Source organism: Streptomyces sp. NPDC012637 (assembly GCF_042954805.1).
In the GTDB taxonomy this organism is placed as follows: Bacteria; Actinomycetota; Actinomycetes; order Streptomycetales; family Streptomycetaceae; genus Streptomyces.
In genome coordinates, this window is record NZ_JBIBDS010000002.1 from 808,984 (window position 1) to 864,218 (window position 55,235).

56 protein-coding genes and 2 pseudogenes (2 of these 58 only partly in view) are annotated in these 55,235 nt (G+C 72.1%); 22 read left to right on the forward strand and 36 right to left on the reverse strand.

Translation table 11 applies throughout. From position 1 onward, the window contains the following. Nucleotides 1–325, reverse strand: partial view of a copper homeostasis protein CutC gene (locus tag ACFY8W_RS11850; protein WP_391103329.1) — the start only. The gene continues 374 nt to the left of window position 1, outside the view; only the first 325 of its 699 coding nucleotides appear in the window; it begins with the start codon at nt 323–325; its stop codon lies off the left edge, out of view. Nucleotides 326–384: 59 nt separating this feature from the next. Then, nucleotides 385–1,368: a hypothetical protein gene (locus ACFY8W_RS11855; RefSeq protein ID WP_391103332.1), complete on the reverse strand. Its 984-nt coding sequence runs from the start codon at nt 1,366–1,368 to the stop codon at nt 385–387. 197 nt (nt 1,369–1,565) lie between these two features. Here ACFY8W_RS11855 and ACFY8W_RS11860 point away from each other — a divergent pair, with 197 nt between their 5' ends. The 3 genes from ACFY8W_RS11860 to ACFY8W_RS11870 all read left to right on the forward strand — a co-directional run bounded on the left by ACFY8W_RS11860 (nt 1,566) and on the right by ACFY8W_RS11870 (nt 4,550). Next, nucleotides 1,566–1,856: a cation transporter gene (locus tag ACFY8W_RS11860; protein WP_391103334.1), complete on the forward strand. Its 291-nt coding sequence runs from the start codon at nt 1,566–1,568 to the stop codon at nt 1,854–1,856. 91 nt (nt 1,857–1,947) lie between these two features. Further along, nucleotides 1,948–4,224 carry a heavy metal translocating P-type ATPase gene (locus ACFY8W_RS11865; RefSeq protein ID WP_391103336.1) on the forward strand — a complete coding sequence of 759 codons (2,277 nt, stop codon included), beginning with the start codon at nt 1,948–1,950 and terminating at the stop codon, nt 4,222–4,224. A gap of 44 nt (nt 4,225–4,268) precedes the next feature. Then, entirely contained in the window at nt 4,269–4,550 is a 282-nt protein-coding gene (locus tag ACFY8W_RS11870) for a metal-sensitive transcriptional regulator (protein ID WP_128981368.1), read from the forward strand. Nucleotides 4,551–4,619: 69 nt separating this feature from the next. Here the strand turns inward: ACFY8W_RS11870 and ACFY8W_RS11875 are convergent, their stop codons facing one another. Then, nucleotides 4,620–4,787: a hypothetical protein gene (locus ACFY8W_RS11875; protein ID WP_391103338.1), complete on the reverse strand. Its 168-nt coding sequence runs from the start codon at nt 4,785–4,787 to the stop codon at nt 4,620–4,622. 85 nt (nt 4,788–4,872) lie between these two features. Between ACFY8W_RS11875 and ACFY8W_RS11880 the strand changes: the two are divergent. The 7 genes and pseudogenes from ACFY8W_RS11880 to ACFY8W_RS11910 all read left to right on the forward strand — a co-directional run. Beyond that, nucleotides 4,873–5,226 (forward strand): annotated as a pseudogene (locus ACFY8W_RS11880) (BlaI/MecI/CopY family transcriptional regulator); the annotation flags it as partial. 110 nt (nt 5,227–5,336) lie between these two features. Further along, a complete protein-coding gene (locus ACFY8W_RS11885; RefSeq protein WP_391103339.1) occupies nt 5,337–6,248 on the forward strand; it encodes a M48 family metalloprotease in 912 nt (303 codons plus the stop codon). A gap of 105 nt (nt 6,249–6,353) precedes the next feature. Further along, complete coding sequence (locus tag ACFY8W_RS11890) at nt 6,354–6,836, forward strand: GNAT family N-acetyltransferase (RefSeq protein WP_391103341.1); 483 nt, start codon at nt 6,354–6,356, stop codon at nt 6,834–6,836. Nucleotides 6,837–7,133: 297 nt separating this feature from the next. Next, nucleotides 7,134–8,039 carry a methyltransferase domain-containing protein gene (locus ACFY8W_RS11895; protein ID WP_391103344.1) on the forward strand — a complete coding sequence of 302 codons (906 nt, stop codon included), beginning with the start codon at nt 7,134–7,136 and terminating at the stop codon, nt 8,037–8,039. Nucleotides 8,040–8,163: 124 nt separating this feature from the next. Then, nucleotides 8,164–8,595 (forward strand): transcriptional repressor, encoded by a 432-nt coding sequence (locus ACFY8W_RS11900; RefSeq protein ID WP_391103346.1) that lies wholly within the window; start codon nt 8,164–8,166, stop codon nt 8,593–8,595. 97 nt (nt 8,596–8,692) lie between these two features. Beyond that, nucleotides 8,693–9,724 (forward strand): LuxR C-terminal-related transcriptional regulator, encoded by a 1,032-nt coding sequence (locus ACFY8W_RS11905; protein ID WP_391103348.1) that lies wholly within the window; start codon nt 8,693–8,695, stop codon nt 9,722–9,724. Nucleotides 9,725–9,898: 174 nt separating this feature from the next. Further along, nucleotides 9,899–11,005, forward strand: coding sequence for a LuxR C-terminal-related transcriptional regulator (locus ACFY8W_RS11910; protein WP_391103351.1), 1,107 nt, complete (start codon nt 9,899–9,901; stop codon nt 11,003–11,005). 96 nt (nt 11,006–11,101) lie between these two features. Here the strand turns inward: ACFY8W_RS11910 and ACFY8W_RS11915 are convergent, their stop codons facing one another. From ACFY8W_RS11915 to asnB, 6 genes are all read right to left on the reverse strand, one after another. Continuing rightward, on the reverse strand, nt 11,102–11,290 hold the full coding sequence (locus tag ACFY8W_RS11915; protein ID WP_391103354.1) for a hypothetical protein: 189 nt from the start codon (nt 11,288–11,290) through the stop codon (nt 11,102–11,104). Between the two features lie 216 nt (nt 11,291–11,506). Continuing rightward, nucleotides 11,507–12,865 (reverse strand): D-inositol-3-phosphate glycosyltransferase, encoded by a 1,359-nt coding sequence (mshA, locus tag ACFY8W_RS11920; RefSeq protein WP_391103896.1) that lies wholly within the window; start codon nt 12,863–12,865, stop codon nt 11,507–11,509. Nucleotides 12,866–13,066: 201 nt separating this feature from the next. Further along, nucleotides 13,067–14,632 carry a class I tRNA ligase family protein gene (locus ACFY8W_RS11925; RefSeq protein WP_391103356.1) on the reverse strand — a complete coding sequence of 522 codons (1,566 nt, stop codon included), beginning with the start codon at nt 14,630–14,632 and terminating at the stop codon, nt 13,067–13,069. Between the two features lie 60 nt (nt 14,633–14,692). Beyond that, complete coding sequence (locus ACFY8W_RS11930) at nt 14,693–15,439, reverse strand: SDR family NAD(P)-dependent oxidoreductase (RefSeq protein WP_391103358.1); 747 nt, start codon at nt 15,437–15,439, stop codon at nt 14,693–14,695. A 95-nt stretch (nt 15,440–15,534) separates the two neighbouring features. Continuing rightward, complete coding sequence (locus ACFY8W_RS11935; RefSeq protein ID WP_391103360.1) at nt 15,535–16,650, reverse strand: hypothetical protein; 1,116 nt, start codon at nt 16,648–16,650, stop codon at nt 15,535–15,537. Beyond that, complete coding sequence (asnB, locus tag ACFY8W_RS11940) at nt 16,640–18,448, reverse strand: asparagine synthase (glutamine-hydrolyzing) (protein WP_391103362.1); 1,809 nt, start codon at nt 18,446–18,448, stop codon at nt 16,640–16,642. The genes ACFY8W_RS11935 and asnB overlap by 11 nt, the downstream gene beginning before the upstream one ends. 175 nt (nt 18,449–18,623) lie before the next feature. Between asnB and ACFY8W_RS11945 the strand changes: the two genes are divergently transcribed. Then, complete coding sequence (locus ACFY8W_RS11945) at nt 18,624–19,376, forward strand: PIG-L family deacetylase (RefSeq protein WP_391103364.1); 753 nt, start codon at nt 18,624–18,626, stop codon at nt 19,374–19,376. A 342-nt stretch (nt 19,377–19,718) separates the two neighbouring features. Further along, nucleotides 19,719–20,888: pseudogene (locus ACFY8W_RS11950) on the forward strand (collagenase); the annotation flags it as partial. Between the two features lie 175 nt (nt 20,889–21,063). Here ACFY8W_RS11950 and ACFY8W_RS11955 read toward each other — a convergent pair. Next, complete coding sequence (locus ACFY8W_RS11955) at nt 21,064–21,711, reverse strand: DUF5701 family protein (protein WP_391103366.1); 648 nt, start codon at nt 21,709–21,711, stop codon at nt 21,064–21,066. A gap of 188 nt (nt 21,712–21,899) precedes the next feature. Further along, entirely contained in the window at nt 21,900–22,511 is a 612-nt protein-coding gene (locus ACFY8W_RS11960; RefSeq protein ID WP_391103368.1) for an SMI1/KNR4 family protein, read from the reverse strand. 26 nt (nt 22,512–22,537) lie between these two features. Here ACFY8W_RS11960 and ACFY8W_RS11965 point away from each other — a divergent pair, with 26 nt between their 5' ends. Then, a complete protein-coding gene (locus ACFY8W_RS11965; RefSeq protein ID WP_391103370.1) occupies nt 22,538–22,702 on the forward strand; it encodes a hypothetical protein in 165 nt (54 codons plus the stop codon). Continuing rightward, nucleotides 22,699–23,322, forward strand: a complete 624-nt coding sequence (locus ACFY8W_RS11970) for a histidine phosphatase family protein (RefSeq protein ID WP_391103373.1) — start codon at nt 22,699–22,701, stop codon at nt 23,320–23,322. Before ACFY8W_RS11965 ends, ACFY8W_RS11970 begins: the two co-directional genes overlap by 4 nt. A 313-nt stretch (nt 23,323–23,635) precedes the next feature. On the opposite strand, the gene ACFY8W_RS11975 is transcribed toward ACFY8W_RS11970, so the two are convergent. Then, entirely contained in the window at nt 23,636–24,724 is a 1,089-nt protein-coding gene (locus ACFY8W_RS11975) for a methyltransferase domain-containing protein (protein WP_391103376.1), read from the reverse strand. Nucleotides 24,725–24,735: 11 nt separating this feature from the next. Next, nucleotides 24,736–25,542 carry an MBL fold metallo-hydrolase gene (locus ACFY8W_RS11980; RefSeq protein ID WP_391103378.1) on the reverse strand — a complete coding sequence of 269 codons (807 nt, stop codon included), beginning with the start codon at nt 25,540–25,542 and terminating at the stop codon, nt 24,736–24,738. Between the two features lie 182 nt (nt 25,543–25,724). Here ACFY8W_RS11980 and ACFY8W_RS11985 point away from each other — a divergent pair, with 182 nt between their 5' ends. Both ACFY8W_RS11985 and tpx read left to right on the forward strand, forming a co-directional pair. Further along, entirely contained in the window at nt 25,725–26,438 is a 714-nt protein-coding gene (locus ACFY8W_RS11985; RefSeq protein ID WP_391103380.1) for a TetR/AcrR family transcriptional regulator C-terminal domain-containing protein, read from the forward strand. An 84-nt stretch (nt 26,439–26,522) separates the two neighbouring features. Beyond that, nucleotides 26,523–27,023 (forward strand): thiol peroxidase, encoded by a 501-nt coding sequence (tpx, locus tag ACFY8W_RS11990; protein WP_391103383.1) that lies wholly within the window; start codon nt 26,523–26,525, stop codon nt 27,021–27,023. A 138-nt stretch (nt 27,024–27,161) separates the two neighbouring features. Here the strand turns inward: tpx and ACFY8W_RS11995 are convergent, their stop codons facing one another. Together ACFY8W_RS11995 and ACFY8W_RS12000 are read right to left on the reverse strand one after the other, a co-directional pair. Further along, nucleotides 27,162–27,428, reverse strand: a complete 267-nt coding sequence (locus ACFY8W_RS11995; protein WP_391103385.1) for a hypothetical protein — start codon at nt 27,426–27,428, stop codon at nt 27,162–27,164. Then, nucleotides 27,425–27,598: a hypothetical protein gene (locus tag ACFY8W_RS12000; RefSeq protein WP_391103387.1), complete on the reverse strand. Its 174-nt coding sequence runs from the start codon at nt 27,596–27,598 to the stop codon at nt 27,425–27,427. Before ACFY8W_RS12000 ends, ACFY8W_RS11995 begins: the two co-directional genes overlap by 4 nt. A 262-nt stretch (nt 27,599–27,860) precedes the next feature. On the opposite strand from ACFY8W_RS12000, the gene ACFY8W_RS12005 reads away from it, so the two are divergent. The 3 genes from ACFY8W_RS12005 (at nt 27,861) to ACFY8W_RS12015 (ending at nt 29,942) form a co-directional block, all read left to right on the forward strand. After that, a complete protein-coding gene (locus tag ACFY8W_RS12005) occupies nt 27,861–29,252 on the forward strand; it encodes an FAD-binding protein (RefSeq protein ID WP_391103389.1) in 1,392 nt (463 codons plus the stop codon). A gap of 70 nt (nt 29,253–29,322) precedes the next feature. Further along, entirely contained in the window at nt 29,323–29,541 is a 219-nt protein-coding gene (locus tag ACFY8W_RS12010; protein ID WP_391103392.1) for a type II toxin-antitoxin system VapB family antitoxin, read from the forward strand. Then, nucleotides 29,538–29,942: a PIN domain-containing protein gene (locus tag ACFY8W_RS12015; RefSeq protein ID WP_391103394.1), complete on the forward strand. Its 405-nt coding sequence runs from the start codon at nt 29,538–29,540 to the stop codon at nt 29,940–29,942. Before ACFY8W_RS12010 ends, ACFY8W_RS12015 begins: the two co-directional genes overlap by 4 nt. A 4-nt stretch (nt 29,943–29,946) precedes the next feature. Here ACFY8W_RS12015 and ACFY8W_RS12020 read toward each other — a convergent pair whose 3' ends face one another. The 5 genes from ACFY8W_RS12020 to ACFY8W_RS12040 form a co-directional block, all read right to left on the reverse strand. After that, nucleotides 29,947–30,573 (reverse strand): LysE family transporter, encoded by a 627-nt coding sequence (locus ACFY8W_RS12020; RefSeq protein ID WP_391103397.1) that lies wholly within the window; start codon nt 30,571–30,573, stop codon nt 29,947–29,949. Then, a complete protein-coding gene (locus ACFY8W_RS12025) occupies nt 30,570–30,929 on the reverse strand; it encodes a DUF2087 domain-containing protein (RefSeq protein ID WP_391103400.1) in 360 nt (119 codons plus the stop codon). Before ACFY8W_RS12025 ends, ACFY8W_RS12020 begins: the two co-directional genes overlap by 4 nt. A 55-nt stretch (nt 30,930–30,984) precedes the next feature. After that, the gene (locus ACFY8W_RS12030) at nt 30,985–31,263 is read right to left on the reverse strand and encodes a hypothetical protein (RefSeq protein WP_391103402.1); all 279 of its coding nucleotides are present in this window, start codon (nt 31,261–31,263) and stop codon (nt 30,985–30,987) included. Nucleotides 31,264–31,554: 291 nt separating this feature from the next. After that, the gene (locus ACFY8W_RS12035) at nt 31,555–31,794 is read right to left on the reverse strand and encodes a hypothetical protein (protein ID WP_391103405.1); all 240 of its coding nucleotides are present in this window, start codon (nt 31,792–31,794) and stop codon (nt 31,555–31,557) included. After that, a complete protein-coding gene (locus tag ACFY8W_RS12040; protein ID WP_391103408.1) occupies nt 31,791–31,994 on the reverse strand; it encodes a hypothetical protein in 204 nt (67 codons plus the stop codon). The genes ACFY8W_RS12035 and ACFY8W_RS12040 overlap by 4 nt, the downstream gene beginning before the upstream one ends. Before the next feature lie 171 nt (nt 31,995–32,165). Between ACFY8W_RS12040 and ACFY8W_RS12045 the strand changes: the two genes are divergently transcribed. The 3 genes from ACFY8W_RS12045 to ACFY8W_RS12055 all read left to right on the forward strand — a co-directional run bounded on the left by ACFY8W_RS12045 (nt 32,166) and on the right by ACFY8W_RS12055 (nt 34,839). Then, nucleotides 32,166–32,918 carry a DUF6879 family protein gene (locus ACFY8W_RS12045; protein ID WP_391103411.1) on the forward strand — a complete coding sequence of 251 codons (753 nt, stop codon included), beginning with the start codon at nt 32,166–32,168 and terminating at the stop codon, nt 32,916–32,918. A gap of 11 nt (nt 32,919–32,929) precedes the next feature. After that, nucleotides 32,930–33,781 carry a Scr1 family TA system antitoxin-like transcriptional regulator gene (locus ACFY8W_RS12050; protein WP_391103413.1) on the forward strand — a complete coding sequence of 284 codons (852 nt, stop codon included), beginning with the start codon at nt 32,930–32,932 and terminating at the stop codon, nt 33,779–33,781. 161 nt (nt 33,782–33,942) lie between these two features. Continuing rightward, on the forward strand, nt 33,943–34,839 hold the full coding sequence (locus ACFY8W_RS12055; protein WP_391103415.1) for a hypothetical protein: 897 nt from the start codon (nt 33,943–33,945) through the stop codon (nt 34,837–34,839). Here the strand turns inward: ACFY8W_RS12055 and ACFY8W_RS12060 are convergent. From ACFY8W_RS12060 to ACFY8W_RS12135, 16 genes are all read right to left on the reverse strand, one after another. Then, nucleotides 34,817–38,524 carry an amino acid adenylation domain-containing protein gene (locus ACFY8W_RS12060; protein WP_391103418.1) on the reverse strand — a complete coding sequence of 1,236 codons (3,708 nt, stop codon included), beginning with the start codon at nt 38,522–38,524 and terminating at the stop codon, nt 34,817–34,819. The genes ACFY8W_RS12055 and ACFY8W_RS12060 overlap by 23 nt on opposite strands. 63 nt (nt 38,525–38,587) lie before the next feature. After that, nucleotides 38,588–39,262 carry a maleylpyruvate isomerase family mycothiol-dependent enzyme gene (locus ACFY8W_RS12065; protein WP_391103420.1) on the reverse strand — a complete coding sequence of 225 codons (675 nt, stop codon included), beginning with the start codon at nt 39,260–39,262 and terminating at the stop codon, nt 38,588–38,590. 6 nt (nt 39,263–39,268) lie between these two features. Then, complete coding sequence (ahcY, locus tag ACFY8W_RS12070; RefSeq protein WP_391103422.1) at nt 39,269–40,678, reverse strand: adenosylhomocysteinase; 1,410 nt, start codon at nt 40,676–40,678, stop codon at nt 39,269–39,271. Continuing rightward, nucleotides 40,671–41,540 carry a methylenetetrahydrofolate reductase [NAD(P)H] gene (gene metF, locus ACFY8W_RS12075; protein ID WP_391103424.1) on the reverse strand — a complete coding sequence of 290 codons (870 nt, stop codon included), beginning with the start codon at nt 41,538–41,540 and terminating at the stop codon, nt 40,671–40,673. Before metF ends, ahcY begins: the two co-directional genes overlap by 8 nt. Then, on the reverse strand, nt 41,537–45,013 hold the full coding sequence (gene metH, locus ACFY8W_RS12080) for a methionine synthase (protein WP_391103426.1): 3,477 nt from the start codon (nt 45,011–45,013) through the stop codon (nt 41,537–41,539). The genes metF and metH overlap by 4 nt, the downstream gene beginning before the upstream one ends. Then, nucleotides 45,010–45,993, reverse strand: coding sequence for a PfkB family carbohydrate kinase (locus tag ACFY8W_RS12085; protein ID WP_391103429.1), 984 nt, complete (start codon nt 45,991–45,993; stop codon nt 45,010–45,012). The genes metH and ACFY8W_RS12085 overlap by 4 nt, the downstream gene beginning before the upstream one ends. A 36-nt stretch (nt 45,994–46,029) precedes the next feature. Continuing rightward, the gene (gene metK, locus ACFY8W_RS12090) at nt 46,030–47,244 is read right to left on the reverse strand and encodes a methionine adenosyltransferase (protein WP_391103430.1); all 1,215 of its coding nucleotides are present in this window, start codon (nt 47,242–47,244) and stop codon (nt 46,030–46,032) included. Next, complete coding sequence (locus ACFY8W_RS12095) at nt 47,241–47,495, reverse strand: phosphopantetheine-binding protein (protein ID WP_391103431.1); 255 nt, start codon at nt 47,493–47,495, stop codon at nt 47,241–47,243. The genes metK and ACFY8W_RS12095 overlap by 4 nt, the downstream gene beginning before the upstream one ends. 12 nt (nt 47,496–47,507) lie before the next feature. After that, entirely contained in the window at nt 47,508–47,966 is a 459-nt protein-coding gene (gene acpS, locus ACFY8W_RS12100; RefSeq protein ID WP_384410330.1) for a holo-ACP synthase, read from the reverse strand. 1 nt (nt 47,967) lies between these two features. Next, complete coding sequence (locus ACFY8W_RS12105) at nt 47,968–48,858, reverse strand: hypothetical protein (protein ID WP_391103434.1); 891 nt, start codon at nt 48,856–48,858, stop codon at nt 47,968–47,970. Nucleotides 48,859–48,894: 36 nt separating this feature from the next. Next, on the reverse strand, nt 48,895–49,788 hold the full coding sequence (locus ACFY8W_RS12110; RefSeq protein WP_391103437.1) for a diiron oxygenase: 894 nt from the start codon (nt 49,786–49,788) through the stop codon (nt 48,895–48,897). A 105-nt stretch (nt 49,789–49,893) separates the two neighbouring features. Beyond that, on the reverse strand, nt 49,894–50,937 hold the full coding sequence (locus tag ACFY8W_RS12115) for a methyltransferase domain-containing protein (RefSeq protein ID WP_391103439.1): 1,044 nt from the start codon (nt 50,935–50,937) through the stop codon (nt 49,894–49,896). Beyond that, nucleotides 50,934–51,776 (reverse strand): SAM-dependent methyltransferase, encoded by an 843-nt coding sequence (locus ACFY8W_RS12120; RefSeq protein ID WP_391103442.1) that lies wholly within the window; start codon nt 51,774–51,776, stop codon nt 50,934–50,936. Before ACFY8W_RS12120 ends, ACFY8W_RS12115 begins: the two co-directional genes overlap by 4 nt. 114 nt (nt 51,777–51,890) lie before the next feature. Continuing rightward, nucleotides 51,891–52,436, reverse strand: a complete 546-nt coding sequence (locus tag ACFY8W_RS12125; RefSeq protein ID WP_391103444.1) for a MaoC/PaaZ C-terminal domain-containing protein — start codon at nt 52,434–52,436, stop codon at nt 51,891–51,893. A gap of 110 nt (nt 52,437–52,546) precedes the next feature. Then, the gene (locus tag ACFY8W_RS12130) at nt 52,547–53,776 is read right to left on the reverse strand and encodes an aminotransferase class I/II-fold pyridoxal phosphate-dependent enzyme (protein ID WP_391103446.1); all 1,230 of its coding nucleotides are present in this window, start codon (nt 53,774–53,776) and stop codon (nt 52,547–52,549) included. A 204-nt stretch (nt 53,777–53,980) separates the two neighbouring features. Then, on the reverse strand, nt 53,981–55,235 hold the 3' portion of the coding sequence (locus ACFY8W_RS12135; RefSeq protein WP_391103448.1) for an MFS transporter. Its footprint extends 188 nt past the window's final position; only the last 1,255 of its 1,443 coding nucleotides appear in the window; the start codon falls outside the window, past its right edge; the stop codon is at nt 53,981–53,983.

The following is a 55,235-nucleotide window of genomic DNA, read 5'->3' on the forward strand; positions in this document are numbered from 1 at the left end:
CCGCCACCAGGTCCGGCTCGCCGTCAGGGGTGAGGAAGCCGAGGACGAATTCCGTCGCGCCCGCCCCGCGCAGTTCCGCGGCCCTGTCCACCAGCGCGGCGACGTGTTCGGGGTCGCCCGCCGCGAAGCCGTCCGTCAGCCTGAGCATCACGCGCAGCGGGATGTCCACCGCGGCGCGGATCGCCGCGAAGCCGGTCGTGGACGGGGTGAGTCCGTCCGCCGCCATGTCGGTGACCAGCTCCAGGCGATCCGCCCCACCGGCCTGGGCAGCGACCGCGTCCTCCTCGTCGAGGGCGATCACCTCCAGCACTGCACGGTTGCTCATCGAGTCCGTTCCTCCACCGCTCGCACGCCTACAGGTCTAGTCCAATGTTCGAGACCAGACTAGCCGTGGGAGTGGCCTCCCGCATCGTGCGACGCCTCGTCCACCGGGGCCGGGGCGGAGGAAGTCGCCGGGGCCGCGCCGCCCGCCGCGCCCGCGCGGACCGTGAAGGCCGCCGTGCGGACCTTGCCCTCGTGCTGGAAGTCCAGGAACAGGCGGTACGTCCCCGAGCTCGGCGCCGTCGCGGTGAAGGAGACGTCGGGGCCGGGGCCGCCCTCGTTCGGGTGGACGTGGAGGTAGGCCAGGTCGCCGTCGCGCAGCGCGACCAGGTGGCCGTACGCGCCGAGGTAGGGCTCCAGGTCCGTGACGGGCTTCCCCGCCTTGGTGACGGTCAGGCGCAGCTCGCCCGCCTTGCCCGGGTCCAGCGCGCCGCCGAGGCGGACCTGGTAGCCGTCGACGTCGGCGGTCGGCGCGACCGGCGGCATCGGCTTCGGCGCGTACGCGCCCGGGACGGAGAGGTCCGCGCCCAGCGTCACGCCCTTCGCGCCCTTCACCGCGGGCTTGAAGTCGGCGAAGGCCTTGTAGGCGCCCGCGGCAGGCAGGTCCGCCGCCACGCTCCAGGTGCCGTCCGCGCCCTTCACCGGGTGCAGGTGGCGGAAGACGGTCAGGTCGCGCGAGGCGACGATGAAGTGGAGCTCCTTGCCGTGCTCCGTGGTGAACGCGGTGACCTTCTTCCCGGCTGCGTCCTTGATCGAGAACTTGAGGGTGCTCTTGCCGGGCGCGGGCGTCGGGGTGTCCAGGGCGAGGGTGTAGCCGCCTTCGGAGACCTGGAGGCCGCCGGCGGCGGGCGCGCTCGCCGCGCCCTCGGCGTGGCCGGCGTGGCCGTCCGCGGCCCCCTCGCCCTTCGGCGCCGCCTCCGCGTGTCCGCCGTGCTCGGCCTTCTTCGGCTCGTCGAGCGGTCCGATGCCCTTGCCGACCCCGTACGCGGTCCCGAAGGTCGCGGCGAGCGCGGCGGCAAAGGCAGTGATCTTCACTCCGGTGTTCATGGCTGCTCTCCCGTACGTGGGGTGGCTCCGTTGCGCTTCCGTTGCGCTCCAATGCACCTCACCATACCCCTGGGGGGTATCAAGTCAAGTCGGATCGACACTTGCGCGGCATACGGGAGGGGGGTATACATTGGATCCACACCGATACCCCCCGAGGGTATCCGGAATCGAGAGAGCCACCACCGATGGAGGACGACATGGGTTCCTGCTGCACCCCCGACAACAGCTGCTCCACCAACACCGTGGAGGTCTCGACGGCCACCGCCGTCGCCGACACCACCAGCACGGTCTACGCCGTCTCCGGCATGACCTGCGGCCACTGCAAGACCGCCATCACCAACTCCGTCGGCGCGCTCGCCGGCGTCGTCTCCGTGGACGTCGACGTCGCCGGCGGTCTGGTGACCGTCACCACCGGCGGCGCGCCGGACGACGCCGCGATCGCCGCGGCGGTCGACGACGCGGGCTACGAGCTGACCGGCCGCGCCTGACCGGCGCCGAGCGCCAACCGGCCGCCGGGGCTCGCCCACCACGCCCGGGCCCCGGCCCCCGACCCGTCACACGTACCGAGGAGCAGACCTCATGACCACGACGACCCCCGGCACCGCCCAGGTCGAGCTCGCCATCGGCGGCATGACCTGCGCCTCGTGCGCGGCACGTATCGAGAAGAAGCTCAACCGCATGGACGGGGTCGAGGCCACCGTCAACTACGCGACCGAGAAGGCGAAGGTCACGTTCGACGCCGACATCGACGTCGCCGAGCTCATCGCCACCGTCGAGGCCACCGGCTACACCGCCAAGGAGCCGGAGCCCGAGCGCCCGGCCGCGGCCGCCTCCGGCGACGGTGGCAGCGGTCCCTCCGACGAGGAGAAGGCCGACGCCGAGCTGCGGCCGCTCAAGCAGCGGCTCGTCACCGCCGTCGCCCTCGCCGTACCCGTCATCGCCATGGCGATGGTCCCGGCCCTCCAGATCGAGTACTGGCAGTGGCTGAGCCTCACGCTCGCCGCGCCGGTCGTCACGTACGCCGCGTGGCCCTTCCACAAGGCCGCCTGGACGAACGCCAGGCACGGCGCCGCCACGATGGACACGCTGATCTCGGTCGGCACCATCGCCGCGTTCCTGTGGTCGCTGTGGGCGCTGTTCTTCGGTACCGCCGGCACGCCCGGCATGACCCACCCCTTCGAGTTCACCATCGCCCGCACCGACGGCGCCGGGAACATCTATCTGGAGGCCGCGGCCGGCGTCACCGCCTTCATCCTGGCCGGCCGCTACTTCGAGGCCCGCTCGAAGCGCAAGGCGGGCGCCGCGCTCAAGGCGCTGATGCAGCTGGGCGCGAAGGAGGTGACCGTCCTCAAGAACGGCCAGGAGATCACCGTCCCGACCGCCGAACTCCAGGTCGGCGACCGCTTCCTGGTCCGCCCGGGCGAGAAGATCGCCACCGACGGCACGGTCGTCGAGGGCTCCTCCGCCGTCGACGCCTCCATGCTCACCGGCGAGTCCGTGCCCGTCGAGGTCTCCGTCGGCGACTCCGTCACCGGCGCCACCCTGAACGCCGGCGGCCGTCTGGTCGTCGAGGCCACCCGCGTCGGCGCCGACACCCAGCTCGCCCGCATGGCCAAGCTCGTCGAGGACGCCCAGAACGGCAAGGCCGCCGCCCAGCGCCTCGCCGACAGGATCTCCGCCGTCTTCGTGCCGATCGTCATCGCGCTCTCGCTCGGCACCCTCGGCTTCTGGCTCGGTACGGGACAGGGCCTCACCGCCGCCTTCACCGCGGCCGTCGCCGTCCTGATCATCGCCTGCCCGTGCGCCCTGGGCCTCGCCACCCCGACCGCCCTCATGGTCGGCACCGGCCGCGGCGCCCAGCTCGGCATCCTCATCAAGGGTCCCGAGGTCCTGGAGACCACCCGCAAGGTCGACACGATCGTCCTGGACAAGACCGGCACCGTCACCACCGGCCGGATGACCCTGCTCAAGGTCCACACCGCCGCCGGCACCGACGAGAACGACGTCCTGCGCCTCGCCGGCGCCCTGGAGCACTCTTCCGAGCACCCGATCGCCCAGGCCGTCGCGACCGGCGCCGCCGCCCGCGTCGGCACCCTGCCCACGCCCGAGGACTTCGCCAACATCCCCGGACTCGGCGTCCAGGGCGTCGTCGAGGGACACGCCGTCCTCGTCGGCCGCGAGAAGCTGCTCCACGAGTGGGCGATGGAGCTCACCCCGTCGCTCAAGGCCGCCAAGGACGCCGCCGAGAAGGCCGGCAAGACCGCCATCGCGGTCGCCTGGGACGGCCAGGCCCGCGCGGTCCTCGAGGTCGCCGACGCCATCAAGGAGACCAGCGCCGAGGCCATCCGGCGGCTCCGCGCGCTCGGCCTGACCCCGATCCTGCTCACCGGCGACAACAAGGCCGTCGCCGAGGCCGTCGCCGCCGAGGTCGGCATCGACGAGGTGATCGCCGAGGTCATGCCGCAGGACAAGGTCGACGTGGTCAAGCGCCTCCAGGGCGAGGGCCGTTCGGTCGCCATGGTCGGCGACGGCGTCAACGACGCCGCCGCGCTCGCCCAGGCCGACCTGGGCCTCGCGATGGGCACCGGCACGGACGCGGCCATCGAGGCCGGCGACCTGACCCTCGTACGGGGCGACCTGCGGGCCGCGGCCGACGCCATCCGGCTCTCCCGCAAGACCCTCGGCACCATCCGCTCGAACCTGTTCTGGGCCTTCGCCTACAACGTGGCCGCCCTGCCGCTCGCCGCGGCCGGACTGCTCAACCCGATGATCGCCGGCGCCGCGATGGCCTTCTCCTCGGTCTTCGTGGTCGGCAACAGCCTGCGCCTCCGCGGCTTCCAGGCCGCGGACAAGTGACCGTCCGCCACCGCCTGCTGTAACTGTCCGACAAGGAGGCCGCCGTGGCCGGTTACGTACAGCACAAGGAAGACATCATCAGACGCCTGCGCCGCATCGAGGGCCAGGTCCGGGGAGTGCAGCGGATGGTCGACGAGGACGTCTACTGCATCGACGTCCTGACCCAGGTCTCCGCCATCAACGCGGCGCTCCAGTCCTGCGCGGTGGCCCTCCTGGACGAGCACCTCAGCTGCTGCGTCACGGAGGCCATCGAGGCCGGCGGGGACCAGGCCAAGGTCAAGGTCGGCGAGGCGTCGAAGGCGATCGCCCGCCTGATCAGAACCTGAGGCCCGCGGAGCCCGGCTCCACGGGCCAGAACCGACCTGACGCACTTCGCGTGTGACAAGAGAAAAGAGTCAGCCGCCCTTGTGCGAAGGGCAGTCAGCGGTCAGTCGGACGCTCAGCCGAAGACAGAGGCCGAGCACCTGACGGAGGACCACCAGTTCCGCCGAAGCCGGCGGACCGGGGACGCAGACCTTCGCACAAGGGCGGTTCTTCATGAGGGTCGCCATGAGGGTCGTCATCCCGCCATCGTACCCCTGGGGGGTATACCTGAGCGGGTGAGGCGGCCCGTACGATGAGCCGCCCGTGAGCGGGGAGGGGATGCACGTGCGCCGGCTGGGAGAACTGGAGGCCGAGATCATGGACCGGCTGTGGGCCTGGCAGCGGCCCGCGACGGTCCGCGAGATCGTGGACGACATCAATCTGGGGCGCCGGGTCGCCTACACGACCGTGATGACGGTCGCGGACATACTCCACCGCAAGGGCTGGCTCCGCCGCGAGAAGTCGGGCCGGGCCTGGCTGTACGAGCCCGTTCGCAGCCGCGAGGAGTACACCGCGGGCCTCATGCAGGACGCACTCGGCGACAGCCAGGACCGGCCCGCGGCGCTGCTGCGGTTCGTCGAGACCATCTCCGACGAGGACATGGCCGCCCTCGACGCGGCCCTGCGCACCGCCCGCCGCGCACCCGGCGGCGACTGCGGCGAGAGCAGCGGCTACGGCGAGGGCGGCGGCCTTACCCACACCGGCGGCTACGACGAGGGCGGCTGTTACGGCGAAGGCGGCGGACGCCCGTGAACCACCACGCCCTGCCCCCGCTCGGCCTGATTCTCTGTACCGGCTTCGTCGTCCCCTGGCTGCTCGTGCGCGCCCGCTGGGTCCAGCAGTTGCCGCGGCTCGCGCTCGCGGTGTGGGTCGCGAGCGGCGCGCTGTTCGCCGGCTCGGCCGCCCTGCTCCCGGCCCAGCTGATCCTGCCCAGCAAGACCGGCCACCGCCTCAGCGACGCCCTGTTCGCGCTCCGCCTCCCGCCCCCCGGACGGCTCCTCGAACTGGGCCCGCTGGAGCACACGGCCCTCGGCGTCGCCCTCGCCGTGCTCGCGATCCCGGTCACCGGTTTCGTCCGCGCGCTGCTGCGGGCCCGCTGCCGGCGCAGCCGGCACGCGGAGACCCTGCGACTGGTCGGGCGGTACGACGCAAGCCTCGGCGCCACCGTCCTGGAGCACGAGCGGCCCGCCGTGTACTGCCTGCCCGGCCGTTCGCGCCGCATCGTCGTCTCCTCCGGCGCCATCGACACGCTCACCGAGCCGCAGCTGGCCGCCGCCCTCGCGCACGAGCGGGCGCACATCTCGGGGCGGCACCATCTGCTCGTCGCCGCCGCGGAGTCGTTCGCCTCGGTCTTCCCGTACCTCCCGCTCGCCCGGCACGGCGGTACGGCGGTGCCGCTCCTGCTCGAAATGGCCGCGGACGACCGGGCGTTGCGCCGGTGCTCGCGCGACGCCCTGGCCACCGCCCTGTACGCGCTCGCCTCCGGGAAGGCGCCGCGCGAGGCCTTCGGAGCCGGAGGCCCGTCGGCGGCGCTGCGCATGCGTCGCATCCTCGCCCCGCACAGCGTGGGGCACCCGGTGTTCTGGGGACTGCTGACGATCGCGGCGGCCGGTCTGGCGGCCGCACCGCTGATCATCGCCTGCTGCTCGTTCCCGAATTAATTACTAAGGGAATTCGTAGATTTCACATCGGTCACAACCTGGCCGAATTCCCGGCTATTGTGGGTATGTTGGCGCTCAGCTCGGCACGTCGAAGGGTACGAACCAATGCAGCTGGCGGACGTGCGGGCGGCGGAAGCCGCCGACGCGACGACGATATCCAGGCTGCTTGCGGAGTCCATTCGGGGCAGCTACACGGAAATACTCGGAGAAATCCCCACCCGCCGGCTCGTCTCCTCGCAATGCGCACTCCCCCGTATCCGTGCGGAAATTGAAATTCCCGGCGGCGCGCCCGGCTGGCTCGGCTGGCTGGTGGCGGCCGGCGCGGACGGCACCCTGCTCGGCGCGGTGGCCGGCGGCGTGCCCGTACCGGGCGAGGGCGAGCTGTACGCACTGGCCGTGGTCCCCGGCGCGCGCCGCGGCGGCGTGGGTACGGCCCTGCTGGCGGCGACCGGCGAACGGATGCGGGCGTTCGGCGCGACCGAGCAGCGGGTGACGCTGCCCGCCGGCGACGACCCCTCGCTCCCCTTCTACGAGAAGCAGGGCTTCGTCCCGCTCGGCGGCACGAACCGCCTGGGCCGCCCGCTCTGACGCCCGGCCCCGCGCCCCGCCCTCGACGCCCCTCCCCCGCCCGCCCTCGTACCCGCCTCCTCGGCTCCCTCGTCTCCCCCTCCTCCGCCCGCTCCCTTCCCCGTCTCCCTCACCTCCTCCGCTTCCTCCCCGCCCCCTCCCCGGCCCCCTGGCGGACTCACGCCATCGCGTGTTCACGCCCCCGCTTCCGCTGGAACCGGTGCTCCGCCGCAGGTCAGGATGGAGCCCAGCGGCGCGGCCCCGGCGGCACGGGAGCCCCGCCCGGACGGCACGGACCGAGCGAGCCCTGGAGGAGCGATGCACACACCGAGCGGCATTTCCCTGCCCGTCGTGCCCGCGGCGCTCGCACCGGTCCTGCCGTCCCGATACGGCCTCCACCCCGACCACCTCGAACTGCCCGCCCCCGGCGCCGGCATCCGGCTCGAGTCCGACACCCTTCCCGGACTCGAGACCGTCTCGCCCGGCGACGAGGACTCGGTCTGGCTCCACGACGCGCTCCTCGGCCCGCACAGCGCCGACATCGTCCGGTACCTCGGTCTCGCCCGGTCCACCGGCGGCCCCGTTCTCGATCTCGGCTCCGGCGCCGGACGGCTCGCCGTCCCCTTCGCCCGGCACGGCTTCGCCGTGGAGGCCGTGGACCGGGACGGCCCCGCCCTGGAACGCCTCGAGACCTGGGCCCGGCGCATCGGTCCGCAGGTCGCCGGGCTGGTCGTGACCACCAGGGCCGACCTCACCGAGCTGCGGCTCGACGGCGACTACCGGCTCGCGCTGCTCGCGGGCGCGATGGTCTCCGCCGTGCCGCCGAGCGCGCGGCCGCGGCTGCTGCGCGAGATCGCCTCGCACCTGGGGGCGGGCGGAGCGCTCGCGCTCGACTACACGGCCCACCTGCTGCCCGGCCTGGTCGCCGAACCGCAGCGCACCTGGGCCTTCCAGGTGCCGCGGTTCGACGGCATCGACGAGTGGGTGGTGGCCCGGCAGACCTTCGACCTGCGCACGATGAGCGAGCGGATCACGTACTACTCGGCGCGCACCGGGAAGCTGTCGACCGAGCGGGTCGTGCTCAGCACCGACAAGTGGATCGTGGACGGCGAGCGCCTCGCGGCCGAGCTGCACTCGGCGGGTCTGCACATCGAGGGCCGGCGGCGGCACCGGATCGACGAACGGACCGAGAGCGTGCTGCTCGTCTGCCGGGCCGAGGACTGACCCGCGCCCCGCGCGTACACGGACCTGGCCCGGACCACTGACGGCAGGGACCGCCAAGATGTACGATGCCCACAAAGGTTTGGGCCGACCAGGTGGCGGGTGGCGGGCGGAGAAGATGGCAGTCGTGGAAGACCTGACGGGCCGCGAGGCGGTGATCCAGCGCCTGCGCGACGTCGGCCTGCGGGTCACCGGTCCGCGCCTCGAGGTGCTCACGGTGCTCGCCGCCGGCGGCCATCTCGACGTCGAGGCGATCACCGCGACCGCCCGCGAGCGCCTCGGCACCCTCACCAGCCAGGCCGTCTACGAGATGCTGCGGCATTTCCAGGAGACCGGTCTGGTCAGCAAGTTCGACCGGCCCGGCCTGCCCGCCGTCTTCGAGATCTCGGGCCCCGCGCACCAGCACGCCCTGTGCCAGAGCTGCGGCCGCGTGGAGAACGTGGCCGCCACCGCCCCGGCGCCGCCGCGCGGCAGCCTGCCCGAGTGGCGGGTCAGCGACGCCGAGGTGGTCTTCAAGGGCCTTTGCCCCGACTGCCACGAAGAGCCCCCTTCGCGCTGAAAGCACGTGAACACCGTGCGTCGCGTTCGAATTTGTGGCAGGGTCTAGCGGGGCGTTTCAACAGGATCCGCGCGATCCGAGGGGAGTCTGCTGCGTCGTGTCCAAAAACGCCGCCGGAGCGCGTACGGGAAGCGAGCAGGCCCTCGCGCTCTACCAGGAGTTACGCAGCACGACCGGCGCGTCCTTCGACGACGCGGCGCACCGGCTGGAACTGACCGGCGCCGAACGCGAGCGCTGCCAGGAGGAGTTGGTCGCCCTCGGTCTGATCGACCACGCCCCCGGGGCCGACGGGTCCGCCCCTCTCGTGATCTCTCCCGACGTCGCCCTGCTCCGGCTGCTCCAGCACGAGCGCGAGCGCCTGGAGAACCGGCTGGCCGAGACCAGCCGGGCGCACACCACCCTGGAGACGCTGGCAGGACCCTTTCTGCGGGCCGGGATGGAGCCCGGCTCCGAGGTCGAGGTGGAGGTCGTCGAGGATCCGGCCAGGATCCGCCGGGAACTCGCCGACCTGACGAACACGGTGCGAAGCTCCGTCCATTCGATGCTGACCGGATCGGTACCGCGCGAGGAGATGTCGTTGGAGCTGGAGCGGGACCGCGACCGGGTGGCCCGGGGCGTGCTCGTCCAGGCCATGTACAGCCACCGGGTGGGGCAGGTTCCGGAGATGGTGCAGCACCTCGCGGAGCGCTGCGCGCTCGGCGTCGAGGTGCGCCTGTCCCCCGTCGTCCCCATGAACATGGTCCTCGCCGACGAGAACTTCGCGCTCCTGCCCGCCGATTCGCGCGACCCCGACTCCGCCGCCATCCTGGCCCGCGGCCCCGGCCTGGTCCGTTCCTACCGGGCCCTGTACGAGTACTGCTGGCACGCGGCCACCCCGTACGGCCACGAGGAGCCGGCCGAGCACGGCGGCGACGGCCTCTCCGAGCAGCAGCGGGCGGCCCTGCGGATGCTCGCCTCGGGGATCAAGGACGAGCAGGTGGCCCGCAACCTGGGCGTCTCGCTGCGTACGGTCAGCCGGCTGATCTCCGAGGTGATGCAGGAGCTGGACGCGGCGAGCCGTTTCGAGGCGGGCGTGAAGGCGGCCCGGCTCGGCCTGCTCGACGGCGAGCCGTACGAGCAGCCGTCGTAGGCCCGGCGCGCCCATGCCGCCCCCGCCGGACCGCGCGACGCCGCCCGCCGGCTCCCGAACACGACGCGTAATCTGGCCATTTGGGGTGCGACAACGGATTCGCGGCACGGATGCGCGACACGGATTCGGGACACGGGACACGGGGACCACGAAGAGCAGAAGGGGGAACCTCGCGTGATCACGACGAGCGGTCTCGGCGGCGACGGACCGGCGGAGGGCGCGGCGGACGGCGCGGCCGGGGGCACGGCGGCGTACGGACCGGCGGACGGCCGGCTCGTCGCGCTCTACCAGGAGCTGCGCAGACGCGGGGTGTCGAACCTCCCCGAGGTCGCCGAGGGCTTAGGACTCGCCGCCGAGGAGTACGAGCGATGTCGGGCCGAACTGATCGCGCTCGGCCTGATCGTCCCGACCACACGTACCCACGCCACCATCGCCGACGTGCGCAACGCGGCCTGGCGGCCGGACGCCGACACGGTCGCCGCGGTCGACCCGGAGATCGCGCTGCTGCGGCTCCTGGACCGCGAACGGGCCCGGCTGCGGGAGCATCTGGCCGAGGCGGACCAGGCGTACGGCACCCTGGAGACGCTGGCGGGCACGTTCCTGCGGGCCAGCGTCCTGGCCGGCTCCGAGGTCGAGGTCGAGGCGCTGACCGACTACCGGCGCATCCAGCAGGCCCTGGACGACATCATCGACGTCATGCAGGAGAGCTCGGCGTCCATGTACCCGGGCGGGCCGAGCCGCGAGGTCCACGACGTGACCCTGGCCCGCGACCGGCGGCGCCTCGAACAGGGCATCCGGGTCCGGGCCATCTACGCGCACGAGCACGCCACTCGCCCTGACGTGGCCGAACTGCTCGACGCCCGGAGCGAACTGGGAGCGGAGATCCGGGTCGCCGCGGTCGTGCCGCTCAACATGATCATCATCGACCAGCAGTACGCCCTGCTGCCGATCCGGCCCGAGGACGCGCGCAAGGGCGCCATCCTGGCCCGCGGCCGGGCGCTGGTCCGCTCGTACCTCGGGCTGTTCGAGCACTGCTGGCACACGGCCGTGCCCTACGGCTCCGGGGCCGCCGCCGAGCGGGGCGGGGACGGACTGTCCGAGCAGCAGCGGGCCGCCCTGCGGATGCTGGCGACCGGAATGAAGGACGAGAAGATCGCCCGGAATCTCGGGGTGTCGCTGCGCACGGTGAGCCGAATGCTCTCGGAACTCATGCAGGAATTGGGGGCGACGAGCCGATTCGAGGCGGGAGTGCGGGCGGTGCGGATGGGCTGGCTGGACTGACGGCCGCGGCTCACCCGGCCCGCGCGGAAGCGGGCAGGGAAAAGCCCCGCGATCGTGGCAGGGCGATCGCGGGGCTTTTTCTTCGGTTTTCGATGTTCAGTTGGAGGGGGCCGGGGTCGGGACCGGCCAGTTGTCGTCGGCCAGCATCAGACGGGGGGCCGCGGGCGCCTCGGCGTCGCCGGAGCCGGCGACCGCCGCACCGCCCGCGACCGCCATACAGGCCACCAGGGCGAGGGTGAACTGACGGACGGTCTTGCGGAGGCCGGTGTTCTGCTGAGCGGACATGATTCCTCCAGGAGTGGGAATGGAATTCCGCCTTCTGGGGGCCCGTGCCGCCGGGCGCTCCCTGAAGACATCTCTATTCTGTCCGGCGCTCCAGAGCGAATCCAGGGATTCTCCATGCGTGGATGTGCCATGGCGTGAGTGCGTCAATGAGCCGCGTAATGAACGGAATTGACTCATCCGGGCCGCCTCTAACCTTTGGTTAGACCAAAAGAGATGCTAGACTCGTGCAACGGCCTTCTCGTTCCTCCAGGAGAGAGGGGCCGACGGGGCAGGGGCGTGCCGCCGCCCTTGCCCCACCCGTCCGGACACCCCTGCGGTCATCCGCTCCGCGATCCGCGAGGCCATCCGTTCCCGGCCCGCCAGCGCGTTCTCGTACACGTCGATCGTCCGCGTGGCGGAGGCGCGCCAGCTCATCCCCCGGGCGTGCCGGACCGCCGCCTCGCCCATCGTGACCCGCGCCCGCGGGTTCCGGGCCAGCCACAGCAGCCGGCGCGCGTACTCCACCGGGTCGTGGCCCTGGACGAGCAGCCCCGACACCCCGTCCCACACCGCCGTCGAGAGACCGCCCACCGCCGAGGCCAGCACCGGTGTCCCGCAGGCCTGCGCCTCCAGGGCCACCAGACCGAACGACTCCGAACGCGACGGCACCACGAGGACGTCCGCCGCGCGGTAGAAGTCCGCGAGCCGCTCCTGCGGCACGGGCGGACAGGCCTTCAGGACGTCCGCGACGCCGAGGTCAGCCGCGAGCCGCCACACCGTGCCCTGCTCCGTCGCCCCCGAATGCCCGCCGACCACCGGCACGAGCAGCCTGGGCCGCAGCTCCGGTGCCGTCCGCAGCAGTTCGGCGACCGCTCGCACCAGAACGTCGGGCCCCTTCAGCGGCTGGATCCGCCCCGCGTACAGCGGGACGAAGGCGTCGTCCGGCAGCCCGAGCCGCGCCCGAGCCGCCCGCTTCCCCGCTCCCGGGCCCTCGCCCGGACCGTCACCCGGACCGAAGGTGCGCAGGTCCACGCCCGGCCGCACCACCTCGGTGCGCGCAGGGTCCGCCCCGTACAGGGTGCGCAGGGCCTCCGCCTCGTCGCCGGTGTTGGCGATCAGCCGGTCCGCGTCCCCGACCACCTGGTGCTCGCCGCGGATCCTCAGCTCGGGCTCCGGGGCGTCGCCCTCGGCGAGGTGGGCGTTCTTGACCAGGGCCAGGGTGTGCGCCGTGTGCACCAGCGGTATGCCCCAGCCGAACGCGGCGATCCGCCCGGCCTGCCCGGACAGCCAGTAGTGGGAGTGGACCAGGTCGTACCGCCGGAACTCCTTCAGGAGGGCCAGCGAGAACGGCACGACCAGGTCCGGCATGGCCTCCTTGGGCAGCGCCCGGCGCGGGCCCGCGGCCAGGTGCCGCACCCGCACGCCGGGCTCCAGGTCGACGAGGCCTGGCAGGCCCTCGCCGCGGCAGCGGGTGAACAGGTCCACCTCGACGCCCTGTTCGGCCAGGGCGCGGGACAGCTCGACCATGTAGACGTTCATCCCGCCTGCGTCCCCGGTTCCGGGCTGGTGGAGCGGGGAGGTGTGGACGCTGAGCATGGCGACGCGCAGGGACACGTGGGGCTCCTGTGGGGTGGGCCGGCCACGTGGCCCCGCGCGCGGCGCGCACGGTCACGCGGCAGGGATGCGGTGGGAGGTGCTGCGAGGTGCCGGGGAAGCGACAGCGGTGAGGCGGCACCGAGGAAGTACGCGACTTCTTAGCGGATTAGAAGTGAAGAGCGGGAACGGACGGGCACGGGCTCAGAATCCGAAGACCGGCCCCGACGGCGGCGCGAGCCGCGTCCCCGGGAGCGGCGCGATCAGCGCCGACCAGTCCACCGGCCGCCCCGGCGCCACCTGCAGCGCCGCCGCCAGCCGGTCCGCGCCCTCCGGCATCACCGGCCGCGACCACGCCGACAGGGCCGACGCCACCGCCAACTGGGCCGCCAGCGCCGGAAGGTGACGGCACGAGGTGGTCGGCCGGCAGCGCTCGTGGGCGTTGACGTAGCCGAAGTCGGCGACCGAGCGCACCATCTCGTCGAGCACGGCGACCGCCCGGCGCGGGTCGAAGGCGTCGGGGCCGTACGCCTCGCGCAGGTCGTCCACGCCGCGGTGCAGCCGGCGCTCCAGGATCTCCCAGCCGGTGCCGCCGGGCATCGCCTGCGGCGCCACCCCGTCGCACTCCTCACGGACGGCCGTGAAGAGCCGGGTCAGCCAGCTGTTCCAGTTCTCGTCGAGCTCCAGGCGCGCGGCGGCGAGCCGGTCACGCTGGTGGACGGTCCTGCGGCCCGTCGGCCGGGACTGCAGGACGTGCCGGCGCAGGGTGTCGGAGCCGTACTCGGTGAGCAGGTCGAGCGCCCACACGTTGCCCTCCTGGACGCCCTCCTCCACCACGTACGACTCGTTGACGTTGAACTCCTGCGGCAGCTTGACGTCCTGCGCGAGCAGCAGCACCGGCAGCAGCACGGCGTGGCAGAAGGCGTGCCCGAAGCCGCAGAAGTGAATGGTGCGGGCGGGCAGCGGGCCCTTGGTGTCGTAGCCGAACAGGTGCATCGCCGCGGCCTCGAAGCACGCGTCGATCCGGTGGTCGGGGAAGCCCTCGACGGGCACCTCCAGGCCCCACTCGGCCGGGTGCCCGACCGCGATGTCCGGCAGCCCGTCCTCGACGAGCGACTCGCACAGCGCGGCGAGCCGCGGCGGGAGGCCGGCGAGCGCCCAGTAGTCGGAGAGCTGGTCGCGGAACGGTTCGAGCGGTACGTACAGCCGGCGGCAGCGCCTGGCGACCGCCGGGGTGTCGCACATCGAGCAGCGCGGCGACAGCAGGTCCCCGCCGTCGTTCGGCCGCGCGCACTCGTGGCACATGCCGCCGTCGCTCGACGCCCCGCAGTGCGGGCACGAGCCGGTGACGTGCGCCCCGTACAGCCAGCGCTCGCACGGCTCGCAGTACGGCAGGAGCCGGGTCCGCGGCGCGATCACGCCCTGTGCGTAGAGCCGGCTGAACAGCTCCTGCACCCAGCGCGCGTACCCGCGGTCCCGGCGCGGCTTGACGATGTGGTCGAACTCGACGCCGGAGCGCAGCCAGTCGGCGGTGATCGCCGCGCGGTAGCCCTCGGCGACCTCCTCGGGCTTGCGGTTGTGCCGCAGCGCCCGCACCTCGACGGAGCTCGCGTGGTCGGCGGTGCCGGTGGTGAAGCGGACGGGTTCGCCCTCGGCGCGCAGGAAGCGGGTGAGGACGTCGGCCGCGACGTACGGACCCGCCAGATGGCCGATGTGCAGTTCGCCGTGGGTGGCCGGGGGGGTCGCGGTGATCCAGACGGGGGTGCTCATGGGACCTCCTTGACGCTGTCGTGCGATGAGCTGTCAGCGGTTTCGGTCGGCGAGGTGCGGTCAGCGGGGTTCGAAGTGGAAGGAGCGGATGAAGCAGTCACGGGGCTGCTCGACGGCGTAGACGATGCACTCGAAGAGCGCCTGGGTGGTGAGCTTCTCGTCGGGCGCTATGCCGTCGGGGTTCGCGCCGTCCCATTCCGCGAACCGCGGGTCGGACGTCGAGAAGTCCGGCGGGAACAGCGAGAACACCCTTACTCCGGACGGCCGGAGGCGGCGGGAGAGGATGTCGGCGAAGCCGGCCTGGGCGCTCTTCGCCGCCCAGAAGGCCTCGTGTGCCGCCGAGGCGGTCGCGGCGGAGGCGCCCTCCGCGTCGCGGACGGCGACCATGTTGACGATGTCGGGCCGCAGCGAGCCGCGCAGCAGCGGCAGGAAGTGCTTCACCATGAGGACGGTGCCGCCGGCCGTCGACTCGATCGTCTCGACGATCTGGGCGTCGCTCGCCGCCTCCAGGTCCATGCCGTCCAGCCAGCGGGCGCCGTTGTTGACCAGCAGGTCGACCCGGTCGGTGCGCTCGCCGACGCGGGCGGCGAACTCCCGGATCTCCGCGGGCCTGCTCAGGTCGCAGCCGAAGGCGTGGATGCGGTCCCGGGCGGAGCCCATCACCTCGGCGCGGGTGCGTTCGGCGGCCTCGACGGTACGGGCCGACACGTAGACCTCGGCGCCGAGATGGGCGAATCCGACGGCGAGCGCGCGGCCGAAGTAGCGGGACGCCCCGGTCACGACGACACGCAGGTTCTCGAATTTCATGTCTGCCTGCTCTCCCCACGGATACCGAAAGCCGGTCGGTCCCGTTCAGCGTGGCAGAGGAGAGCGGTGGATGACCTGGCCGGACGGGTGCGCGTTCACGCCGTTGCGTGGATACGCCAAGGGGCAGGCCAGGGCAGGTCGAGACGCTGCAGCAGGCGGGCCCGCTTGTGGTGCACCCGGACCCGGTCCGGCGCGGTGGACACCGTCGCGGTGCCGGCGCCCGGCGTGCGGAGGCGGGAGACGGGCCCGCCGACGACGGTACCGCCGATCGCCCCGGCGGCGGCGAACGCGGCGGCACCGGTGAGGGCGAGCCGCGGGTGCCAGCCACCGACGGTGAGGGCCCGGACGGCGAGGCCGCCGGGGCCGGTGCGCGTGAAGAGGGCGATCTTGGGCAGCGGGGATTCCGGCGCGTACCCGAGCAGGCGGGCGGCCTGGGCCCGCAGCTCCAGGAGCCACGCCTGAAGGGCGTCGACGGGCACATGGGCGGTGCCGGCGACGGGCGGATGGCGGCCGTCGGCGGCCAAGTGGCCGGTGTGGGCGCGCAGGTGGCCTGCGATGGGCGGATGGCCGGTGTAGGCGGGCAGGTGGCCTGCAAAGGGCGGATGGCCGGTGTCGACCGGCAGACGGGCGGGGTCGGCGGGTAGGTGGCGGGCGTCGACCAGGACGTACGGGTTCCCGTACTGCACGAGCGTCACCGGCACACCGTCGAGGACGTCGACGGGCCGGCCGGTGGGGAGCGTCCCGGGCGCGTCGGGCGGCCTCAGGAAGTCCAGGGTGTACGCACCGTCCTTCTGCGGCGCACACCGCACGACGTCGCCCGTCGTGACGGCCCGCACGGTGACCTCCCTGCCCGCGTGCCCGTCGGCGACGACGCAGGCGAGCAGCGAGTGCCCGCACCCGGCCCGGAAGTCGAACCGCCCGCCGGGCAGGGCCTGGACGAAGCGGTAGTCGAGTTCGGCCGCCCCGACGGCCGAGGGCCCGTACAGCGCGATCTTGTTGAGCCCGGCGTACGGCGTGCGGGCGAGCGCCCGGCGCAACCGTGCCAGCTCGTCGCTCAGCGCGAGCGCCCCGGGCGGCAGGCGGTCGAGCCGCACGACGAGGGTGGGCCCGGGTGCGTCCTCGGCGAGGACGACATGGGCGAGGACGCCGTCCGGGGCGGCGTCCTCGCCCGCCGGCGGGCCCGAAGGCCGGGGCCGCCGGTCAGGCCGCACAGCCCACCGGAATCCGCATGCCCTGGACGACCTCCGTCCACAGCTCGTGGACGGCGAGGGCCCAGAGCGCGAGGGCGATGTGCTGGTTCGGGCGTTCCAGGTGGCGGGCGAGGAGGCGGTTCACGCGGTCCGCGCGGATCTTGCCGCCGAGGACCAGGCGCGCCGGGGACAGCAGTTCGCGCACCGTGTCGAGGAGCGGGCCGCCGGGGGCGATCATCGCGGCGATCGGAAGCGTGAACGGCTGCTTCGGGCGGTTCAGGACCGATGCCGGCAGCAGTTCCGCGCCCGCCTCGTACAGCGCGCGCTTGCCGTGCCGGGCCTCCGGCGGCAGTTCGCGGGCGTGGGTGACGACGCTCGGCTGGCAGAAGGGCAGCCGCGCCTCGACCGCCCACGCCATCGACAGGTGGTCGACCCGCCGCAGGTGGTACGCGGGCAGTCGGCGGCGCGTCTCGAACGCGCTCGTCGCCGTCGCCCGGTCCGTCCCCGCCGCCTCCGCCGAGCGCAGCTCGCCCTCGACGCGGTCCGCCGCCGAGCCGTGGTCGGCGATGAACGCGGCGTACGAGCTCGTGTACAGGTGTTCCCGGAGCAGCCGCGGCGCCGCCGAGAGCGCGTCGGCGTACGCGCCCGCCCAGTCCACGCCGGGCGGCGCCGTCAGCGCGGCCCGCATCCGGTCGTAGCCGCCGAAGAGTTCGTCCGCGCCGTCGCCCGCGAGGGCGACCGTGAAGCCGTTCTCGCGGACCGCGCGGAACAGCGCGTACGTGGACAGCGCGATCGGGTCGGCGTTGGGCTGCCCCAGGTGCCGCACCGTCCGCGTGAGCAGCGAGGGGATCTCGTCCGGGTCGATGCTCACCTCGTGGTGCACGGTCCTGGCCCGCCGGGCGACGGAACGCGCGTACGCCGCTTCGGAGTCGGGCCACTTGCCCCGGTAGGTGAGGTGGAAGGTGTGCAGCGGCGGCGCGTCCGTCTCCCGCCGGTGCTCGGCGGCCAGCGCCGTGACGAGCCCGGAGTCGAGCCCGCCGCTGGTGATCGCGCACACCGGCGCGTCCGCCGTGGCCAGCCGCCGCACCTCGTGCCGCAGCACGTCCTGCGTGTCGCCGACCGGCCGCGCGCCCGCGTGCGGGGCGCGGCGGCGCACGACGGGCGCGCAGCCGGGCCGTACGACCGCGGTCGCGCCGGGCAGCAGCACGTCGACGCCGTCGAGGGCGGTGTGCGTCGCGTACGAGGTGCGGGTGGCGAGGAGGGTGTCGAGGGCGTCCTCGCGCGGCGCGATCCGCACGCCCTCGAAGGCGAGCAGCGCGGGGATCTCCGAGGCGAAGCGGGTGGACCCGTCGTACGGGTCGTGGTGGAAGTGGACCGGCTTCATGCCCATGTCGTCGACGGCGAGTACGAGTTGGGCGCTGCCCGGGCGCAGGTCGAGCACGGCGACCGCGAACATGCCGTCGAGGTGCTCGGCGAAGGCCGCCCCGTACTCCGCGTAGAGCGCGGGCAGCAGCGTGCCGTCGCAGCGGTCGGGGAAGCGGTGGCCGCGCGCGGCGAGGCGGCGGCGCAGTTCCTCGTGGTTGTAGATCTCGCCGTTGAGGACGGCGAGGACGCCCGGGAGGTGGGGCAGCCGGTACGGCTGCGTGCCGCCGCACGGGTCGGTGACGGCGAGCCGGTCGCAGCCGAGCGACCAGCCGGGGCCGCTGAGCACCTGGTGCTCGTCGGGGCCGCCGTGCCGCTGGCGGGCCGAGACCGCCGCCAGCTCGGCAGGGTCGGGACGGTCCGCCCCCGCGGCGAAGGAGCCGAGAATCCTGCACATGGGCGGTCGCCTCCGGTCTCTCTGCTGAGCTACGAGTAGGTCTCTGCGCACCCGTTCACATGTCGCACCCAATGATTTGAATCTACCAACTTTTTGGGTGGCGCGTAAGTGCCATGTCCGGTTCACGCCACGACTTGGCCTTGCGACGCCCCCGCAGGCCCAACAGGCTGGCACCATGGAGGACTTCGCGACGACCGACCTGCCGGAGCCGACCGCCCGCAGCGCCCCGGAATCACTGCTGGTGGTGGCGGCGCACCCGGACGACATCGAGTTCTGCGTGAGCGGCACCGTCATGCAGTGGATCGAGCGCGGCACCCGCGTCACGTACTGCATCGTCACCGACGGCGGCGCCGGCGGTTACGACCCGATGCTCCCCCGCCAGGCGATGGCGGACCTGCGCCGCGCCGAGCAGGTCCACTCGGCGAAGCTCAGCGGCGTCGCCGACGTCCGCTTCCTCGGCTACCCCGACAGCTTCGTCGAGGCGGACGTACCCCTGCGCCGCGACCTGTGCCGGGTCATCCGCGAGGTCCGCCCGCAGCGCTGCATCGTCCCGTCCCCGGAGATCAACTGGGCCCGCGCCGCCGACCTCCACCCCGACCACCGCGCCGTCGGCGAGGCCTGCCTGCGCGCGATATACCCCGAGGCCCGCAACCCCTTCGCGCACGCCGAGCTGCTGAAGGAGGAGGGCCTGGAGCCGTGGACCGTCCACGAACTGTGGCTGATGACCGGCCCCACGCCGAACCAGTACGTGGACGTCACCCCCGTCTTCGACCGCAAGGTCGAGGCCCTGCGCATCCACACCTCCCAGACCGCCCACTTCGACGACCTGGCGGGCCTGCTGCGCGACTGGCTGAGCGAACACGCGCGGGCGGGCGGGCTGCCGACGGGGCGGATGGCGGAGGCGTTCCAGATCGTGCACATCGACTGAGGCGACGGGGCCGGGCGTGAACTCGCGCCGGCCTCAAGGGTGTTCAATACAATTTCACATTGCTATGTTACGCGGCACAGCAGGCCCCTCCCCTGACGACAGGAGACCTCCGTGTCCCGTCCGAGACCCGTGCGCGCGCTCCTCAGAGCCATGGCCATGGCCACCACCTGCGCGGCGACCCTCGTCCTCCCCGCCACCACCGCGACGGCCGCCCCCGCACCGGCGCCCGCTGCGGCGTCCGCGCCCAAGCTCGGCGGGCACGACAAGGCGTACGACCACGCCGAGCGCCGCGCGACCCGCCCCGCGGCCGAAGCGGGCACGGCCCCGTGCAAGTCCCCCAAGTGCAAGGCCGAGCTGGAGGCCCGGCTCTTCCCGTACACCTACGTGTACGACAAGGGCGCCATCAAGGTCCGCACCGCGCTCGACAAGGCGACGGTCGACCAGCTCTACTACGCGAGCAAGCAGGTCAAGGCGCACTTCCACCGCGTCCTCGGGACCGAGGCGCCGCTCGCCGGCGACACCAACTCGGTTCTGACGGTGGTTCTTTACTCCTCGCGCGCGGACTACGTCGCCTACCAGACGCTCCTCTACGGCCTGAGCACCAACAACGGCGGCATGTACATCGAGGACGGCGCGACCTTCTACACCTACCAGCGGCGCGTGCCCGAGGACTCCTCCCTGACCCTGGAGGAGCTGTTCCGCCACGAGTACGCCCACTACCTCAACGGCCGGTTCGCGGTCCCCGGCACCTTCGGCTCCGGCCCCTGGTACACCGGCGACCGGACCACCGCGATGGACGAGGGCACCGCCGAGTTCTTCGACGGCGCGACCCGCGACGACGGCATACGGGTGCGCCGCTCGCTCGTCCAGGGCGTCATCGACGACACGGCCTCCGGCGGCCCGCGCATGACGGTGGACCAGCTGCTCCACGCCACGTACGACGGCGACGGCTTCCGCTTCTACGACTACGCGGGCACCTTCTTCGAGTACCTGTGGCGGGAGCGGCCGAGCGAGCTCCAGGCCATGTACGGATTCCTGCGCGCCGGCGACGTGACCGGATTCGACGCCTGGCGCGGCCGGCTCGGCGCCGACCCGGCCGTCCAGCGGGCGTACGACGCCTTCCTCGACGCCCAGATCGCGATCGTCGACCAGTTGTACGTGCCCGCGACGACCTTCCAGCCGACCGGGACGCTCACGCACGGCACCGCGGAGCAGGTGCGGGCGGCGCTCGCCACGGCGTCGGGCACCGCACCGCAGTGCGCCGACACCGGTGACACCGGCACCAACCGGCGCTTCGTGTGCGGCGGCAGTCTGACGACGGCGACGGCCGACGCGGCCAACGGTGACGCCGTGTTCCGGACCTTCACGGCCGCGGCCGACCGCACCCTCATCGAGGCGGCGCTCACCGGCGGGACGAACTTCACGGACATGAACTGCTGGTTCGGCCCGGTCAGGGCGACGGGAACGACGGCGACGGCGGCGTACAGCTGCGAGGGCCCGCTGCGGGGCTGATCGGACTCCGAGGGAGGACGTGACGGCGGCGGTGACGGCCGTGGCCTGGCCTGAGAGGGCAGCACGGCGCCGGCCCGCAGCGGCGTGCGCCGGGTCACCGCCACCGGCTGACACGCCGGGTCGCGGACCGGTCGCGGCCCCGCACGCTCACGGCGTGCGGGGCCGGTGTCCGCGCCTACCGCGACCGGCGGCCGGCCGTGGAGCCGAAGCCCAGCCACGTGTGGCGGTTGCCCCACCAGCACCAGCCGACCTTCGGCGCGTCGCGCCGCTCGCGGCCGTCGCGGCCCGTGCCGTTGCTGATCCAGATCGCGGGCGTACGGGCGTCGTACGCGCCGTTCGGCTTGCGCAGCCGGGAGCCGATGGTCATGAAGCAGCGGTTGCGCTCCAGGGCCTCGGGCTGCTGGAGCACCCAGTGGATGCCCTCGGCGAGCGTGAGCGGGCTGCGCCCGTCCTTCTCGATCGCCGGAAGCGCCTCCTCCGGGCTCCAGTTGGCCATGTGGTCGCCACGGTCGAGCCCGGTGACGAGGTAGAGCGGGCCGTCCGGCAGCTCGACCGTGTACGGGGCGAAGTCGTCCACGTCCGGCATGTCGACGACGACGAACCCGGGCTTGTCGTCGCGCCGGAGCAGCGGCGCGAGGGCGGAGGCGGGCGCCCGGTCGGGGTGCACGGCGAGGAGGGCTTCACCACCGTCGTCGGTTCCGGCGTTCGCGGCGAAGGCGCGGAGCTCGTCGGCGGTCAGTCCCGCGAGCTCGTGCACGCCGAGCTCGATCAGCTTCTCGGCCTGGGCGGCGAGGGTCGGCAGCGGGGCGAGGGCGTCGGTCAAGGTACTCCTAGGTCGTCCGGTGATCGGCCTGGAGTCGAACGAGGCGCGGGGCGGGATTGTTCCCACCGTTTCCCGCGGCTTTCCGACGACGACCTCCCCCTGTTTCCGGGTGACGAGCCGGCGTACGGCTGGCACACGGGGCCGGCGTACGGGCGGGCCGTACGAGCGGGCTCAGACCACGCGTGCGTTCACCACTGGACCATGTCCATGGAATGACCGTCGAGCCAGTCCGAGAACGTGGCCGAGCGGCCTTGGACCCTCATCGGGAGGAGCAGGTCGCAGGTGGCTCGGGCGTCGAACCACAGTTCACCGTGGTGGGGGCCGGTGACGACCAGCCAGGTGGAGAAGCCGCAGCCGTTCTCCTCGAGGCAGACGGCGCCCGCCGTCTTCATCTCCTGGAGGACCCCGCACTCGTCGTCCCAGGCCGCCCAGGCCTCCGCGTCCTCGCGCGGGGGCTCGCGGTCGCCCAGCTCGTCGTCGTAGCCGGCGTACGAGTCGGGATGCGGGAAGGGCACGGGCAGCAGGTCGTAGTTGGTGTCGGTGTCGCCGTACCAGCCCCAGCCCCGCGGCCCCTTGAAGAGGTGCTTCGCCTTGCCGCCGGCACTGTGCCGCAGCAGGTGGTCCCGGTACTCGACCGGAAAGGCGATGCCCAGATCCGCCTCGGCCTCACGCACCTCCGCCTCGGAGAGGGGCGGCGGGACGGACCCCGGGTGCTCCCGCCACCAGGGCGGCGGGTCTGTGTGACCGTGGCGGCGGCCTGACAGCAGGCGGCGGTACTCGGCGTTCCAGTCGGTGGTCATGGTGACCGAGAGCGTACCTTCTGGCCATGGCCTGGTTCCGGGTCGGCGAGTCCGACGAGGCGCACGCCTTCCGGGAGTTGCCGGATGCCGGACGCCGCGGCCGTCCGGCCTGGGCGGTGCGGAACCGGCGCGAGCGGGGCGACGTCCCTCCGGAAGTCCGCAAGATCGACTCCGACGGAGGACCGACGTGACCGGTACGGCAGCCCGCTATCTCTACCTCACCCGGCACGGGGAGGCATCGGCCGACGAGAGCGAGCTGACGGAGGCGGGCCGGCGGCAGGCGGTGCTGCTCGGGGAGCGGCTGCGCGGGGTCCCGCTGGCGGCGGTCCACCACGGGCCGCTCGCGCGGGCCGAGCAGAGCGCGCGGCTGGTGGGCGAACAGCTCGACGGCGTACCCGTGCGGTGCTCGGAGGCGGCCGGGGACTACATCCCGTACCTGCCGCTGCGTGACGAACTGCCGCCGGAGACGGCCGACGCCACGCTCCGGTCCCTGGCCGGGTTCCCGGCCGGGGAACGCGAGCAGGGGCCCGCGCTCGCGGCCGCGGCGGTCGCGGAGTTCACCGGGCCGGTCGCCGGTGACGAGCCGCGCCACGAGCTCGTCGTCACGCACAACTTCCTGGCCGGGTGGCTCGTCCGCGCCGCCCTCGACGCTCCGCCGTGGCGCTGGCTGGGCATCAACCATGCCAACGCGGCGCTGACCGTCATCCGCTACGCCCCCGGCCGCCCGCCGGCGCTCCTCCTCTTCAACGACACCGGCCACCTCCCCGCCGAGCTGCGCTGGACCGGCTTCCCGCCGGAACTGCACGTCTGAGAGATTGCTCCCGGGAGGCGGACAGTGGAGTTCGGGGTGGAGCTGCCGGGGTAGGGCGGCGCCCGTCGGTACGGCGGCCGGCGCCGCACCGGCGCCGGTCGAGGTGGAAGTCGCTCGCCTCGGTGTTCTTCGTCCGCTTCCTGTTGTCCTTGCCCGAGGATCCCGTAGAGGCCTTCGGGGCGCTGTTCGAGCCGTTCCAGAAGGCCTTCCGGCTGCCGAAACGGCGCCTCGCGGACCCGGCGATGCGGGGTGGCTGGGACAGTGACGCGGGGCGGCTCGTCCTGGCGGTGCACGCCGCGCACTTCCGCCGCCGCTACCGCCGCACGCCCTTCACCGCCCAGGCCCGTGCGGTGAGTTCGACCGAGCCGTCCGGCTCGCGGGGCACGGCTTCGGCCAGCGCGGTACGGACGCGGTCGCGGTCGCCCGGGGTGAGAGAGGCGACGTAGCCCGGGGCCGGGCCCTGGCCGGTCAGGAACGGGTCCCAGAGGTCGGCGAAGTCGGTGAAGACGGTGGGGACGTCGATCGGGACGGTCGTGACGCCGGCCAGGCCCGCCTCCGTCCACAGGCTGTGGAGTCGTTCGGGACGGCAGAGCGTCCCGAAGCGCCGGCCCTCGTCGAGGGCGACGGCCGCGGCCGGGTCGACGGTCGCGACCGCGTCCCAGAAGTGGCGCAGGAAGCCCATGCCGTCGGCGTAGTCCCAGACGTACGCGGCGACCGTGCCGCCGCCCGGGCGGACCGCGCGGACCAGCTCGGCGGCACCCGCGGCCGGATCCGGCAGGAAGTTCAGGGTCAGACCACAGACGGCCGCGTCCCAGGCGGCGTCGCGCACCGGGAGCGCCGTCGCGTCGGCCACGACGAAGGCGCCCCTGGCGGTGGACCCGCCGGCTGTGGACCCCCCGGCGGTGGTCTCCGGGTCGGCGGACTCGCCGGCGGTGGTCTCCTGGGCGGCGGACTCGCCGGCGGTGGTCTCCTGAGCGGCGGACTCGCCGGCGGCGAAGCTCGCGGCCGCGAGGTCCCCGGCGGTGGATTCCCCTGTCGTGCCGCCCCCGGCCGCGGGGGCCCCGGCGGTGGCGCGGGCCGCGCGGACGAAGGGCTCCGACAGCTCGAGGCCCAGGAGGACACGGGGGCGGCAGCGGTCCGCCACCGCGGCGGACAGTGCGCCGGTGCCGCAGCCCACGTCCAGCCAGCGCAGGCCCTCCGCCGGATCGAGCCACTCCGTGAAGCGGGCCGCGGCAAGCCGGCTCCAGCGGCCCATGTACCGCTCGTAGGCCGGACCGGACTCCCACGGGTCCTTCCCCGCGCTCTCCCACGGGTCCTTCCCCGCGTCCTGCGACGGGTCCTTCCCCGGGTCCTTCCCCGCGTTCTCCGACGGGTTCCCCGATGCGTTCTGCCCCGTGTCCATGGCGCCACCTCTCAGTCCAGCGTCTCCTCCTTCCCCGGCGTCAGCCAGCGCAGACGGCCGGCCAGGGCCGGGTCGGCGGCGAAGGCGGCGGTGATTCGGGCCGGGTCCTCCGCGAGGTGGGCCCATGAGTCGAAGTGCAGCGGGACCACGCGGCGGGCGCCGAGGGTCCGGGCGAGGGCGGCGCCCTCGGTGGCGGAGAGCGAAAAGGCGCGGTCGCCGGTGGACGGGAAGTGGGCGTCGCCGAAGTGGAGGAACGCCGTGTCCAGCGCGAAGCGGGCGCCGATCTCCGCCAGGGCGTCGTGGCGGACGGTGTCGCCGGAGACGTAGAGCGTGCCGCCGTCACCGGTCTCGACGACGAAGCCGGTGACCGGGCCCGTGGCCTGTTCGGTGCCCTCGGGGCCGTGGCGGGCCGGGGTCGCGGTGACGGTGATCGTCGTGGCGCCGACGGTGACGGTACGGCTCTCCCACGGCGCCAGGCCCTCGGCGGCGCCGCCGAGCCGGGCGGCGGCCTCCGGGGTGGTGAGGACGCGGCCGGCCCGGGCGAGGACCTCGCGGCCGGCGCGGTCCAGGTTGTCGAAGTGCTGGTCGTGCGAGAGCAGCACCAGGTCGACGGGCGGCAGCCGGTCGGCGCCGAGGGCCGGGCCCGCCGTGCGGCGGAGGGGCCGGGCCGCCGGGTAGTCGGCGGGGGCCTCGTCGAAGGCGGGGTCGGTGAGGACGGTCAGGTCACCGATGCGCAGGAGCACGGTGGCGGTGCCGATGTAGGTGGCGGTGACGGGGGCGGTGGCCGTGGCGGGGGTGGTGTCAGGCGTGGTGGGCATGGTCCGGCGCCTCCGGTTCGAGGGGTCGAAGGTTCGAGGGGTCGAGGGTGCGAGGGCGCGAAGGGTTCACGGCTCGCCTCGCCTGGACACCCCGAAACTAAACCGATCGGTTTAGTTCAGTCAACTACACGGTTCAGTCGGTAAGTTGAACCGATCGGTCCGGTCGTCCGTATACTCGCCCCATGGGCACCCAGGACGTCCTCGACGCGTACGGCATCCCCGTCATCCCCGACCCGGCGGACGCCGCCGCCCGCAAGCGCCGCTCGATCACCGACGCAGCGCTCGCCGAGTTCCTCGCCGAGGGGTACTCCGCGGCCTCGATGGACGCGATCACGCAGCGCTCCGGTGTCTCGAAGGCCACCATCTACAAGCACTTCGGCAGCAAGGAACGGCTCTTCCTCGCCGTCGTGGGCAACGTCCTCGCCCAGACCTACGCCGACGCCGGGCCCGCCGACTCCGCCCTCGCCGACATCGGCACCGCCGCCGACACGGGCCCCGAGACGGGCTTCGACACCGTCTCCGCCCGGCTGCGCGCCGCGCTCGTCCGCGTCACCACCGACTGGGCGCGGGTGCTGCTGCGGCCCGACATCATGGCGCTGCGCCGGCTGGTGATCGGCGAGATCGACCGCTTCCCGCAGCTCGGACAGCTCTGGTACCGGGTGACGTACGACCGCTGCAACCGGCCGCTCGTCGAGGCGCTCACCATGCTGCACGCCCGCGGCGTCCTCGACGTGCCCGACCCCGAGCTCGCCGTCCGCCAGCTCGTCGCCACGACCGTGGGGGTGCCGCAGCTCGTGCACACCTTCGCGCCCGGCACGGAGCCGGACGAGGACGAGCTCGCGCGGGTGACGGGCTCCGGCGTGGACCTGTTCCTGGCCGGATACGGGCGCACCTGACCGCGACGGCGGAATACGATCGGGCCGTCGGCGGCTGATCACAGCTGACGACGGCAACATCCTCAGTCGAAGGAGAGATTCCTCATGGCGCAGGTCGCGCTCAAGGGCAACCCCGTTACGGTCGACGGCATCCTGCCCGCCGCGGGCAGCCAGGCTCCCGCGTTCACCCTGGTCGGCGAGGGTCTCGCGGACAAGACGCTGAAGGACTTCGAGGGCAAGCGCAAGGTCCTCAACATCTTCCCGAGCGTGGACACGCCCACCTGTGCCGCGTCGGTGCGCGCCTTCAACGCGAAGGCCGCCGAGCTGGACAACACGGTGGTGCTCTGCATCTCCGCGGACCTGCCCTTCGCCCAGGCCCGCTTCTGCGGCGCCGAGGGCCTGGAGAACGTGCAGAACCTCTCCACCCTGCGCGGCCGCGAGTTCCACACCGACTACGGCGTCTCGATCGCCGACGGCCCGCTGGCCGGCCTGACCGCCCGCGCCGTCGTCGTCCTCGACGCGGACGACAAGGTCCTCCACACGGAGCTCGTCAACGAGATCTCCGAGGAGCCGAACTACGAGGCCGCCCTCGCCTCCCTGAAGTAGGCACCCCGGCGCCGCCCCGGCGCCATCCGGTGGCACCTCGCGCAATCGCGCGGCGAAGGCCCGCCCGGCAGCACCGTCGCCGGGCGGGCCTTCGCGTTCCCCGCGAACGGGCGCGCCCCGGCGCCGCCGCGCCTACGATCAGGGCATGCGACGCGACAGCGGCTCAGGCTTCCGGTCCGGCTTCCGGCCCGGCTCCAGGCGCGGCTCGGGCTCCGGCTCCTGCCTCTCCCTCTGGTCGAAGGACTCCTTCCTCTCCATCGGGTCGGTCGGGTCCTTCATGTCCATCGGCTCCGTCGGCTCCGCCTTCTCCATCGGGTCCGTCGGATCCTTCCTCGGCGTCGGTTCGCTGCTCTCGGCCCGCTCGGTGCTCGCCGTCATGTCCTGGCGTTCGACGTGCGCGGTCATGAGCTCGCGCAGCCGGCGACCGGGACGACAGCGACCACGTCCGTGACGGGGAAGTCGACCGTACGGCCCTGAACGGTCAGGGCCGGAGCGCCGCTGCCCCGGGTGAGCTCCCCGCACCACGTGCCCGTGGACGTCGTCACCGCGACGGCGGGGGCCGTCTCCGCGCTCACGCCCGTGTCCGTCTCCGGCGACGGCCCGCCGGCTGGAGCGTCAGCCGGCCGCGGGCGGCGGCCTGGACTACGTACAGGTCACCGGCGTCCGTGGACCCGGCGTCCTCGGCACCTCCGGCGCCCCGGTCCTCCCCCGCCTCACCCGCGTCGCTCATGGGCGCAGGGATGCCGACACCCTGGCCCGGCAGGCGGGGTGCCGCGCCGAGGGGGAGACTGAAGGGGTAGCGCGGCCGCCGGACAGGGGTGCCCTGAAGGAGTGACCATGGGCGGCACAGCTGTGGAGACCCTGCGCGAGCAGTTGCGGGGCGATGTGATCGGACCCGAGGACCCCGGATACGACGAGGCCCGGACGATCTACAACGCGATGATCGACCGTCGGCCCGCGGCCATCGCGCGGTGCGCCGACGTGACGGACGTGCGGGCGGCGGTGCGTTACGCCCGCGACAGCGGCATGGACCTGGCGGTACGCGGCGGCGGCCACAGCGGCGGCGGCCTGTGCATGGTCGACGACGCGCTGGTGGTCGACCTGTCGGACGGACTGCGCTGGGTACGGGTGGATCCCGAGTCCCGTACGGCCCTGGTGGGCGGCGGCGCTCAGCTCGGCGACCTGGACCACGAGGCACACGGCTACGGGCTCGCGACACCGGCCGGGGTCATGTCGACGACCGGGGTCGGCGGGCTCACGCTCGGCGGCGGACACGGGCATCTGACGCGCGCGTACGGGCTGACGATCGACAACCTCCTCGGCGCGGACGTGGTCCTCGCCGACGGTACGACCGTCACCGCCTCCGCCGAGGAGAACCCGGATCTCTTCTGGGCCCTGCGCGGCGGCGGCGGCAACTTCGGCATCGTCACGTCCTTCCGGTTCGCCCTGCACCCGGTGGACAACGTCGGGCTCGGCGTCACGCTGTGGGAACCGGAGCACATCGGTGAGGTCCTGCGCTGGTACCGGGACTTCCTGCCGGCGGCCGGCGAGGACCTGAACGGCTTCTTCGCGACGCTGGTGGTGGCGCCAGGGCCGCCGTTCCCGGAGGAGATCCACCGCAAGAAGATGTGCGGCGTGGTGTGGTGCTCCACGGGGGCGACGGACGAGGAGAGCCTGACGAAGACCTTCGCGCCCGTCGCCGAACCCGCCCGGCCCGCCTTCCACTTCGCGACGCCGATGCCGTACCCGGCGGTCCAGGCGATGTTCGACGAGCTGATCCCGAAGGGCCTCCAGTGGTACTGGCGCGGTGACTTCTTCGACACGATCACGGAGGGTGCGATCGACGTGCACCGCACCTTCCTGGAGAACATCCCGAGCGACCTGTCGACGATGCACCTCTACCCCGTCGACGCCGCCGCCCACCGCCTCGGCCCGATGGACACCGCGTGGGCCTACCGCGACGCGGTCTGGTCGGGCGTGATCGGCGGGATCAGCCCGGACCCGGCCGACGCGGACGCGATCCGCGGCTGGGCCGTCGACTACTGGGACGCCCTCCACCCGCACTCGATGGGCGGCGCCTACGTCAACTTCCTCGGTCAGGACGAGGGCGGCGAACGGGTCCGGTCGACGTACCGGGGCCACTACGACCGGCTGGCGGAGGTGAAGAGCACGTACGACCCGGACAACGTCTTCCACCACAACCAGAACATCCGGCCGGCGAAGAGCTAGCCTTCGCCGCCGCCCCGGGCCTCCGGTATATACTCTGAGCTCTCAGATATACGACCATGCTGGAGGCCCCGTGTCCAAGACCCTGGTCGACCTCGACGACGAGATGCTCGCCTTCGCACAGCGACAACTCGGCACCAAGACCAAGCGCGACACCATCAACCGGGCGCTGGCCATAGCGGCGGCGATCAGCGCGGAGGACCGCGCCCGGGCGCTCCGGTGGCTCCAGGACAATGCCGAGGACTTCCTCGACTTCGAGTTCCTGGAGGAGCAGGAGCGGTCCGGCCGATGAACTACCTCGCCGACACCTCGGCGGTATGGCGCATTCTGCGTCGCCAGGTCGGCACACCATGGCCCGAGCGGGTCGCGCGGGGACAGGTCTCCCTGTGCCCTCCCGTCGAGGCCGAGCTGATGTGCGGCCTCCGCTCCGACCGCGACCACGAGCCCTTCGTCACGATGCTGAACCAGACCTTCGCCTGGGTTCCCGCCATGGACGACCCCTGGCCGGAGATCATCGCGGTCCAACGTGACCTGGTGCGGATCGGCCATCATCGCGGCCCGTCCCCCATGGACATTCTGATCGCGTTGACAGCACGACAGCACCGGATGACCCTCATCCACGTCGACGACCACTTCGGCTCCATCGCCAAGGTGCGCCCGGACGTCTCCATGTGCCGGCTCGACACCCTCTGACGCCTTAGCGCACCAGCCGCACCGCCAGCACCACGATCAGCGTGCTGGACACCAGGGTCGTGGCCAGGCGGCCCCGGGTGCCCGTCAGGGCGCGGCCGAGGAGGGTGCCGCCGGTGGCGAGGAGGAGTTGCCAGCTCGCGGAGGCAGCCAGGGCAGCGAGGACGTAGACGGTGCGCTCGGCGCCGGAGGACGGCGCGTCGGGGCCGGTGGCCAGGACGAGCGCGGCGAAGTAGATCACCGTCATCGGGTTGAGGACCGTGATGCCCAGGAAGGTGAGGTAGGCGCGGCCCGGGCCGGGCCCGGCGGCGCCGTCGTCGCGGGAGGCGAGCTCGCCTCCGCGGTAGGCCCGCACGGCCGTCGCCGCCGCCCGGACCGCCAGGACCACCAGGACCACGGCGGAGACCCAGCGCAGGGGGGTCGTCACGGGGGCGAGGAGCGGGACGAGGACCGAGCCGCCCGCGACCGCGAGGAGGGCGTAGACGCCGTCCGCGGTGGCGACGCCGAGCGCCGCGGCGGCGCCCGTTCGCCAGTCGGTCCGGGCGGTTACGGCGACCAGATAGGCGCCGACCGCGCCGACGGGGATCGCGATGCCGTAGCCGGCCAGCAGGCCGGCCACCGCCGCGGCGATCACGCGACGGCGGGGGTCGCTCCTGCGGGGACGCCGGGCTGTCGCTGGTAGGCCGAGCCGTCCTTGGTACGGGCGAGCTGCCCGCCGACGACCAGGTGGCGGCGCAGGGCCGGGAAGTCCTCGTGCACGGTCTTCAGGGCCTCGTTGACCTCGCGCTCGGTGTAGACGCGGGCCGGCTCGAAGAGGGTGGCGGCGAGGTGGTCGAGAAGGGCGGCCCTGCGGGCGGGCCGGCGCGGGATCGCCTTCAGACGCCCGTCGGCGGCGAACAGATCGACGGGGACGGCGGGCGCGGCGCCTTCGGCAGCGGAGGCGGGCGCCGCGGAGGCGGGCGCCGCGGAGGCGGCGTGGTCGGCAGTCATGCGGTGCAGACTGGACCGGCCCCTACCGCTCCCGCAAAGGGTTTATCGCGCGGTCCTACTTGAGGATCACGTTCACCGCCTCCTCGACCCTCGGCGCGGCCTGTGACATGCCCTCCTCCTGGAAGATCGGCGCCGCCTTCTCCGCGAACGCCATGAAGTCCGCCTCCGACTCCCAGAAGTCGACCACCCGCCACCCGCCCGTCCCGTCGGGCCCGGCCGCGTGCGCGAGGAACCCCTTGGCCGGCCACCACGGCGCGCTGGTGATCTTCTCGGTGGTCCGCTCGTAGACCTCCCGGGTGCCGCCGGGGATCTCGACGGTGACGATGACGGCCATGGTGGTGCTCCCGTACGCGTGGGGTGAGGGTCCCGACCAGCACACCAGCCGGTCCCCCGCCCCGCACGACAGCGGCACCCGAACGGGCTGTGTCCATCTCCCTCGCCTAGGTGGTCCGCGGCCCGGGCTTGCGGTTGTACGGGTGGTGGTGGTGGGCGCAGGTGCAGCGGCGGACCAGCAGAATCCCCCCGCCGTGCGGTAAAGGCGCGTCCTCCGTCTGTCGACATTCGCGGTGCAGGTCCTCGTAGCCCGGACACTGGGCAAGTCTGCACTCGGCGGACATGATCGCCTTCATGAGAAGATCCTGCCTCTGCTGACCGAGTTCAGAGCACGTGTGCGCCGCCTCATGGCCGTGAGCCGTTCCTCGTCCGTGGCCGGGCGGACGTGAGCGGGGTCGGCGTCCCACTCGCGTCCGCCGGTCACAGGGCGGAGTCGTGTCGCCGGGCCGACGTGGCCCATGACATAGCCCAGCTTGTCGAGTTGGGTGTCGACGACCAGCGCCCCTTCAGGCGGTTCTTCGACGGCCGTCATTCCTCGGCTCCATGCCGAAGCGCCTGGGCCAGGCGGACGGCCACGTCCGCGCGGACCCGGCCCAGCTCGACGAGCCGCAGTTCGGGGGATGCAAGGTCAACCCGCAGGGACGGCAGGACGATCCCGACCCCGCCGAGCGCTGCTCTCAGGGACTCCACCGCCGAGTACGCATTGTCGTCCCACAGCTCCTTCGTCGTCATGAACGTGAATCTATGCGTGGGCAGTTGACCGCCTATATGCTGTTTTCTCGATTTTTCTCGACGGGCGCCAGAGATTGCTCACGTTTTCTCCTGAGAGGTGCCCGATCCTGTGGTGCCGGACCGGAGCCCCGGACATGCTGTTGGATCAACACCCCTGAAGGGAGAGCGTCCATGGCCCGTCAGCTGCGCTTCACCGGCACAGACAGCAAGATCGACGGCTGCCCCGCCCTGCACACGGACGAGGGCACCGGCGAGATCATCGTGCAGGGAACCCCAGTCACCGACCCGGAGGACCTCGCACAGCTCCAGCACCTGGGGCCGGACGAAATGGCGGTGGCCGTGCCGCGCGAACTACTGGTGAACTGGGGACCGAAGGAGATGGAGCGGGTGCCGGAGCTTGTCGACCGGGACACCTTTCGGCGTCTCTTCGAGACCTTCAAGCACACGGCCTGGCGACTTGAGACGCGTCGCGGTTACGCGTCGGACCGACAGGACCCCGACTTCCAGGCGTTCCTGACCACCGGCTCGTCGCCTTGCGACCCCAATGAGCCCTGGTTCGTCAACATCCGGACCCAGACGGAAGCCGGTAAGACGGTCGGTCGTGTTCGCCTCGCCGACAAGCCGCCCACCACTGAGCAGCTCTTCCTGCTCGACTACGCCCGTCACAACGCAGCAGTCGGTGAGGACATCCGCTACCTGTGGCGTGAGGACGCCGACCGGGCCGCTCTGCCCGCCGAGGATTTCTGGATCTTCGACTCCCGGGTGGTGGCGCTGCTGCACTTCGACGACGAAGACAACCTGCTCAACGTCGAGCTGATCACGGAACCCGCCGAGGTCGTGTGGTACTGCGCCGTGCGGGACGCGGCCATGCACGGCGCGGTGCCGTACGACCGGTTCGCCGCCCAGGTGGCCTCGACCGAATAGCACGGTGATCGGTGAGCACTGACTATCAGCAGGCACGGGCGGCGCTGGGCACGCGGCTGCGCGAACTCCGCTTGTCGTGCCCCGGTGGTCGGCTCACCGGCCGACAGCTCGCGCAGCGGCTCGGCTGGCAGGGCTCCAAAGTCAGCAAGTTGGAGAACGGAAGGCAGACGGCCACACCCGAGGACCTTCGGGCTTGGGCCGACGCGACCGGGCAGCCGGACGTGTATCCCGAACTCGCCGGACGCCTGGCTGGGTTCGAGTCCCACACCAGGTCCTGGCGGAGGGCTCTGGCCAACGGCTTCAAGCCGCTGCACGAGAGCCTGAGCACGGAGATCAACCGCGCCTCGGAGATATGGGTCTGGGAAGAGGCGGTGATCGCCGGACTGCTGCAGACTCCCGAGTACGCGCGCTACGTCATCCAGCGCTACGCGGACTTGCTGGGAGTCTCCGGAAACATTGAGGACGCCGTACGCGCCCGGGTGCAGCGGCAGGGGTGGCTGTACCAGCCCGGCCGCAAGATGCGCGTGCTGATGTGGGAGGCCGCGTTGCGTTCCCTGATCTGCCCGCCCTCCGTACTGGTCGCCCAGCTCGACCGCCTCGCCGGACTGATCGGCATGGACACGGTCGAGCTGGGGATCATCCCGTTCACAGCCCCCGTGAAGATCGTGCCCGCCAACGGCTTCTGGATCCTGGACGACCGCCTGGTCGTCGCGGAGGACTGGCACGCAGAGCTGTGGTTGGACGACGCCGACAACGTCACCCTGTACAGGAAGGTCTGGAAGACCCTCCGGGAGTCGGCGGTGTACGAGGCAGAAGCCCAGAACATCATCAATTCGGCGAGGCGCGCTCTGAACCCGCGTTGATAGTGACACCTTCTGATCGGCCTCTCACCCACCAGAGGCACATTCACCTTTCGCGTTCATCTCATCACTCTCCGTGCGGTACGGTTCACGCAAAACGGCCCTCGCGATGGTTCGCACCCATCGGCGAGGGCCTCGACCAGCTAGTGGAAGACGACTCCACCGTGATCTACCGCAACTTTATCGCGCCCTCGCATGGCTTCACCCAGTTCTCGCACGAGCTCATCCGGCATCCGCGGCTCAACTCCGATGCCGTACGCCTCCTGACCTGGCAGCTTTCCCTTCCCGAGGGAGCCCGTGAATCGCTGTCCCGAACGGCCGAACGCGCCCGGATCGGGGCATGCGCGTTCACCCGGGCGAAGCGGCAGCTGAAGGAAGAGGGGTTCGTCCACGAGCGGCGGATGCAGGTAGCCGGAGGACGGTGGGTGACCCAACAGCTCCTCTCCAACCGGCCGTTGAACGAGGCCGAAGCCGCCAAGCTGCTCGGCGGGATGCCCATGTCCGTGGCCGCACCCGCACACGTACACGCACCCGCACCCGCACCCGCACCCGCACCGAGTCCTCGGATTCCGGCCGTCGGTGAACCGGCACCCCCGCCAACCGACGGTCATCCAAAGAAAGACCGTGACGAAGACACCTCCAACCCTCCGCCTGAGCCGGCTCCGGAAACGGAACCGGGCGACGAAGCCCGCGTCCTCCTCACCGCCTTACCTCTCCTCTCCCCCGCCCTCCGGAACATCCCGCCCGGCATGCGCGACGAGCTCGCCCGGCTCGTCGCGCGGTGGCTGGCCGCCGGGCACACGCCCGACGACGTGCGCCGGCACATCCTGCGCGGCCTGCCCGGCCCCCGGACTCCCCTGCACCGGCCCGGCGGCCTGCTGCGCTACCTGCTGCGCGAGGTCCCGCCCGTCGTCGCACGGCCCGCGCCCCGGCTGGCGGGAACGCGGGAGTGCGAGGGCGATCACGTCCAGGGGATGCTCTTCCGGCCTGTCGCCGACGAGACCTTGTGCGGTGCCTGCTCGGCCGCCGAGCGGCCGGCTACCGCCCCAGCCGGTAGCTGATCTGCTTCACCAGCTCCTTCAGGTCCGGCGCCCGCAGCAGGCTGTAGTGGTCCGCGGCCAGCTCCACCACCGTCGGCGGCCGCGTCGACCAGCCGGTCGTCCGCTCCAGGAAGGAGTAGTCGTCGCCCTGCGCCTTGAAGATGGTGACCGGGCAGGCCACCTGGCGCTGCGTCAGTTCCTCGAAGGTGTAGGTGAAGTCGAAGGTCTTCTCGACGATCGCGATGATCCGGGCGACCAGGTCCGGGTCCAGTGCCGGGAAGCGCTCCGTCACGTACGTCGCGAACGACTCCGCGTCCGTCGCCGGGACGTCTTCGAGGGCGCCCGCGAAGACCGAGTACAGGATCCGGGTGAAGGCGGGGTTGTCGTACGTCGCGCCGCCGGCCGCCGACTCGGCGCGCACCTTCGGCGAGCCCGGCGCGATCAGGAACAGGTGCTCCACCTGCTCCCCCGCCGCCTCCAGCAGGTGTGCGGACTCGAAGGCGACGCGGGCGCCGAAGGAGTAGCCCCACAGGGTGTACGGGCCGGCGGGCTGGCGCTTGCGGATGGCCGCCACGTCGGCCGCGGCCATCTCGCGGATGGTGTCGTACGGCGTCTCGCCGCGGTTGATGCCGTGCGCCTGGACGCCGTAGAACGGGCGGTCGACGTCCGCCTCCTCCGCCAGGAAGCGCAGGTTCATGGTGTAGCCGCCCAGGCCCGGCCAGCAGTAGACGGGCGAGCGGTCGCCGCGCGCGTGCAGCCGGACCAGGCGCGAGGCGGGCGTCGCGGCGGCGCCGTCGACGCGGTGGGCCAGCTTCTCGATCGTCGGGGCCTCGAAGAGGATCTGGAGGGGGAGGCGCGCGTCGGGGAACCCGCGGTTGATCTTGGTGATGAGCGCGACCGCGATGAGCGAGTTGCCGCCGGACTCGAAGAAGTCGTCCTGGACGGAGACGGCCCCGACCTCCTCGTACCCGAGGGCTGCCGCCCAGAGCTCCGCCAGCCGCCGCTCGGTGGCCGTGCGCGGCAGGACGTGCGGGCGGCCGTGCAGACCGGCGTTGACGACGGCGAGGTCGGCGAGCGCCTTGGTGTCGACCTTGCCGTTGGCGGACAGCGGCAGCCGGTCCAGGACCACGACCCGGTTGGGGATCATGTAGTCGGGCAGGTGGTGGACGAGGTCGTCGCGGATCATCTCCGCGGGGCCCTTCATGTGGACGGTGTCCTCGTACATGCCCTCGCCGAGTCGCTGTTCCTCGCTCACCCGGCCGCCGACGAAGAAGTACGAGGGGCCCGTCGGGCGCCCGGCCGCGGTCAGGATCTCGTCCATGCGGCGCGCGGCGGGCAGCGGGTTGCCGGACATGGAGCTGTAGCCGGAGGACATGAACCCCAGTCCGTGCCCACCGAGTTGGAGACGCTGCAGGGCGCGTCCCAGGTCGATGTACGCGCGCCAGGACTCCGCCGTGCGGCTGATCGCCGTGATGCCGAGCGAGGCCCGCTCGTACACGGCCTGGTTGATGGCGATCACGTGCTTCTTCTCGACCAGGGCGTCCGACATGCGGACCAGCTCGCCGCCGCGGTAGGCGTACTGTCCCCCGGGCAGGTCGGCGATCCGGTCCGGGTGGGCCTGGACGTAGAACTCGACCTCCGGTTCCGTCACCGACCCCTCGTCGTACGGGACGAGTTCGAACCACCCGGGGTCCACCGGCCGGATGTCCAGGCCCAGGCCCGGCAGGACCTCCTCGAACAGCCCGACCATGTGGCCCGTCTCGATCTCCAGGACCTCGCGGATGTTGTTCTTGTAGACCGGCTCGATCGCCTCCCGCTTGCCGCGGAAGGCGAGGCGGACGCCCGGCTCTCCCCCGGCCGTGCCCGCCGTCCCCGGCTCCGTGAGGTGCAGCTGGTGGTGCACCGGGTGGTAGTAGTACGTGCCGGGTTCCAGGCCCGCGACGCCGCGCAGCTCCACGTACAGCTGGGTCGCGTAGAGCGCGCCCGGCGAGGCGTAGCCGTACTTCGGGAGCAGGCGCTCCTCGCTGAGGAACTGGCCGAACCAGCGCAGGATCTCGCCCAGGTCGCCGGCGGTCAGACTGCCGACCGCGCGGGAGCCGATGGCCTCGGGGCGACGGGACAGGGCGGCCAGGACGTCGGCGCGGGTCACCGGGCCGCCGTCGTAGAAGCGGTAGGTCTTGCGGGCGAAGACGGTGCGGCGCATCTGTTCGGTGGGCGTGCGGCCGGGCAGCTCGACGACGGGGCGGCCGGCCAGTTCGGCGGCGTCGAGGGTGCCCGCGTTGGACAGCTGGGCCTTGACCTGGAGCTTGGACTCCTTGGACTGGTGGTGGGCGCCGTGGTTGCCCTGGTCCATCAGGGCGGCTTCCTTCGGGGACAGCTCGACGCAGGCGACCAGGTTCTGGAAGCCGGTGCGGGGCTCGTCCTTGACGATGACGGCGGCGTTCTTGACCCAGTCGTGGTTCTCGATGGCCAGCGCGATCTCGTCCAGCTCGACGCGGAAGCCGCGCAACTTGATCTGGTTGTCCGCGCGGCCCGCGAAGTGCACGGTGCCGTCCTCGTCGATCGTGGCCAGGTCCCCGGTGCGGTAGAGGCGCTCGCCGTCCTCGGCGACGACGAACCTCTCGGCCGTGAGCTCGGGCCGGTCCAGGTACCCCCGCGCGACCTGGACCCCGCCGACGCACAGCTCGCCGTCGCGTATGCGGAAGGTGGTGTCGTACGCGGGTCTGCCGATGGGTATCGCGGCCGGGCCGTCGGCGACGCGGGTCCGGTCGACGGTGTGCGAGGAGGCGTTGATGGTGCACTCGGTGGGGCCGTACAGGTTGATCAGCTCGGCCTCGGGCAGCTCGGCGAGGAGCCGGCCGGCCAGGTTGCGGGAGAGGATCTCGCCGCCCGAGTAGACCCGGCGCAGGCTGGTGCAGGTGCCGAGGCGCTCGGTGTCGACGAGGGCCTGGAGCAGGGTCGGCACGCACTGGAGCATGGTGGCGCCGTGCCGCCGCACGGTGTCGATCAGGCCCTCGGGGTCGCGGTAGACGCCGGGCGGGCCGACGGCGACGCGGGCGCCGACGGCCGGGGCGAGGATCTCCCACTGGGCGGCGTCGAAGCTCATCGGCGTCTTCTGGACGACGGTCTCGCCGGGGCCGAGCCGGTGTTCGCCGGCCATCCAGCGCATCTGGGCGACGATCGAGCGGTGCTCGACCATCACGCCCTTGGGCCTGCCGGTGGAGCCGGAGGTGTAGATGACGTACGCGAGCTGCTCCGGGCTCGGCGCGGGGTCGACGACCGGCCGCTGGTCGCCGCCGGTGCGCCAGGCGTGCTGCACGGCGTCCTTGAGGGTGACCACGGTGGTGCCGGGCGGTGCGAGCTCGGCGACGCGCTCGCGGAAGCGTTCCTGGGTGAAGACGACCCGGGCGCCGCTGTCCTCGATCATGTAGCGCAGCCGCTCCTCGGGGTACTCCGGGGAGAGCGGCACGTACGCACCGCCGGACAGCACCACGCCCCACGCGCCGATCACCAGTTCGAGTGCGGGTTCGACGTGGACGCCGACCCGGTCGTCGGGGGCGACGCCGAGGGTGCGGAGGTACGTGGCGAGGACGGCGGCGCCCTCGTGGAGCTCCCGGAAGGACAGGGTGTCGTCCTCGAAGACGACGGCGGTCTCGTCGGGCCGCGCTTCGGCCTGTGTGCGGAGGAGCCGGTCGAGCGTGGGCATAGGGGTCCTCTTCGTGGGTGAAAGGGGCGGGCCCCGGTCCCTGAGGACCGGGGCCCGCCGCCCTCAGCGGTAGATGAGTAGTTCCTGCTCCGTCGCACCCGTCAGTTCGTAGCGGGTGCGGACCAGCGGCCGGCCCGAGTAGATGCGGATCAGGGTGGCCGCGTCACCGTGGAAGCGGGCCGGGGCGCGGCCCTCGATCTCGTTGCCGAGATCGACCTCGCCGGCCCGGTCCGCGAGGACGCCGACCAGGCGGGGGGTCTCCCGCCGGCGGCTGGTGACGGAGAGCAGCGGCAGGGCCAGGTCGAGGGCTTCGCCGCAGTACGCGCCGGGTGCTCCGAAGGCCTCCCGCACGTCTCCGGCGTGCACCCACTCGCCGAGCGCGACCGCGTCGAGCCGGCCGTCCTCGTGCCCGGCGATGACCGGCCCGGCCTCGGTGAAACCGCGCTCCAGCTCGTCGAGGACCCGCTCGAGCGGCCAGTCCTCGCGTTCGGCCACGTCACAGGCGTTGGCCTCGGGCAGGAACACGCCCTCCTCCAGCCGCCCTTCGACGATCCGCACGAGCGCCGCGCCGCAGTGGGCGATCACCTGCCGGACCGTCCAGCCGGGGCACGCGGTGCGGAGCTCGTACGCCTCCTCGGGCGTACGCCGCAGCAGCGGCATCAGCAGGTCCCGCTCCGTCTTCAGGAGCCGGTCCGGCAGCCAGGGGTCGCGTACGTCGTGTCTGCAGTCGGTACACATACGGCCTCAGTAGCGGTAGTGGTCCGGCTTGTACGGGCCCTCCACCGGGACGCCGATGTACTCGGCCTGCTCCGGACGGAGGGTCGTGAGCCTGACGCCGAGGGCGTCGAGGTGGAGGCGGGCGACCTTCTCGTCCAGGTGCTTCGGCAGCGTGTACACGCCCACCGGGTACTCGGCGGTCTTCGTGAACAGCTCGATCTGGGCCAGGGTCTGGTCCGCGAAGGAGTTCGACATCACGAAGGACGGGTGACCGGTCGCGTTGCCCAGGTTGAGCAGCCGGCCCTCGGACAGCACGATGACGACCTTGCCGTCCGGGAAGGTCCAGGTGTGGACCTGCGGCTTGACCTCGTCCTTGACGATGCCCGGGATCCTGGCCAGGCCGGCCATGTCGATCTCGTTGTCGAAGTGGCCGATGTTGCCGACGATGGCCTGGTGCTTCATGCGGGCGATGTCGGACGCCATGATGATGTCCTTGTTGCCCGTGGTGGTGATGAAGATGTCGGCGGTCTCGACGACGTCTTCCAGGGTGGCGACCTGGTAGCCGTCCATGGCGGCCTGGAGCGCGCAGATCGGGTCGATCTCGGTGACGATCACGCGGGCGCCCTGGCCGCGGAGGGACTCCGCCGAGCCCTTGCCGACGTCGCCGTAGCCGCAGACGACGGCGGTCTTGCCGCCGATGAGGACGTCGGTGGCACGGTTGATGCCGTCGATCAGCGAGTGGCGGCAGCCGTACTTGTTGTCGAACTTCGACTTCGTCACGGCGTCGTTCACGTTGATCGCCGGGAAGAGCAGGGCGCCGTCGCGGTGCATCTCGTACAGGCGGTGGACACCGGTGGTGGTCTCCTCGGTCACGCCCTTGATGCCGGCCGCCAGCGTCCCCCAGTCCAGCGTGCTGTTCTCCAACAGGGAGCGTACGACGGCCAGTTCCTCGTTCTCGGCCTCCGGCAGCCGGCCGGTCTTCTGGTACTCCACACCCTTGTGGACGAGGAGGGTGGCGTCGCCGCCGTCGTCGAGGATCATGTTCGGGCCTTCGCCGCCGGGCCAGGTCAGCGCCTGCTCCGTGCACCACCAGTACTCCTCCAGGGTCTCGCCCTTCCAGGCGAAGACCGGGATGCCGGCCGCGGCGATCGCGGCGGCCGCGTGGTCCTGGGTCGAGTAGATGTTGCAGGAGACCCAGCGGACCCGGGCGCCGAGGGCGACGAGGGTCTCGATGAGGACGGCGGTCTGCACGGTCATGTGCAGCGAGCCGGTGATCCGGGCGCCGGCCAGCGGCTGGGCCTCCGCGTACTCCTCGCGGATCGCCATCAGGCCCGGCATCTCGTGCTCGGCGAGGGTGATCTCCTTGCGGCCGAACTCCGCGAGACCGATGTCGGCGACCTTGAAGTCGGTGAATCCGGGGTCCGTGAACTCAGACACGTGCGAGGCTCCTTGAGGCTTGGATCGATCGGTGGATTTCGAGTGCGGCCGTCGACTTGTTGAGCGTGATGTAGTGCAGCCCCGGCGCGCCCTCGGCGAGCAGCCGCTCGCCCATGGCGGTCGCGTACTCGACACCGGTCCGGTACGCGGCGGCCGGGTCGTCCTTCGCCGCCTCCAGGCGGTGCGCCAGGTCCTCGGGGAAGGCCGCGTCCGACAGCTCGGCGAAGCGGCGGATCTGCCGGACGTCGGTGGCGGGCATGATCTCCGGGATGATCGGGGTGTCGCAGCCGGCCGCGGCGACCCGGTCGCGCAGCCGCAGGTAGTCCTCCGGGTCGAAGAACATCTGGGTGATCGCGTAGTCGGCGCCCGCCCGGCACTTGGCGACGAAGTGCGCGAGGTCGCTCTCCGGGCCCGCCGAGCGCGGGTGGCCCTCAGGGAAGGCCGCCACGCCGATCCGGAACTCGCCCAACGACCGTACGAGCTCGACGAGTTCGTACGCGTACGTGAAGCCGTCCGGGTGCGGCTCCCAGGCGCCGCGCGGGTCGCCCGGAGGGTCGCCGCGCAGGACGAGGACGTCCCTCACGCCGGCGTCCGCGTACGCGCCGATGATCGCGCGCAGCTCGGCGACCGAGTGGCCGACGGCGGTCAGGTGCGCCACCGGCCGCAGTGTCGTCTCCGTCACGATGCGCTTCGTCACGTCGATCGTCCGGTCGCGGGACGAGCCGCCCGCGCCGTACGTCACGGAGACGAAGTCCGGCGCGAGCGCCTCCACGCGCCGGATCGCGTCCCACAGGGTCCGCTCGCCCTTGTCGGTCTTCGGCGGGAAGAACTCGAACGAGAAGGTGGGGGGCGTGGGGTTCACAGGCGTCGGCCTCCCGCGTTGAAGTAGGTCGCCTCGGGGTGGTGGACGACGAAGGCGTCGGTGGACTGCTCGGGGTGCAGCTGGTACTCCTCCGACAGCTCCACGCCGATGCGTGCGGGGTCGAGGAGGGCGGCGATCTTGGCGCGGTCCTCCAGGTCGGGGCAGGCGGGGTAGCCCAGCGAGTAGCGGCAGCCCTGGTACTCGGTGCGGAACATGGCGGCCATCGACGCCGGGTCGGCCCCGGCGATGCCCCACTCCGCGCGGACGCGGGAGTGCCAGTACTCGGCCAGGGCCTCGGCCAGCTGGACGGACAGGCCGTGGAGTTCGAGGTAGTCGCGGTAGGAGTCGGCGGCGAACAGTCTGGCCGTCTCCTCGCCGATCCTCGACCCGACGGTGACGACCTGGAGCGCGACCACGTCGACCTCGCCGGAGTCCTCGGCGCGGAAGTAGTCGGCCAGGCAGAGACGGCGGCCCCGCTGCTGACGGGGGAAGGAGAAGCGGGTCCGCTCGCCCCCGTCCTCGTCCAGGACGATCAGGTCCTCGCCCTTGGACACGCAGGGGAAGTAGCCGTAGACCACCGCCGCTTCGAGGAGCTGCTCGGTCTGCAGCCGGTCCAGCCAGCCCCGCAGCCGCGGCCGGCCCTCCGACCCGATCGTCTCCCGGTCCTTCAGACCCCACTGCCCCTTGAACAGCGCGCCCTCGTCCAGCCAGCTCGCGTACTCCGCCAGCTGGATGCCCTTGACGACCCTGGTCCCGAGGAAGGGGGGCTCGGGTACGGGGTTGTCGGCGGCCACGTCGGAGCGGCCGGCGGGCTCGGGCTCCCGCACCTCGTCGAGGAGCGGGGCCGGGATCTCCCGCCTGGGCACACGCCGCTGCTTGAGCTCGGGGAGGGTCGCGCCCGGCACTCCGCGCTTGACCGCCATGAGGGCGTCCATGAGCCTGAGGCCCTCGAAGGCGTCCCGGGCGTAGCGGACCTCGCCCTGGTAGATCCCGTGCAGGTCCTGCTCGACGTACGCCCTGGTCAGCGCCGCACCGCCCAGGATCACCGGATACTTCGCGGCCAGCCCGCGGCCGTTCAGCTCCTCCAGGTTCTCCTTCATGATCACGGTCGACTTCACCAGGAGCCCCGACATCCCGATCACGTCCGCACGGTGCTCCTCCGCGGCCTCCAGGATCGCCGACACCGGCTGCTTGATCCCGATGTTGACCACGTTGTAGCCGTTGTTGGACAGGATGATGTCGACGAGGTTCTTGCCGATGTCATGGACGTCGCCGCGCACGGTGGCGAGCACGATCGTGCCCTTGCCCTCGGCGTCGGACTTCTCCATGTGCGGCTCCAGGTACGCCACCGCGGTCTTCATCACCTCGGCCGACTGCAGCACGAACGGCAGCTGCATCCGACCCGAGCCGAACAGCTCACCGACCGTCTTCATGCCGTCCAGCAGCACGTCGTTGACGATCTCCAGAGCCGGACGCTCCGCGAGCGCCGCGTCCAGGTCGGCCTCCAGGCCGTTCTTCTCGCCGTCGACGATCCGCCGCTTGAGCCGCTCCTCCAGCGGAAGCGCGAGCAGCTCCTCCGCCTTGCCGGCCTTCAGGGACTTCGCCGTCGCGCCCTCGAAGAGCTCGAGGAGCCTCTGCAGGGGGTCGTAACCCTCCCGGCGCCGGTCGTAGACGAGGTCCAGCGCGACCTCGACCTGCTCCGGCTCCAGTCGCGCGATCGGCAGGATCTTCGACGCGTGGACGATCGCCGAGTCCAGGCCCGCCTTCACGCACTCGTCCAGGAACACCGAGTTCAGGACGATCCGGGCCGCCGGGTTCAGACCGAAGGAGATGTTCGACAGGCCCAGGGTCGTCTGCACGTCCGGGTGGCGCCGCTTCAGCTCGCGGATCGCCTCGATCGTGGCGACGCCGTCGCCCCGCGACTCCTCCTGGCCCGTACAGATGGTGAAGGTCAGGGTGTCGATGAGGATGTCCGACTCCCGGATCCCCCAGTTCCCCGTGAGGTCGGCGATCAGCCGCTCGGCGATCTCGACCTTCTTCTCCGCCGTCCGGGCCTGGCCCTCCTCGTCGATCGTCAGCGCCATCAGCGCCGCTCCGTGCTCCCGTGCCAGCGCTGTGACCTGCGCGAACCGCGACTCGGGCCCGTCACCGTCCTCGTAGTTGACCGAGTTGAGCACCGCACGGCCGCCCAGCTTCTCCAGACCGGCCCGCAGCACACCCACCTCGGTGGAGTCCAGGACGATCGGCAGCGTGGACGCCGTCGCGAAGCGGCCGGCGAGCTCCGCCATGTCGGCGGCGCCGTCCCGGCCCACGTAGTCCACGCACAGGTCCAGCATGTGCGCGCCCTCGCGGATCTGGTCCCGCGCCATCTCGACGCAGTCGTCCCAGCGCCCGTCGAGCATGGCCTCGCGGAACTTCTTCGAGCCGTTGGCGTTGGTCCGCTCGCCGATCGCCAGGTACGAGGTGTCCTGGCGGAACGGCACATGGCTGTACAGGGAGGCGGCGCCCGGCTCCGCCTCCGGCACCCGGGCCGGCACGGCCGCGCCGCGCACCCGGTCCACGATCTCCCGCAGGTGCTCGGGTGTGGTGCCGCAACAGCCGCCGACCAGGGCGGGGCCGTAGTCCCGTACGAACGCCTCCTGGGCGTCCGCCAGCTCGACCGGCGTCAGCGGGTAGTGCGCGCCGTCCGAGGTGAGCACCGGCAGGCCCGCGTTGGGCATGACGGAGACGGGGACACGGGCGTGCCGGGACAGGTAGCGCAGGTGCTCGGCCATCTCGGCCGGGCCCGTCGCGCAGTTCAGGCCGATCATGTCGATGCCGAGCGGTTCCAGGGCGGTCAGCGCCGCCCCGATCTCCGAGCCGAGCAGCATCGTGCCGGTCGTCTCGACCGTCACCTGCACGATCAGCGGCAGGTCGAGCCCGAGGTGCTCCAGGGCGCGGCGGGCGCCGATGACGGCCGCCTTCGTCTGGAGCAGGTCCTGCGAGGTCTCGATCAGCAGGGCGTCGGCGCCGCCGACGACCAGGCCCTCGGCGTTGCGCTGGTAGGCGTCGCGCAGCGGCTCGTACGTGACGTGCCCGAGGGTGGGGAGCTTGGTGCCGGGGCCCATGGAGCCGAGCACCCAGCGGGGCCGGCCGTCGGTGGCGGTGTGGGCGTCGGCGACGCCGCGCGCGATGCGGGCGCCGGCCTCGGACAGTTCGTGGACGCGGTCCTCGATGCCGTACTCGGCGAGGGCGGCCAGGTTCGCGCCGAAGGTGTTGGTCTCCACGCAGTCGACGCCGACGGAGAAGTAGGCGTCGTGGACGGAGGCGACGATGTCGGGCCGGGTGAGGTTGAGGATCTCGTTGCAGCCCTCCAGGTCCTGGAAGTCGTCCATGGTCGGGTCCGCGGCCTGGAGCATGGTGCCCATCGCCCCGTCGGCCACCACGACCCGGGTGGCGAACTCCTCGCGCAGGGAACGCCGTACGGTGCTCACGTCAGCCCCCTCAGATGGTTGAGCAGTTCGGCGGTGCAGCCCACGCCGTACGTCGTCCTGATCCGGTCCAGGAGCGGGTCGCGGTGCAGCCGGTACTCCTGGGTGCCGACGTAGTCGAGGACGGTCGCGGCGACCGCGCAGCCCAGCTGGGCCGCGCACCGCTCGGGCACGCCCCACAGCGTTCCGGCGAGGAATCCCGCCCGGAAGGCGTCGCCGACGCCGGTCGGGTCGACCACGCCCGCGACCGGCACCGCGGGCACGGCGAGCGGGGCCCGGCCCTCGCCGCGGATCCGCACGCCGGCCTCGCCGTGCGTGGTGATCCAGGTGCCGACGCGGCGCAGCACCTCCGCCTCGCTCCAGCCGGTCTTCTCCAGGAGCAGGGCGGTCTCGTACTCGTTGGTGAACAGGAAGCGGGCCCCGTCCACCAGCTCCCGAACCTGTCCGCCGTCGAGCCGCGCCAGCTGCTGCGACGGGTCGGCGGCGAAGGGGACCTGGAGCTCGCGGCAGGTACGGGCGTGCCGCAGCATGGCCTCCGGGTCGTCCGGCGACACCAGGACGAGGTCGAGCCGCCCCGTCCGGGCGAGGACCTCCCGCAGGTCGATCTCCCGGGCCTCCGCCATCGCCCCGGCGTAGAAGGTGGCGATCTGGTTCTGGGCCCGGTCGGTGGTGCAGACGAACCGGGCGGTGTGGAGCGACTCGCTGACGCGCACCGAGTCGGTGTCCACACCGTGGTCCTTCAGCCAGATCCGGTACGGCTCGAAGTCGGCGCCGACCGCGCCCACGAGGACGGGGCGCAGGCCGAGCACGCCGAGTCCGAAGGCGATGTTCGCTGCCACTCCGCCGCGCCTGACCTCCAGGTCGTCGGCGAGGAACGACAGGGAGACCTTGTCGAGCCGGTCGGCGATCAGCTGTTCGCTGAACCAGCCGGGGAAGGTCATCAGATGGTCGGTCGCGATGGATCCGGTGACAGCGATGCGCATGTCGACTCCCTCAGCTCCTTCAGATCCTCGGATCCCTCAGAGGCCCGCGGCCGTCTTGAGGGCGTCGACCCGGTCGGTCCGCTCCCAGGTGAACTCCGGCAGCTCCCGGCCGAAGTGCCCGTACGCCGCCGTGGCCGCGTAGATCGGGCGCTTCAGGTCCAGGTCGCGGATGATCGCGGCCGGCCGCAGGTCGAAGACCCGGCTGACGGCTTCCTGGATCTTCTCGTCGGGCAGCGTGCCGGTGCCGAACGTCTCCACGAACAGGCCCACGGGCTCGGCCTTGCCGATCGCGTACGCGACCTGCACCTCGCACCGCTTGGCCAGCCCGGCGGCGACCACGTTCTTGGCGACCCAGCGCATCGCGTACGCGGCCGAGCGGTCCACCTTCGAGGGGTCCTTGCCGGAGAAGGCACCGCCGCCGTGGCGGGCCATGCCGCCGTACGTGTCGATGATGATCTTCCGGCCGGTGAGGCCGGCGTCGCCCATCGGGCCGCCGATCTCGAAGCGCCCGGTCGGGTTGACCAGCAGCCGGTAGCCGTCGGACTCCAGGTTCACGCCCTCCTCGACGAGCTCCTTGAGGACGTGCTCGACGACGTGCTCGCGGACGTCCGGCGTGAGCAGGCCCTCGACGGAGATGTCGGCGGCGTGCTGGGAGGACACCACGACGGTGTCGAGGCGGACCGGCCGGTCGCCGTCGTACTCGATGGTGACCTGGGTCTTGCCGTCGGGCCGCAGGTACGGGACGGTGCCGTTCTTGCGGACCTCGGTGAGCCGCCGTGACAGCCGGTGGGCCAGCGCGATCGGCAGCGGCATCAGCTCGGCGGTGTCGTCGCAGGCGTAGCCGAACATCAGGCCCTGGTCGCCGGCGCCCTGCTTGTCGAGCTCGTCCTCCTGGGAGGCTCCCCCGACACGGGACTCGTACGCCGTGTCGACGCCCTGCGCGATGTCCGGGGACTGCGCGCCGATCGACACCGACACGCCGCAGGAGGCGCCGTCGAAGCCCTTCGCGGAGGAGTCGTAGCCGATGTCGAGCACCGCGTCGCGCACCAGCTGCGCTATCGGCGCGTACGCGGCGGTGGTGACCTCGCCGGCGATGTGCACCTGGCCGGTGGTGATCAGGGTCTCCACGGCGACGCGGGAGGACGGGTCCTGGGTGAGGAGCGCGTCGAGGATCGTGTCGCTGATCCGGTCGGCGATCTTGTCGGGGTGGCCCTCGGTCACGGACTCCGAGGTGAACAGGCGGCGGCTCATGCCTGGACCTCCACCGGAGCCTTGGCGAAGAAGGACTGCTCGATGGCGGCGAGGGTGCGGATGGAGTCGACCTCGAGGGTCTCCATCTGGATGGCGGTGCCGCTCTCCTGCTCCAGCAGGAAGACGAACTCGACGAAGGACAGCGAGTCGATGAGCCGGTTCTCGATCAGGTCGAGGTCGGAGGCGATGTCCTCGCGCTCCGGGTGACGCTCGAGGATCCAGTTCTTCACCGTCTGCAGGCCGTCGGCCATGATTGCTCTCCTTTAGCTGCTGCTCGATGAGCTGCTGGGTACGTAAGGGGTGGGGGCGATGATCGGCGCGGCGACCGCGACCGCGTAGTCCACGTCGTGGCTGATGGACACGGTGATCTCGGAGATGCCGGACTCCTGGGCCATCCCGGCCGCGGGTCCGCGCAGCTCCACCAGCGGCCAGCCGCCTTCGGAGCGCCGTACGACGATGTCCGTCCAGGGCAGGAACCTGCCGCGGACGCGCAGCGTCTTGAAGGCCGCTTCCTTGGCCGCGATCCGGCCGCACAGGCTCAGGATGTCCAGCCCTGCGGCGGTGCGGCAGTCGGCGAGTTCGCCGGGGGTGAGCATCCGCTCGAAGAACTTCTCCCCGTACTGCGCGAGAAGCCTGCGGACACGGTTGACGGACACGATGTCCATGCCGAGGTTCGCCCAGCCCAGGCCGCCCGCCGGCGGGGCGACGGGACGGGCCGGCACGTCAGATCACCGGCCCGGCCGCGAGGCTCGCATCGGCCCGCAGTCGGGCGTCCGCGTCGAGGACCGCCCGGGTGGCGGACTCCCAGTCGCCGTGCCGGCGGGTGAGCGCCGACAGCCAGCGTTCCAGGCCGAAGGCGACACAGCTGGTGAAGGCGGGCCCGCCGGTGGACTCCAGGGTGATGCCGCAGCGGTCGCCGAAGAAGTTCCGGTGCGTGTTGACCGAGGCGATGGCCAGGTCCTCGTACAGGAACTCGTGCTTCACCGGCGTGAGCCGCTGGAGCAGGGCCTTCGAGCCGCCCTTGTCGAAGAACGGGTCGCAGGCGGCTTCCTTGCGCAGCGGCAGGTCGAGTGCCGCGGCGAAGGCGTGGATGCGGGCGGTGAAGTCCGCGAGGTGGTTCTCGGCGTGCTCGCGGGAGCCGACGGCGACGATCTCCCGCATGCGGAAGCCGAGTTGCCGTCGCATCCCCTCGTAGTGCGTCTCCTTGCGGAAGCACCAGGAGCAGACGGTCACCAGGTGGTCGTCGGCGACCCGGGTGCCCTGGTGGGTGAGGTAGACGGCGTAGCAGGACGCCGAGGGCAGTCCGAGCGCGGCCGGTTCGAGCGCGGCGGTCGGAAAGCAGCCGGTGTCGGTGGAGAAGGGCTCGGTCGCGCGGCGCTCCAGGTCGAGCGGGGCGGCGACGACGGCCTGGTGGGGGAAGTTGTCGTAGTAGTCGAGCCGGGCCAGGTCGGCGGCCGGGAGCAGCGGGGGCATGGTCATCGGGCGGGCGCCCGCGGCCACTCCCCAGCCCTCGAAGGTGTCGTCGAGGAGCCGCAGCAGGCGGGTCCCCTCCGGGCCGAGCGTGGGCAGGCCCCTGGTCGCCCCGACGTTCTGCTCGGGGGTCGTCATGGTCATGATCGGTGCACCTCTCGGTGGGAGGTTCCTGGGGACTCAGACGATGGGCAGGCTGTCGTCGGAGAAGATCCCGGTCTTGAGGAAGAAGGCGAGCGGCTTGCGGATCGCCTTGCGCTCGTGCGGGCGGCGGCGCTCGTCGGCGACGAGGGAGTTGCGCAGCGCCAGCGGGTCGGGGATGCCGGCGTCGCGGTACACGTGGGGGTTGTAGAGCGAGTTGATGCTGTAGACGACGTAGCGCTTGAGGTACGCCTCGACCTCGCGGACCCGCTCGGCGCTGACCGCCTGGCACATCCGCTGGTGGAGGAGGCTGACCAGCTCGCGGCCGAACGCGATGTGGCGGGACTCGTCCTGGTGGTGGATCCGGTTGACCTCGCGGATGGTGTGGCACAGGGCGTCGTCCTTGGCCATCCGGGAGTTGTAGTGGTCGACCAGCTCCTCGAAGAACAGGATGCGCGTGAAGACGAGGAAGTTCTCGACCTCGGGCTCCCAGGCGGCGTCGGCGCGCATGGCGGTGGATCCGTAGATCTTGTTGCCGTAGCGGCGGCAGAACTCGGAGAAGAACCACATGTGTTCGTTCTCCTCGCCGATGAAGTGGTGGAAGAAGTCCGAGGGGACCTCGAAGCCCGGCATGTGGATGCGGCCGACGACCTCGATGAGGAGCTCGCGGATGCCGTGCACGTTGAGGCTGTAGAAGTTGACGGACTCCCACTTCGACAGGCGCTGAAGCGTTTCCTCGCCGAGGGTGTCGAAGTGCTCGGTGCCGTAGACGGTGAGCAGCTCCGGCGTCATCCAGTACCGGTTCTCCTCCAGGCTCTCGGGCCACTGGAAGGTCTGGTACGGGTTGTAGTAGTCCTCGACGGAGCGCTCGCTGAGGCGCGAGAGCACCTCCATGAACCGGTCGGTGACGGGCAGCGGGGCGGTGACGCCCATGGTGTGACTCCTTGTGACGGGTGGGGCGGAGCGCTCGCGGGGGCGGACGGGGACCCGGGGAGCGGCGGCGCCGGACTGTCGGTGCCGGACGACGGGAGCGGGCCGTCAGGGCCGGACTTCGTAGACCGCGTTGACCGGGGTCTCGGTGGCGCGCCGCCAGCGGGTGAAGCCGGCCTCCTCGGCGATGGCGCGGAAGGCCTTCTCGCCGGAATGGTTGCCGAGGGCGTGCGGGCCGCGCTGGGCGACGGCGACGGGCAGGCACATCACGGCGGACAGGGCCATGAACATGCGGGCCGCCGGGGTCTGGGTGTCGATGTCGGCCGGCGACACGTTCGACTCGACCAGCATCCAGGTGCCGTCGGCGTCGAGCGACTTGTGGACGTGCTGGGCCGCGGCGACCGGGTCGCCCATGTCGTGCAGGGCGTTGAAGAAGCACACCAGGTCGTAGCCGGAGCCCGGGTAGTCGTCGGCGGACGCCACGTCGAAGACGACCCGGTCGGACAGACCGGCCTCCTCGGCGAGCTGCCGCGCGATGGAGATGGCCTCCTCGGAGTAGTCGAAGCCGTGGATCGTGGCGTTCGGGAAGGCCTTGGCGATGAGCAGCGTGGTGTGGCCGACGCCGCAGCCGACGTCGGCGACGGTGCCGCCGTTCGCCAGCTTGTCGGTGACCTCGTGCAGGGCGGGCAGCCAGTCCGGGACGAGCTTGTGCTCGTACGTCGGCTGGAAGAAGGAGCCCATGCCGGTGTCGAGGGCCGCGTCGTGCTCGGCCCAGCCCACGCCGTCACCGGTCCGGTACGCCTCGACGAGCAGGTCCTCGGTGGCGTACAGCGCCTTGAGGGCGGTGAAGAAGCCGGCGGCGAAGGTGACGGCCGTCGGGTCGGCGAGCACGGCGACGTGGTCGGCGGGCAGCGTGTACGTGAGGGAGCTGGGGTGCCGCTCCACGTAGCCGGCGGACAGCTGGGCGTGCAGCCACTCCTCGATGTACCGCTCGTTGGTGCCGGTCTTCTCGGCGAGCGCGGCGGCGGTGAGCGGGCCGTGGTCGGCGAGGGCCCGGTAGAGGCCGAGGCGCTCGCCGAGGGCGACGGTCAGTCCGCGCACGGCGGCGCCGGCGTCGGTGATGACCTTCTGGTGGAAGTCGTGGGCGCTCATGCGGCCGTCTCCTCCTTGTACGCGGGGAGGTCACAGGTGAAGAGGAAGGAGCGGGGCACGCCCGGGACGGAGCGGGCCGGGACCGGGTAAGGCCAGCGGTCGAAGTGGGCGCCGGGCTCACCCGGCTGCCTGACCTCGCGCACGGCCCAGCCGCAGTCGTCGAGCAGCTCCTCGGGCTCCTCGGTGCCGAAGAGCCACGGGTTGCCGTCCTCCTCCAGCGCCTTGAGGAAGCCGCGGGCGAGCGGGTTCACCAGGGCGGCCTTGGAGATGACGTCGCCGAGCAGCACGGAGCCGGGCGCCGCGTGCGCGGAGAGCGTCGAGATGAGGGTCCGCACCGCCTGCTCGGGCAGGAAGAACAGCAGGCCCTCGACCACCCACAGGACGGGCTCGTCGCTTTTCCATCCCGCCTCCTTGAGGGGGCCGGTCCAGTCCTGGGTGAGGTCGACCGGGACGGTGATCCGGGTGCGGCCGGCCGGCTGCGGCTCGTCGGCGAGCATCGCGGCCTTGGCCTCCAGGAGCGCCGGGCGGTCGAGCTCGTAGACGGTGACGCCGTCGGGCCAGGGCAGTCGGAAGAAGCGGGTGTCCATGCCGGCGGCGAGGAAGACGACCTGACGGATGCCGCGCTCCTCCACCGCCTTGACGATGGCCCGGTCGAGGTAGGTGGTGCGGATGGCGAGGAACGGCACGGTGCCGCCGCCGGCGTAGCGCTCGAGCAGTTCGAAGCCGATCTGGTCGGCGACGGTGCGCGCGTAGGGATCGGCGAACAGCCGGTCCTCGCGCTCGGTCTCCAGGGCACGCGCGGCGGCGGTCCACTGGGCGGTGCGGGATACGGCCTCCACGGGAGGTCCCCCTTCACTGGTGGATTCGCTGGTGGATTCGCTGGTGGTTGCGAGGGATGGGGAGAGACGGCGGGATTCGGACGGCCGTGCTCAGGGGCCCGACGAGGACGGTCGTCAGGCGCTCATGGCGGCTGCGGGCGCGCTCTTCCTCGCTCGGGTGCAGCACCCGGCGGGATCCTCGGCGGCGGGCATCGACGACAGACGTCCGGCCTCGGATCCGGCGGGACGGCGCCGGAAGATGCTGTGCAGGACCATGCTGAACACGGCCGTCCCGTCGGCGGCCACCAGCGTGCAGCGCGGCTTGACGGTGCCGCTGGTGGGGTTGAACGGCGACGGCGTGGCGCCGAGGATCTCCACGCGCGCCGTGAGGACGTCCCCGGGACGCACGGGACGCAGGTAGCGGACCTCGTCGATGCCGGGCGAGCCCAGACAGGCGCTGTAGGCGAGCAGTCCGTCGACGTAACGGCGCATGAACATCGACTGGGTGTGGAAGCCGCTGGCGATCAGTCCGCCGAACGGCGAGTCCTTGGCGAGCTCGGGGTCCGTGTGGAAGGGCTGCGGATCGAAGCGCTTTCCGAACTCCAGCACCTCCTCCGCCGTGACGGTGACGGTGCCCAGCTCGTGGACGTCGCCGGGCCGGAAGTCCTCGAAGTAGCGCATCGCGCGCCCCCCTTGACCTAGGAGTTGTCGTTCCCTGGCATCTCCTAATTTACGAATCGACCATTTATTTTGTCAACCCAAAAGAAGGCCGGAACTCGAAGGAACGCCCCTCAGTCGAGGGGCCGTTCGGGGGTTCGTCCGCCGGGCCGCGCGACGGCCCGTTCGAGGGCCTGCTCGATGTCGCCCCACAGGTCCTCGACGGCCTCGATCCCGACCGACATCCGCACCAGCCCCGGCGCGATCCCGGCCGCGGCCAGGGCGTCGCCGTCCAGCTCGCGGTGCGAGGTGGACGCCGGGTGGGTGACCAGGGACTCCACGCCGCCGAGCGACAGGGCGAGCCGGGCGACCCGCACCCGCTCGATGAAGGCCCGGCCGGCCTCCCGGCCGCCCGCGAGCTCGAAGGAGAGCAGCCCGCCGCCGCCGGACAGCACCTTGCGGGCCGTCTCGTACGAGGGATGGCCGGGAAGCGACGGATGGTGGACGGCCGTGACGTCGCCCCTGACTTCGCTCCGGGCCGCGAGCCGCTGGGCGAGCACGGCGGCGTTCAGGCAGTGCTCGCGCATCCGCAGCGGCAGCGTGGCGATCCCGCGCAAGGTCAGCCAGGCCGCGAACGGATCGGCGCAGGCCCCGAGTTCGACGGTGCGCGGCCACACCGCGCGGCGCAGCGCGTCGTCGGCGAAGACGGCGGCGCCACCGAGCACGTCGGAGTGGCCGGCCAGGTACTTGGTGGTGGAGTGCACGACGACGTCCGCGCCCAGCTCGACGGGCCGGCACAGCACGGGCGAGGCGAGCGAGTTGTCGACGACGCTGGTCACGCCGAGGAAGCGGGCCGCGGCCAGCAGTCCGGGCAGGTCGGGCACCTGGCCGGTGGGGTTGGCGATCGTCTCCAGGACGAGCAGCCGGGTGGCGGGGTGCGCGGCGGCCCGCTCGAACTCCTCCACGTCGTCGCCGGATATGTACGTGACCCGGATGCCGTAGCGGGCGGCGAGGTCCGACAGGACGGCGTACGTCCCGCCGTACAGGCAGCGCTGCGCCACCACCCGGTCGCCCGGCTTCAGGAGCGCGAGCAACACGCCGCTGATCGCCCCCATCCCGGACGCGAAGGCGATGGCCCCGGCGCCTCCTTCGAGCCCGGCGAGCGTCTGCTCCAGGGCCCGCACGGTCGGATTGCCGCGCCGGCCGTAGACGTACTGCCCGTCGGGCCCGGCCATGGCCTCGGCGAGCGCGTCGGCGGAGGAGAAGGCGAAGGCGGAGGACTGGACGAGGGGCACGGAGAGCGGGTGACTGCCGCTGGGAAGCGGGGGGTTGGAGACGTGGACGGCGCGGGTGCTGAGCTGCACGGCGAGTTCCTCTCGGGGATACGGGAAAGGGCTCGGGTACGGAAAGGGGGCCGGGCACGGAAGAGCCGGCCGGAACAGGGCTCGGGTACGGAAAGGGGGCCGGGCACGGAAGAGCCGGCCGGAACAGGGCTCGGGTACGGAAAAGGGGGCCGCCCGACGGCCGGTGAACGGACATCGGGCGGCCCCTCCGGGGGTGCGGCCGGGTCAGGCGGAGACCTTGTCGCCCTGCTGCTGCGGGGCGGGGGCCGGCGCCTCGGCGGCGAGGGCCTTGTCGGACTTCATCACCAGGAGGGTGACGACACCGCCGACCGCGGCGATGATCGCGGCGCCGATGAAGGCCGCGGAGAAGCCCTCCGTCAGCTTCGGCAGGTTGCCGAGCTGGTCGGCGCCCTGCGACATGGCGACCGCGGTGAGCGCGGCGAGGCCGAGCGCGGAGCCGACGTTGTAGGTGGTGTTGACGATGCCGGAGGCGAGACCGGCCTGCTCCTGCGGGGCGCCGGACATCGCGGCGATCATGGCCGGGATGTAGGCGAGGGACATGCCGAGGGCGGCGACCAGCGAGGCCGGCAGGACGTCGACGAGGAAGGTGCCGGTGGGCTCGACGGCGGCCAGCCAGACCAGACCGGCGGCGAGGAGCAGCAGACCGACGCCGATGAGCGGCTTGGCGCCGACCTTGGCCATGAGCCGGGCGGTGATGGCCGTCATGAAGATCATGAGGAGCACGGTCATCGGGAGCAGCGCGGCACCGGAGGCGAAGGCGCCGTAGCCGAGGACCTGCTGGAGGTAGAGGTTGAGGAAGTACCACATCGGGATCCAGGCGGCGCCGAGCAGCGTCATCGCCAGGTTGGCGGAGCCGAGGCGCGGGACCCGCCACACGCTGAGCGGCATGAGCGGCTCGCGGACGGCCTTCTGGATCACGAAGAAGAGGACGATGAGCGCGGCGGCGCCGACCAGCTCCAGGATGGTGGCGGTCGCGCCCCAGCCGACCTCGGGGGCCCGGACGACCGCGAAGACACCGAGGGCGAGACCGGCGGTGACGGCGACGGCGCCGAGGACGTCGACGGAGCCGCGGCGGGACTCGACGTTCGGGAGGAGCTTCGTCGCGGCGAGGGTGGCCAGACCGATCGGGACGTAGATGATGAAGCACCACTGCCAGGCGGCCCACTCGGTGAACACGCCGCCGAGGAACACACCGGCGGTGCCGCCGGCCGGGGCGGCGGCACCGTAGAGCGCCATCGCCTTGCCCAGCTCACGCGGGTCGTGCATGAAGAGCATCATCAGCAGGGTCATGGCGGACGGCGCGATGAGCGCACCGCCGACGCCCTGGACGGCGCGGCCGGCGATCTCGACCCAGGCGGTCTGCGCGGCCGCGGCGAGGATCGAACCGGCGATCATGATCGCCCAGCCGGACACGAAGATCTTTCGGGCTCCGACCAGGTCGGAGAGGCGGCCGCCGAGG

Excerpts from the sequence above, each read along its gene's own strand:
- ACFY8W_RS11965 (WP_391103370.1), top strand. The coding sequence starts at position 22,538 with ATGGCCTGGTTCCGGGTCGGCGAGTCCGACGAGGCGCACGCCTTCCGG.
- ACFY8W_RS11960 (WP_391103368.1), bottom strand. The coding sequence starts at position 22,511 with ATGACCACCGACTGGAACGCCGAGTACCGCCGCCTGCTGTCAGGCCGC.
- ACFY8W_RS11895 (WP_391103344.1), top strand. The coding sequence starts at position 7,134 with ATGCACACACCGAGCGGCATTTCCCTGCCCGTCGTGCCCGCGGCGCTC.
- ACFY8W_RS12025 (WP_391103400.1), bottom strand. The coding sequence starts at position 30,929 with ATGACTGCCGACCACGCCGCCTCCGCGGCGCCCGCCTCCGCGGCGCCC.
- metK (WP_391103430.1), bottom strand. The coding sequence starts at position 47,244 with ATGAGCCGCCGCCTGTTCACCTCGGAGTCCGTGACCGAGGGCCACCCC.
- ACFY8W_RS11860 (WP_391103334.1), top strand. The coding sequence starts at position 1,566 with ATGGGTTCCTGCTGCACCCCCGACAACAGCTGCTCCACCAACACCGTG.
- ACFY8W_RS11930 (WP_391103358.1), bottom strand. The coding sequence starts at position 15,439 with ATGAAATTCGAGAACCTGCGTGTCGTCGTGACCGGGGCGTCCCGCTAC.
- ACFY8W_RS12115 (WP_391103439.1), bottom strand. The coding sequence starts at position 50,937 with ATGAGCGCCCACGACTTCCACCAGAAGGTCATCACCGACGCCGGCGCC.
- ACFY8W_RS12060 (WP_391103418.1), bottom strand. The coding sequence starts at position 38,524 with ATGCCCACGCTCGACCGGCTCCTCCGCACACAGGCCGAAGCGCGGCCC.
- ACFY8W_RS12085 (WP_391103429.1), bottom strand. The coding sequence starts at position 45,993 with ATGCGCATCGCTGTCACCGGATCCATCGCGACCGACCATCTGATGACC.
- ACFY8W_RS11855 (WP_391103332.1), bottom strand. The coding sequence starts at position 1,368 with ATGAACACCGGAGTGAAGATCACTGCCTTTGCCGCCGCGCTCGCCGCG.
- ACFY8W_RS11890 (WP_391103341.1), top strand. The coding sequence starts at position 6,354 with ATGCAGCTGGCGGACGTGCGGGCGGCGGAAGCCGCCGACGCGACGACG.
- ACFY8W_RS12110 (WP_391103437.1), bottom strand. The coding sequence starts at position 49,788 with ATGGGCGTCACCGCCCCGCTGCCCGTCACCGACCGGTTCATGGAGGTG.
- ACFY8W_RS11865 (WP_391103336.1), top strand. The coding sequence starts at position 1,948 with ATGACCACGACGACCCCCGGCACCGCCCAGGTCGAGCTCGCCATCGGC.
- ACFY8W_RS11985 (WP_391103380.1), top strand. The coding sequence starts at position 25,725 with ATGGGCACCCAGGACGTCCTCGACGCGTACGGCATCCCCGTCATCCCC.
- ACFY8W_RS11980 (WP_391103378.1), bottom strand. The coding sequence starts at position 25,542 with ATGCCCACCACGCCTGACACCACCCCCGCCACGGCCACCGCCCCCGTC.
- mshA (WP_391103896.1), bottom strand. The coding sequence starts at position 12,865 with ATGCTCAGCGTCCACACCTCCCCGCTCCACCAGCCCGGAACCGGGGAC.
- ACFY8W_RS12030 (WP_391103402.1), bottom strand. The coding sequence starts at position 31,263 with ATGGCCGTCATCGTCACCGTCGAGATCCCCGGCGGCACCCGGGAGGTC.
- ACFY8W_RS12005 (WP_391103389.1), top strand. The coding sequence starts at position 27,861 with ATGGGCGGCACAGCTGTGGAGACCCTGCGCGAGCAGTTGCGGGGCGAT.
- ACFY8W_RS12105 (WP_391103434.1), bottom strand. The coding sequence starts at position 48,858 with ATGACCATGACGACCCCCGAGCAGAACGTCGGGGCGACCAGGGGCCTG.
- ACFY8W_RS12045 (WP_391103411.1), top strand. The coding sequence starts at position 32,166 with ATGGCCCGTCAGCTGCGCTTCACCGGCACAGACAGCAAGATCGACGGC.
- ACFY8W_RS11875 (WP_391103338.1), bottom strand. The coding sequence starts at position 4,787 with ATGACGACCCTCATGGCGACCCTCATGAAGAACCGCCCTTGTGCGAAG.
- ACFY8W_RS11975 (WP_391103376.1), bottom strand. The coding sequence starts at position 24,724 with ATGGACACGGGGCAGAACGCATCGGGGAACCCGTCGGAGAACGCGGGG.
- ACFY8W_RS12040 (WP_391103408.1), bottom strand. The coding sequence starts at position 31,994 with ATGACGACGAAGGAGCTGTGGGACGACAATGCGTACTCGGCGGTGGAG.
- tpx (WP_391103383.1), top strand. The coding sequence starts at position 26,523 with ATGGCGCAGGTCGCGCTCAAGGGCAACCCCGTTACGGTCGACGGCATC.
- ACFY8W_RS12015 (WP_391103394.1), top strand. The coding sequence starts at position 29,538 with ATGAACTACCTCGCCGACACCTCGGCGGTATGGCGCATTCTGCGTCGC.
- ACFY8W_RS11995 (WP_391103385.1), bottom strand. The coding sequence starts at position 27,428 with ATGACCGCGCACGTCGAACGCCAGGACATGACGGCGAGCACCGAGCGG.
- ACFY8W_RS12035 (WP_391103405.1), bottom strand. The coding sequence starts at position 31,794 with ATGACGGCCGTCGAAGAACCGCCTGAAGGGGCGCTGGTCGTCGACACC.
- ACFY8W_RS12095 (WP_391103431.1), bottom strand. The coding sequence starts at position 47,495 with ATGGCCGACGGCCTGCAGACGGTGAAGAACTGGATCCTCGAGCGTCAC.
- ACFY8W_RS12065 (WP_391103420.1), bottom strand. The coding sequence starts at position 39,262 with ATGTGTACCGACTGCAGACACGACGTACGCGACCCCTGGCTGCCGGAC.
- ACFY8W_RS11915 (WP_391103354.1), bottom strand. The coding sequence starts at position 11,290 with ATGTCCGCTCAGCAGAACACCGGCCTCCGCAAGACCGTCCGTCAGTTC.
- ACFY8W_RS11925 (WP_391103356.1), bottom strand. The coding sequence starts at position 14,632 with ATGAGCACCCCCGTCTGGATCACCGCGACCCCCCCGGCCACCCACGGC.
- ACFY8W_RS11945 (WP_391103364.1), top strand. The coding sequence starts at position 18,624 with ATGGAGGACTTCGCGACGACCGACCTGCCGGAGCCGACCGCCCGCAGC.
- asnB (WP_391103362.1), bottom strand. The coding sequence starts at position 18,448 with ATGTGCAGGATTCTCGGCTCCTTCGCCGCGGGGGCGGACCGTCCCGAC.
- ACFY8W_RS12125 (WP_391103444.1), bottom strand. The coding sequence starts at position 52,436 with ATGCGCTACTTCGAGGACTTCCGGCCCGGCGACGTCCACGAGCTGGGC.